56 protein-coding genes and 1 tRNA gene (1 of these 57 cut by a window edge) are annotated in these 54,945 nt (G+C 62.2%); 28 read left to right on the forward strand and 29 right to left on the reverse strand.

The window, feature by feature from the left end; translation table 11 throughout:
* Positions 1-13: 13 nt before the first annotated feature.
* The gene (locus BMY67_RS03060; protein WP_092768160.1) at positions 14-1,057 is read right to left on the reverse strand and encodes an alkane 1-monooxygenase; all 1,044 of its coding nucleotides are present in this window, start codon (positions 1,055-1,057) and stop codon (positions 14-16) included.
* 99 nt (positions 1,058-1,156) lie between these two features.
* On the opposite strand from BMY67_RS03060, the gene BMY67_RS03065 reads away from it, so the two are divergent.
* Both BMY67_RS03065 and BMY67_RS03070 read left to right on the forward strand, forming a co-directional pair.
* Positions 1,157-2,053: a LysR family transcriptional regulator gene (locus BMY67_RS03065; RefSeq protein WP_092768162.1), complete on the forward strand. Its 897-nt coding sequence runs from the start codon at positions 1,157-1,159 to the stop codon at positions 2,051-2,053.
* Between the two features lie 186 nt (positions 2,054-2,239).
* Complete coding sequence (locus BMY67_RS03070) at positions 2,240-3,442, forward strand: threonine synthase (protein ID WP_092768164.1); 1,203 nt, start codon at positions 2,240-2,242, stop codon at positions 3,440-3,442.
* A 79-nt stretch (positions 3,443-3,521) separates the two neighbouring features.
* On the opposite strand, the gene BMY67_RS03075 is transcribed toward BMY67_RS03070, so the two are convergent.
* The 4 genes from BMY67_RS03075 to BMY67_RS19245 form a co-directional block, all read right to left on the reverse strand.
* Entirely contained in the window at positions 3,522-3,791 is a 270-nt protein-coding gene (locus BMY67_RS03075) for a DUF167 domain-containing protein (RefSeq protein WP_092768166.1), read from the reverse strand.
* 3 nt (positions 3,792-3,794) lie between these two features.
* Positions 3,795-3,995: a hypothetical protein gene (locus BMY67_RS03080; protein ID WP_092768167.1), complete on the reverse strand. Its 201-nt coding sequence runs from the start codon at positions 3,993-3,995 to the stop codon at positions 3,795-3,797.
* A gap of 108 nt (positions 3,996-4,103) precedes the next feature.
* On the reverse strand, positions 4,104-4,904 hold the full coding sequence (locus BMY67_RS03085) for an endonuclease III domain-containing protein (RefSeq protein WP_245744851.1): 801 nt from the start codon (positions 4,902-4,904) through the stop codon (positions 4,104-4,106).
* A gap of 306 nt (positions 4,905-5,210) precedes the next feature.
* The gene (locus tag BMY67_RS19245) at positions 5,211-6,095 is read right to left on the reverse strand and encodes a hypothetical protein (RefSeq protein WP_177189663.1); all 885 of its coding nucleotides are present in this window, start codon (positions 6,093-6,095) and stop codon (positions 5,211-5,213) included.
* Between the two features lie 249 nt (positions 6,096-6,344).
* Here BMY67_RS19245 and BMY67_RS03095 point away from each other — a divergent pair, with 249 nt between their 5' ends.
* Both BMY67_RS03095 and BMY67_RS03100 read left to right on the forward strand, forming a co-directional pair.
* Positions 6,345-7,157: a TrmH family RNA methyltransferase gene (locus tag BMY67_RS03095; protein WP_092769565.1), complete on the forward strand. Its 813-nt coding sequence runs from the start codon at positions 6,345-6,347 to the stop codon at positions 7,155-7,157.
* 26 nt (positions 7,158-7,183) lie between these two features.
* Complete coding sequence (locus BMY67_RS03100) at positions 7,184-7,468, forward strand: acylphosphatase (RefSeq protein ID WP_092768171.1); 285 nt, start codon at positions 7,184-7,186, stop codon at positions 7,466-7,468.
* 10 nt (positions 7,469-7,478) lie between these two features.
* Here the strand turns inward: BMY67_RS03100 and BMY67_RS03105 are convergent, their stop codons facing one another.
* The 4 genes from BMY67_RS03105 to typA form a co-directional block, all read right to left on the reverse strand.
* A complete protein-coding gene (locus BMY67_RS03105; RefSeq protein WP_218144589.1) occupies positions 7,479-8,228 on the reverse strand; it encodes a YqjF family protein in 750 nt (249 codons plus the stop codon).
* 145 nt (positions 8,229-8,373) lie between these two features.
* Positions 8,374-8,670, reverse strand: a complete 297-nt coding sequence (locus BMY67_RS03110) for a hypothetical protein (protein ID WP_092768173.1) — start codon at positions 8,668-8,670, stop codon at positions 8,374-8,376.
* A 102-nt stretch (positions 8,671-8,772) separates the two neighbouring features.
* Positions 8,773-9,291: a DUF6630 family protein gene (locus tag BMY67_RS03115; RefSeq protein ID WP_092768175.1), complete on the reverse strand. Its 519-nt coding sequence runs from the start codon at positions 9,289-9,291 to the stop codon at positions 8,773-8,775.
* A gap of 115 nt (positions 9,292-9,406) precedes the next feature.
* Positions 9,407-11,215, reverse strand: a complete 1,809-nt coding sequence (gene typA, locus BMY67_RS03120; RefSeq protein WP_092768177.1) for a translational GTPase TypA — start codon at positions 11,213-11,215, stop codon at positions 9,407-9,409.
* A 242-nt stretch (positions 11,216-11,457) separates the two neighbouring features.
* Here typA and msrB point away from each other — a divergent pair, with 242 nt between their 5' ends.
* Positions 11,458-12,030 (forward strand): peptide-methionine (R)-S-oxide reductase MsrB, encoded by a 573-nt coding sequence (msrB, locus tag BMY67_RS03125; protein WP_092768179.1) that lies wholly within the window; start codon positions 11,458-11,460, stop codon positions 12,028-12,030.
* Between the two features lie 117 nt (positions 12,031-12,147).
* Positions 12,148-12,492, forward strand: a complete 345-nt coding sequence (locus BMY67_RS03130) for a hypothetical protein (RefSeq protein ID WP_143069677.1) — start codon at positions 12,148-12,150, stop codon at positions 12,490-12,492.
* Between the two features lie 131 nt (positions 12,493-12,623).
* Here the strand turns inward: BMY67_RS03130 and BMY67_RS03135 are convergent, their stop codons facing one another.
* The gene (locus BMY67_RS03135) at positions 12,624-13,280 is read right to left on the reverse strand and encodes a hypothetical protein (protein ID WP_092768183.1); all 657 of its coding nucleotides are present in this window, start codon (positions 13,278-13,280) and stop codon (positions 12,624-12,626) included.
* Between the two features lie 212 nt (positions 13,281-13,492).
* Between BMY67_RS03135 and metG the strand changes: the two genes are divergently transcribed.
* Complete coding sequence (gene metG, locus BMY67_RS03140) at positions 13,493-15,541, forward strand: methionine--tRNA ligase (RefSeq protein ID WP_092768185.1); 2,049 nt, start codon at positions 13,493-13,495, stop codon at positions 15,539-15,541.
* Between the two features lie 154 nt (positions 15,542-15,695).
* Here metG and pth read toward each other — a convergent pair whose 3' ends face one another.
* The 5 genes from pth to BMY67_RS03165 form a co-directional block, all read right to left on the reverse strand.
* Positions 15,696-16,268: an aminoacyl-tRNA hydrolase gene (gene pth, locus BMY67_RS03145; protein WP_092768187.1), complete on the reverse strand. Its 573-nt coding sequence runs from the start codon at positions 16,266-16,268 to the stop codon at positions 15,696-15,698.
* Between the two features lie 254 nt (positions 16,269-16,522).
* Entirely contained in the window at positions 16,523-17,095 is a 573-nt protein-coding gene (locus tag BMY67_RS03150) for a 50S ribosomal protein L25/general stress protein Ctc (protein ID WP_092768189.1), read from the reverse strand.
* Positions 17,096-17,237: 142 nt separating this feature from the next.
* Positions 17,238-18,302, reverse strand: coding sequence for a DUF6340 family protein (locus tag BMY67_RS03155; protein WP_092768191.1), 1,065 nt, complete (start codon positions 18,300-18,302; stop codon positions 17,238-17,240).
* Positions 18,303-18,393: 91 nt separating this feature from the next.
* A complete protein-coding gene (locus BMY67_RS03160; RefSeq protein WP_092768193.1) occupies positions 18,394-19,323 on the reverse strand; it encodes a ribose-phosphate pyrophosphokinase in 930 nt (309 codons plus the stop codon).
* A gap of 281 nt (positions 19,324-19,604) precedes the next feature.
* Positions 19,605-19,677: transfer RNA gene (locus BMY67_RS03165), tRNA-Gln, on the reverse strand.
* A 268-nt stretch (positions 19,678-19,945) separates the two neighbouring features.
* Here BMY67_RS03165 and atpD point away from each other — a divergent pair.
* The 3 genes from atpD (at position 19,946) to BMY67_RS03180 (ending at position 23,052) form a co-directional block, all read left to right on the forward strand.
* Positions 19,946-21,451, forward strand: a complete 1,506-nt coding sequence (atpD, locus tag BMY67_RS03170) for a F0F1 ATP synthase subunit beta (RefSeq protein ID WP_092768195.1) — start codon at positions 19,946-19,948, stop codon at positions 21,449-21,451.
* A 106-nt stretch (positions 21,452-21,557) separates the two neighbouring features.
* A complete protein-coding gene (locus BMY67_RS03175) occupies positions 21,558-21,797 on the forward strand; it encodes a FoF1 ATP synthase subunit delta/epsilon (RefSeq protein WP_092768197.1) in 240 nt (79 codons plus the stop codon).
* Positions 21,798-21,855: 58 nt separating this feature from the next.
* Complete coding sequence (locus tag BMY67_RS03180) at positions 21,856-23,052, forward strand: trans-sulfuration enzyme family protein (protein ID WP_245744853.1); 1,197 nt, start codon at positions 21,856-21,858, stop codon at positions 23,050-23,052.
* A gap of 111 nt (positions 23,053-23,163) precedes the next feature.
* Here BMY67_RS03180 and BMY67_RS03185 read toward each other — a convergent pair whose 3' ends face one another.
* From BMY67_RS03185 to BMY67_RS03195, 3 genes are all read right to left on the reverse strand, one after another.
* Positions 23,164-24,309 carry a DegT/DnrJ/EryC1/StrS family aminotransferase gene (locus BMY67_RS03185; protein WP_092768199.1) on the reverse strand — a complete coding sequence of 382 codons (1,146 nt, stop codon included), beginning with the start codon at positions 24,307-24,309 and terminating at the stop codon, positions 23,164-23,166.
* Between the two features lie 69 nt (positions 24,310-24,378).
* On the reverse strand, positions 24,379-25,083 hold the full coding sequence (locus tag BMY67_RS03190) for an acetyltransferase (RefSeq protein WP_177189664.1): 705 nt from the start codon (positions 25,081-25,083) through the stop codon (positions 24,379-24,381).
* Positions 25,084-25,085: 2 nt separating this feature from the next.
* Positions 25,086-25,745, reverse strand: coding sequence for a sugar transferase (locus tag BMY67_RS03195; protein WP_092768203.1), 660 nt, complete (start codon positions 25,743-25,745; stop codon positions 25,086-25,088).
* Positions 25,746-25,886: 141 nt separating this feature from the next.
* On the opposite strand from BMY67_RS03195, the gene BMY67_RS03200 reads away from it, so the two are divergent.
* The gene (locus BMY67_RS03200) at positions 25,887-26,708 is read left to right on the forward strand and encodes a 4-(cytidine 5'-diphospho)-2-C-methyl-D-erythritol kinase (RefSeq protein ID WP_092768205.1); all 822 of its coding nucleotides are present in this window, start codon (positions 25,887-25,889) and stop codon (positions 26,706-26,708) included.
* Between the two features lie 68 nt (positions 26,709-26,776).
* Here the strand turns inward: BMY67_RS03200 and BMY67_RS03205 are convergent, their stop codons facing one another.
* The 3 genes from BMY67_RS03205 to tgt all read right to left on the reverse strand — a co-directional run bounded on the left by BMY67_RS03205 (position 26,777) and on the right by tgt (position 30,235).
* Positions 26,777-27,700 (reverse strand): DMT family transporter, encoded by a 924-nt coding sequence (locus BMY67_RS03205; protein ID WP_092768207.1) that lies wholly within the window; start codon positions 27,698-27,700, stop codon positions 26,777-26,779.
* 231 nt (positions 27,701-27,931) lie between these two features.
* Positions 27,932-29,008 carry an LptF/LptG family permease gene (locus BMY67_RS03210; protein ID WP_092768209.1) on the reverse strand — a complete coding sequence of 359 codons (1,077 nt, stop codon included), beginning with the start codon at positions 29,006-29,008 and terminating at the stop codon, positions 27,932-27,934.
* Positions 29,009-29,104: 96 nt separating this feature from the next.
* Positions 29,105-30,235 carry a tRNA guanosine(34) transglycosylase Tgt gene (gene tgt / locus BMY67_RS03215; RefSeq protein ID WP_092768211.1) on the reverse strand — a complete coding sequence of 377 codons (1,131 nt, stop codon included), beginning with the start codon at positions 30,233-30,235 and terminating at the stop codon, positions 29,105-29,107.
* Positions 30,236-30,434: 199 nt separating this feature from the next.
* On the opposite strand from tgt, the gene BMY67_RS03220 reads away from it, so the two are divergent.
* From BMY67_RS03220 to BMY67_RS03235, 4 genes are all read left to right on the forward strand, one after another.
* Entirely contained in the window at positions 30,435-31,550 is a 1,116-nt protein-coding gene (locus tag BMY67_RS03220) for a glycosyltransferase (RefSeq protein ID WP_177189665.1), read from the forward strand.
* Positions 31,541-32,155 carry an RNA polymerase sigma factor gene (locus BMY67_RS03225; protein WP_092738715.1) on the forward strand — a complete coding sequence of 205 codons (615 nt, stop codon included), beginning with the start codon at positions 31,541-31,543 and terminating at the stop codon, positions 32,153-32,155. The genes BMY67_RS03220 and BMY67_RS03225 overlap by 10 nt, the downstream gene beginning before the upstream one ends.
* Before the next feature lie 170 nt (positions 32,156-32,325).
* A complete protein-coding gene (rsmG, locus tag BMY67_RS03230) occupies positions 32,326-32,946 on the forward strand; it encodes a 16S rRNA (guanine(527)-N(7))-methyltransferase RsmG (RefSeq protein WP_092768215.1) in 621 nt (206 codons plus the stop codon).
* A gap of 446 nt (positions 32,947-33,392) precedes the next feature.
* Positions 33,393-33,947, forward strand: a complete 555-nt coding sequence (locus BMY67_RS03235; RefSeq protein ID WP_092768217.1) for a hypothetical protein — start codon at positions 33,393-33,395, stop codon at positions 33,945-33,947.
* A gap of 110 nt (positions 33,948-34,057) precedes the next feature.
* Here BMY67_RS03235 and BMY67_RS03240 read toward each other — a convergent pair whose 3' ends face one another.
* The 3 genes from BMY67_RS03240 to BMY67_RS03250 all read right to left on the reverse strand — a co-directional run bounded on the left by BMY67_RS03240 (position 34,058) and on the right by BMY67_RS03250 (position 36,521).
* The gene (locus BMY67_RS03240; RefSeq protein ID WP_092768219.1) at positions 34,058-34,981 is read right to left on the reverse strand and encodes an IS3 family transposase; all 924 of its coding nucleotides are present in this window, start codon (positions 34,979-34,981) and stop codon (positions 34,058-34,060) included.
* Entirely contained in the window at positions 34,975-35,388 is a 414-nt protein-coding gene (locus BMY67_RS03245) for a helix-turn-helix domain-containing protein (RefSeq protein WP_245744854.1), read from the reverse strand. The genes BMY67_RS03240 and BMY67_RS03245 overlap by 7 nt, the downstream gene beginning before the upstream one ends.
* Before the next feature lie 143 nt (positions 35,389-35,531).
* Positions 35,532-36,521: a YheT family hydrolase gene (locus BMY67_RS03250; protein ID WP_092768223.1), complete on the reverse strand. Its 990-nt coding sequence runs from the start codon at positions 36,519-36,521 to the stop codon at positions 35,532-35,534.
* Between the two features lie 373 nt (positions 36,522-36,894).
* On the opposite strand from BMY67_RS03250, the gene rpsT reads away from it, so the two are divergent.
* A complete protein-coding gene (rpsT, locus tag BMY67_RS03255; RefSeq protein WP_092768225.1) occupies positions 36,895-37,152 on the forward strand; it encodes a 30S ribosomal protein S20 in 258 nt (85 codons plus the stop codon).
* 160 nt (positions 37,153-37,312) lie between these two features.
* Here the strand turns inward: rpsT and pyk are convergent, their stop codons facing one another.
* Together pyk and BMY67_RS03265 are read right to left on the reverse strand one after the other, a co-directional pair.
* Positions 37,313-38,752 (reverse strand): pyruvate kinase, encoded by a 1,440-nt coding sequence (gene pyk, locus BMY67_RS03260; RefSeq protein ID WP_092768227.1) that lies wholly within the window; start codon positions 38,750-38,752, stop codon positions 37,313-37,315.
* 56 nt (positions 38,753-38,808) lie between these two features.
* Entirely contained in the window at positions 38,809-39,240 is a 432-nt protein-coding gene (locus BMY67_RS03265; RefSeq protein WP_092768229.1) for an IPExxxVDY family protein, read from the reverse strand.
* 162 nt (positions 39,241-39,402) lie between these two features.
* On the opposite strand from BMY67_RS03265, the gene BMY67_RS03270 reads away from it, so the two are divergent.
* From BMY67_RS03270 to lgt, 9 genes are all read left to right on the forward strand, one after another.
* Positions 39,403-39,639, forward strand: a complete 237-nt coding sequence (locus tag BMY67_RS03270; protein WP_019948606.1) for an acyl carrier protein — start codon at positions 39,403-39,405, stop codon at positions 39,637-39,639.
* Positions 39,640-39,807: 168 nt separating this feature from the next.
* The gene (fabF, locus tag BMY67_RS03275; RefSeq protein ID WP_092768231.1) at positions 39,808-41,061 is read left to right on the forward strand and encodes a beta-ketoacyl-ACP synthase II; all 1,254 of its coding nucleotides are present in this window, start codon (positions 39,808-39,810) and stop codon (positions 41,059-41,061) included.
* A gap of 170 nt (positions 41,062-41,231) precedes the next feature.
* Positions 41,232-41,981 (forward strand): ribonuclease III, encoded by a 750-nt coding sequence (gene rnc / locus BMY67_RS03280; RefSeq protein ID WP_092768233.1) that lies wholly within the window; start codon positions 41,232-41,234, stop codon positions 41,979-41,981.
* A 184-nt stretch (positions 41,982-42,165) separates the two neighbouring features.
* Complete coding sequence (nadE, locus tag BMY67_RS03285; RefSeq protein ID WP_092768235.1) at positions 42,166-44,139, forward strand: NAD(+) synthase; 1,974 nt, start codon at positions 42,166-42,168, stop codon at positions 44,137-44,139.
* A gap of 262 nt (positions 44,140-44,401) precedes the next feature.
* On the forward strand, positions 44,402-45,106 hold the full coding sequence (locus BMY67_RS03290) for a DUF433 domain-containing protein (RefSeq protein ID WP_092768237.1): 705 nt from the start codon (positions 44,402-44,404) through the stop codon (positions 45,104-45,106).
* Positions 45,090-45,503 carry a PIN-like domain-containing protein gene (locus BMY67_RS03295; RefSeq protein WP_092768239.1) on the forward strand — a complete coding sequence of 138 codons (414 nt, stop codon included), beginning with the start codon at positions 45,090-45,092 and terminating at the stop codon, positions 45,501-45,503. Before BMY67_RS03290 ends, BMY67_RS03295 begins: the two co-directional genes overlap by 17 nt.
* A gap of 203 nt (positions 45,504-45,706) precedes the next feature.
* Positions 45,707-46,351 carry an RNA polymerase sigma factor gene (locus tag BMY67_RS03300; RefSeq protein WP_092768241.1) on the forward strand — a complete coding sequence of 215 codons (645 nt, stop codon included), beginning with the start codon at positions 45,707-45,709 and terminating at the stop codon, positions 46,349-46,351.
* Positions 46,344-46,643, forward strand: coding sequence for a hypothetical protein (locus BMY67_RS03305; RefSeq protein ID WP_092768243.1), 300 nt, complete (start codon positions 46,344-46,346; stop codon positions 46,641-46,643). The genes BMY67_RS03300 and BMY67_RS03305 overlap by 8 nt, the downstream gene beginning before the upstream one ends.
* Before the next feature lie 113 nt (positions 46,644-46,756).
* Positions 46,757-47,746: a prolipoprotein diacylglyceryl transferase gene (gene lgt, locus BMY67_RS03310; protein WP_092769572.1), complete on the forward strand. Its 990-nt coding sequence runs from the start codon at positions 46,757-46,759 to the stop codon at positions 47,744-47,746.
* Positions 47,747-48,181: 435 nt separating this feature from the next.
* Here lgt and fbaA read toward each other — a convergent pair whose 3' ends face one another.
* Positions 48,182-49,267, reverse strand: a complete 1,086-nt coding sequence (gene fbaA, locus BMY67_RS03315) for a class II fructose-bisphosphate aldolase (protein ID WP_092768245.1) — start codon at positions 49,265-49,267, stop codon at positions 48,182-48,184.
* A 143-nt stretch (positions 49,268-49,410) separates the two neighbouring features.
* Positions 49,411-50,319, reverse strand: coding sequence for an SdiA-regulated/phytase-like domain-containing protein (locus tag BMY67_RS03320; protein ID WP_143069678.1), 909 nt, complete (start codon positions 50,317-50,319; stop codon positions 49,411-49,413).
* Between the two features lie 201 nt (positions 50,320-50,520).
* On the opposite strand from BMY67_RS03320, the gene BMY67_RS03325 reads away from it, so the two are divergent.
* Positions 50,521-51,606, forward strand: a complete 1,086-nt coding sequence (locus BMY67_RS03325; protein WP_092768249.1) for an aldose epimerase family protein — start codon at positions 50,521-50,523, stop codon at positions 51,604-51,606.
* A gap of 58 nt (positions 51,607-51,664) precedes the next feature.
* On the opposite strand, the gene yidD is transcribed toward BMY67_RS03325, so the two are convergent.
* Positions 51,665-51,886: a membrane protein insertion efficiency factor YidD gene (gene yidD, locus BMY67_RS03330; RefSeq protein ID WP_092768251.1), complete on the reverse strand. Its 222-nt coding sequence runs from the start codon at positions 51,884-51,886 to the stop codon at positions 51,665-51,667.
* Positions 51,887-52,079: 193 nt separating this feature from the next.
* Here yidD and BMY67_RS03335 point away from each other — a divergent pair, with 193 nt between their 5' ends.
* Complete coding sequence (locus BMY67_RS03335; protein ID WP_092768253.1) at positions 52,080-54,386, forward strand: S46 family peptidase; 2,307 nt, start codon at positions 52,080-52,082, stop codon at positions 54,384-54,386.
* A gap of 128 nt (positions 54,387-54,514) precedes the next feature.
* Positions 54,515-54,945, forward strand: partial view of a ribulokinase gene (locus tag BMY67_RS03340; RefSeq protein ID WP_092768255.1) — the 5' end (the start) only. It continues 1,270 nt past the right edge of the window; only the first 431 of its 1,701 coding nucleotides appear in the window; the start codon lies at positions 54,515-54,517; the stop codon falls past the right edge of the window.

Genomic DNA, 54,945 nt, shown 5'->3' on the forward strand with positions numbered 1-54,945 from the left:
GCCGCAAGTGCTGCTAAGCTGCCGTCGGCACCCGGCGGTTCATCACCCTAAACCACAGCGGCGGCACGGCGGCCAGCAGCATCATGCCGGGGTAGCCGGTGGGCATCTGGGGCGAGGCCGGCTGGTGGCGCAGAGTGTGGTAGGGCCGCGAGGCCAGGTAATGGTGGTCGGAGTGGCGGGTGAGCTCGTAGAGCAGGATGCGGCCCACGGCGTGCTCCGAGTTCCAGGAGTGCTGGGGCTGCACCCGTTCGTAGCCACCCGCAGCCGTGCGCTGCCGCAGCAGCCCGTAGTGCTCCACGTAGTTCACCAGCTGAAACAGCACTGCCCCCACCAGCGCCGCGCCCGCCCAGGCCAGTAGCCCCGGCCCGCCAGACACAAGCCCGACAATTACCACCGCCCCCAGCTGCACTGCCATAAATCGCAGCAGCTGGTTTTGTCCGCTCCAGGCCGTCGCCGCGCCATTGCGCCGCAGCCGCTCCGCTTCCAGGTGCCAGGCCGAGCGTAGTTCTCCGCCCAAAGCCCGCGGCAAAAACTGCCAGAACGGCTCGTTGAAGCGCGAGGTGGCCGGGTCGAGGGGCGTGGCCACGTGGCGGTGGTGGCCGCGGTTGTGCTCGATGAAAAAGTGCAGGTACAGCGCGCTGCCCAGTAGCACCTGCGCCAGCCGCTGCTCGTAGCCGCGGCTGCGGTGCCCCAGCTCGTGGGCCACATTGATGCCGAGCGAACCGCCGCAAATACCCATGCTCAGCACCAGCCCGGCCGTTTCGGCGCCCGTCAGCGGTACCCGCGTGAGTACCGCCAGATACCAAACCAGCAGCCCCACGTGCAGCGGTACGCACAGATACAGCAGCCAGTCGAAAAACGGGTGGTGCGGTGCGCCCGCCGTGGCCGGCGCGTTGCTGATGACGTTGCGCGGGGGCCACGCCAACTCCAGCAGCGGCACCAGCCCGAACACGAGCAGCGGCGTGGCCCAGGCCCACGGGCCCTGCCAGGCGAGGCCCGCCGCAACGCTGGCCGGTACGAGGTAGGCACTCAGGTAGCGAAGGTCGGCCGGGCGCATAAACGGAAGTGTTTGGAAAGCAGAAGGTAAGCAGAAATTCAGGCCGCACCAACTGCCGGCTACCGCGCAGTGGCAAAACCACCGTAATTTGCCGGCGCTATGCTCTCCCAGGCCCACGAAGTCTTCCTCGAAGTTGCCCGCCAGCTCAGTTTCACGAAGGCGGGGCAGACGCTGTTTCTGAGCCAGTCGGCGGTGAGCAAGCGGGTGCGGGCCCTCGAAGAGCACTACAAAACCGGCCTGTTCGAGCGGCTGGGCAACAGCGTGCAGCTCACGCCCGCCGGCGGGCTGCTTTACCAGAAACTACTGCTGGCCCGGCAGCTCCAGCACGAGCTGCATCTCGAATTCGCCGCCCTCAGCCCCGCCTTTTCGCCCCCGCTCGATATGGTTATCGGGGCCAGCACCACTATTTCGCTCTACGTGATTCCGCCGGTGCTTTCGGCCTATCTGGGGCAGTTCCCGAACACCCGGCTCACGCTTAAAAACCGCAACTCCGAAAACATCCTGCGCGCCCTGCTCGAACACGAAATCGACCTGGGCATCATCGAGGGCATTCACCGGGTCAGCAACGTTACCTATACGCCCCTGCTCACCGACGAGGTAGTGGCTGTGTGCTCGGGCCGCAACCCGCTGCTGCGCCAGCCGCTGCTGGCCGCCGACCTGCTGCGCACGCCTGTGGCCCTGCGCGAAACCGGCTCGGGCACCTTGGCCGTGCTCGAAGAAGCCTTGGCCGCCAAGGGCATCCGCCTCGCCGATTTGCCGGTGAAAGTGCGCCTGGGCGGCACCGAGGCCCTCAAGAACTTCGTCCGCGTGGATACCTGCCTGGCCTTCCTGCCCCGCCAGGCCGTAACCAAGGAGCTGGCTGCCGGCGAGCTGATTGAAGTGCCCATTCTGGATTTGAGCCTGGTGCGCCACTTCGAATTCGTGCAGCGCAAAGGCACCGAAAACAATCAGCCCTACAAAACCTTCGTGCAGTTCGCCCGGCGGTATTATAGTTGAATTGCCAGTTGCCAGTTATCAGGAAAGAACGTCATTCTCCGCTCCACTCAGAATGACGTTCTTTCCTGACAACTGATAACTGATAACTGGCAACTGACAACACATTCCTAATGGGTATAGCCTATTCCAAGTAGCCATTTGTTTTCGGCATAGATGACGGGGAGCTTTGCGTTCAACTCCCTGCCTATGAACCCGACCATCGAAACCCTCACCCGCCTGCACGAGCTCGAATGCTCCGAGTGCGGCCAACCCCATTCCGCCCACCAGCTGCAACTCGTGTCCGAGTGCCACCAGATGCCGCTGGTTGCCACTTACGACCTGCGGGAGCGGCTTTCCCGCTCCGCCGCCATCAACCTGGCCGACGCTTCGATGTGGCGCTACCGGGCGCTGCTGCCTTTGCTCGACGATAAGAACAAGGTGAGCCTGGGCGAAGGATTTACGCCGCTGCTGCACCTGCCCACCCTGGGCGGCCGCTACGAGCTGCCCCACCTGCTGCTCAAGGATGAAGGCCAGAACCCCACCGGCTCGTTCAAGGCCCGGGGCCTGAGCATGGCCGTTTCCAAGGCCAAGGAGCTGGGCGCCACCGGCTGCATCATCCCGACGGCTGGCAACGCGGGCGTGGCCCTGGCTGCCTACTGCGCCCGGGCGGGCCTGCGGGCCGTGGTAGCCATGCCCCGCCACACGCCCAAGGCATTCAAAGAAGCGTGCTACTGGTACGGGGCCGAAGTGCAGCTCATCGACGGCCTCATCAACGACTGCGCCGCCTGGGTGCGCCAGCGCAACGCCGACGGCCAGCTGCTCGACGTTTCGACTCTAAAGGAGCCCTACCGCCTCGAAGGCAAGAAAACCATGGGCTACGAGCTGGCCGAGCAGCTGGGCTGGCAGCTGCCCGACGTGCTGCTGTATCCGGCCGGCGGCGGCACCGGCCTCATTGGCATCTGGAAGGCCTTCCGCGAGATGCAGCAGCTGGGCTGGCTGGCTCCCGATGCCAAGCTGTCCCGCATGGTAGCCGTGCAGGCCGATGCCTGCCAGCCGCTGGTAGCCACCTACACGGGCCAACAAGCCAACTGCCACGACTATGTGGGCCGCCCCTCCATTGCCAACGGCCTGGCCGTACCCCGCCCCCTGGGTGAGAAAATGATGCTGCGCGTGCTGGCCGAATCCAACGGCACGGCTCTGAGCATCACCGACGAGGAAATGATAGAAGGGATGCGCGAGCTGGCCCGGCACGAAGGCCTGTTTGTGGCCCCCGAGGGCGGGGCCGTCTGGATAGCCGCCCGCAAACTGCTGGCCTCGGGCTGGATTGCGCCCGGCGAGCGGATCCTGCTGCTCAACACCGGTTCGGCCCAGAAATACCTCGACAACGTGGAGGGCCGCTGGGAGAAGTAACGAAGCTGTAAGCAGCTCCAACAGTTCGGCAGTTCGGCGGGGCAAATTTTGCCCCGCTGCTTTCTGATTCTCGGGCCGGCTACCTGCTAAACCTGCCCAGCGCCGCCCGGAACTCCTGCTCACTGATTCCCCCGATTTCCACCTTTTTAAAGGGCGCAGTGTGGCCGCTGAGCAGTGTGAGGCTGGATTTGCTCACGCCAAACACCTCGGCCATATAGGCCAGCAGGCAGGTGTTGGCCTTGCCATCCTGGGCCGGGGCGTGCAGCCGCACGGTTACGGTGCCGTCGGCCGCTACCAACAACTGATTCTGGCGGGCATTGGGCCTGGCTTTGAGGTGCAGTACCGGCACTGTTTATGCCGGCGAGTTGTAGGCGTCGTACACGTTCCAGGCCCAGATCAGGAAGGGCACCACGATGGTCCAGACCAGCAGAAAGCTGATGGTGCCGCCCACGGCCCAGATCAGAAAAGCCTTCAGAAACTGGCCCTTAATCAGTTGACCCAGGCCGGGGAAGAAAAAGGAAACCAGGGCGGGCATGCCATACGTCTGTTTCATAGCAAGGAGGAAGATGGGGGTGGGGAAAGGTGAGGGGCGAAAGGTAAGGGGGCAAGGAGGAAATGTACGAATTGACAGGGGCTCTGCTGCTTTTAGCTGCTCGCCTGCTTACCCCTTCGCCTCCTGCTCGTCCTTCACGCCATTAACGCGCGCCTGTCCGAAGGGGCAGCGTTCCAGCAACGGGCAACGGCCGCAGGCGGGCGTGTGGAAGTAGCAGCACTTCTGACCGTGGAACATGAGCACCTCGTGGTGGTCGTACACCTGCTGGGCGTCCCAGTCGGGGGGCAGTAGGGCCGCCAGCTGCTTGTGGGCCGCCGCCTCGCCTACTTTGGGACCGATGAGGCCCAGGCGCTGGGCCACGCGGTGGTGGTGGCTGTCGACGGGCATGGCCGGGCGGCGCAGGGTGCTGAACAGCAGCACGGCGGCGCTGGTTTTGGGCCCCACGCCGGGCAGCAGCTCCAGCCAGGCCCGCGCCTCCGGAATGGGTAAATCAGCCAGAAACTCCAGGTCGCAGGGGCCGCCGCAGCGCTGGCCTACTTCGCGCAGTATCTGCTGGAGCCGGGGCGCCTTCTGCTCGGGCCAGGTGCAGGGACTGATGGCGGCCTCGACTTCGTTCGTGGGAGCGTCGCGCACTTCGTCCCAGGTCGGGAAGCGGGCCCGCAGTTGCTGGTAGGCCCGGTGCGAGTCCTGATTGCGGGTGCGGTGGGAAAGCAGCGAGCTGATCAGCTCGCTGAGTGGGTCTTTGGTGGCAAAAAAGGCCACCGGGCAGCCGTATTCGGTGCAGAGCCTGGCGTGGGTCCATAAGGCCAGCTCCCGGCGCTCGGGCAGGTCGAGTTCAGTAGCGGAAGCAGGGGAGGGTTTCACCCGCTTGCCTACGCAGACCCGGGGTGGCGGTTGCCAGAAAGCCATTCCGAGCATGTGGCCCCTAGAGCCAGACTGGGCAGCCCTGGTCGAAGAACCTCACGTGCCATAGTCATTCCTGATGACGGGGTCACCATTGCACGCGAGATTCTTTGCGCTGCTCAGAATGGCGTTTTTTTTCTCTAACCCCTAACTGAACTGACAGGCTAATTTGGTGTACAGAACGTCATTCAGAGCGCAGCGAAGAATCTCGCTCGAACAGACGTTGGACGAATTCAGGCGAGATTCTTCGCTGCGCTCTGAATGACGTTCCGCATACCAATTTATCTTGTCAATTCACCTAACCCCTAACCCCTAACGCCCGGTGTTATACAGCAGCACGGCCTGCTTGACGCTGTTCTGCGACTTGCCGCCGATAACCAGCGGCACAATGGCCAGCGGAATAGCCGCGTACACCAGCGGCGACACCGAAAACCCGTTGGTGCTGTTGCTGTTGCCAAAGCTTGACAGTACGCCCGCCAGCAGCAGGCCACCCGCGCCTACATAGCTGAGCGTCGTTATTCTCTGGTAGCGGCGGGCATCGGCCAGCAATTGCTGCGAGGCGGGGCTGTCGGTAGTGGCCAGCTGCAGGTTGCGGATGCTCAGGTCCTCGATCGGGCCATTGTCTTTGCTGAAATACTCGTTGCGCACCGTGCGGTAGCCGCCCATCCCGTAGGGGCTGTACCCGCCGTAGCCGTACCCACCGTAGCCGCCGTAGGGGTTGTTCATATACTGCTGGCTGGTGATGGAGTACAGGCTGATGCGGCCTACCCGGTCGCGGCGCAGGGTGCTTTCGCGCTTGCTGCGGCCGGGCAGGGTGGTGCGCACATAGAAGCCGGTTTCGTCCTCGTAGTAGCGTACATCGTTGAAATCGAGCTTCTGCTGCCCATCGATCAGCAGAAACATGCGCCCGAAAACGGGGCTGCGCACCTGCACATCGTAGCCTCGCAGCACTTCGCCCGTTTTCAGGCCCACGGCGTAGCGGGTGGTGTTGGCCGGTGGCAGCGGCGCCCGGCGCGGGTCGGGGGCCGGGGCCGTGGGGGCCGGCGCCAGAACCGGCTGCGTGGCCGGCGCCGCCGGGCGGGTCGTGTCGGGCAGGGCAGGAGCGGGCACCGTGCTCAACTCGCGGGGCGTTTGCTGGGCCAGGGCTGGCTGGGCAAAGGCGCTCAGCGCCAACAAAGGAATAAATCGAAGCAGCATAGAGGCAAATAACGCAGAAAGCCCGAAAATACGGGTAGTGCACCGCCGCACCACTCGCCCGAAAAGCGCCGTCCGTTGGTTGGCGACCCCGCGCGGGACCCCGCGATATTCATGCCGGGTTGCCCAGGGTGGCGGGCGGGCTAAACGGCCCCGCCTGGCCAGTTGGCCTGGGGCCGCCGGCCGCAGCCCGGTCCGGCCTGCCTATCTTTGGCGCTGCCCGGCCCGTTCCGCCGCCTGCTCTACCCGCTTATGTCCGCTCCCGACGCCATTACCTCGCCCCAGAACCCGCGCATCAAAAACCTGCTGCGGCTCCAGCAGAAATCGTCGGAGCGTCGCAGCCAGGGCCTCACCATTATCGAAGGATTGCGCGAGCTGACCATTGCTCGCGCCAATGGCATAGAGGTGCCCACCGTGTTTGTGTGCGCCGAGCTGGCCGGTCCGGCTCACGAAGCCGAGCTGCGGGCACTGTTTGCCGGCTCCGGTACCGAGTGGGTCGAAGTATCGAAGGCCGTGTTTGGCAAGGTCGCCTACCGCGAAGGCTCCGACGGCGTACTGGCCCTGGCCCGCCCGCCCCAGCATACGCTCGAAAGCCTCGTACTGCCCGAAAACCCGCTGCTGCTGGTGCTCGAAGCCGTGGAGAAGCCCGGCAACCTGGGCGCCATCCTGCGCACCGCCGACGCGGCCCGCGCTACCGCTGTCATCGTCTGCGACCCGCGCACCGACCTGTTCAACCCCAACGCCATCCGCAGCAGCATCGGCTGCTCGTTCACGGTGCCCACCGTGGCCACCTCGCGCCCCGAGCTGCTGGCCTGGTGCGCCGCCCGCGGCATCCGCACCTACGCCGCCGCCCTCACCGAAGCCGCCGTGCCCTACACGAGCTGCGACTTTCGTGGCCCTACGGCCCTGGTAATGGGCACCGAAGCCGACGGCCTCACCCCCGAGCTGATGGCGGCCTGCGACCAGACCATCATCATCCCCATGCAGGGCTACATCGACTCGCTCAACGTAAGCACGGCCACCGCCATTCTCACCTTCGAAGCCGTGCGCCAGCGCGGTGCTTAACCGGTCAGTCTGCTCGCCTTCACTCTATGACTTCAGCCACTGAACACCGCACTTTTACAGTCTACGGCCGCGTACAGGGCGTCTTCTTCCGCCAGAGCACCCGGCAGCAGGCCCGGGCGCTGGGCCTCAACGGCTACGCCCGCAACAACCCCGACGGCACCGTGACCATTGAAGCCGAAGGCCCCGCCGATGCCCTGGCTGCGCTGGAAAGCTGGTGCCGGCAAGGTGGCCCCGTAGCGGCGCGGGTTGATAGAGTAGAGGTAACGAGCGGCGCGGTGCAGGGCCACGAGGCATTTGAGGTGCGCGGCTAGGTCTGCAGGGTTACACGCGCCGCAAACTCTGCACGGTTACGTCGAGCGGGGCGGCGGCGTGGAGCAGCGGCGGCCCCACAGGCGTGGGCAGACCGTGGCTTTCCAGCAGCGTTGAGTTCCACTCCTGCAGCGTGGCCTCATAAAGCTGCCAGGGCTGGTGCCAGAGCCGTCCGCGCCACAGGCCGGGCCCGTGGTGGCCGGCGCGCACATCGGGGCCGGCCGTGTACAGGCAATAGCGTTCGGTGAGGAAGTAGGCCAGCGTGCCCGGCTGGGCCAGCGGCAGAGCCGCCCCCGGCGTCCAGGTCGCGGCGAAAGTAGCGGGGGCAGTGCCGCGGTGGGTGCGCTCGGCCACGGCCCGCAGCTGGCCCTGAGTTTCGGTGAGCGTCATGCGGGCGTGCAGGTAGGGCAAATGGAAGAGCGTGCGGGCCGCCCACACGCCCAGCGGCTGGGTGGCATCGAGCGAGAGAAACCACACGCCGGGCACCCCATCGAGCGTGGCGTAGGTGCGCACGTTCAGCTCGTGCAGCGCGCTCAGCCCCGGCACGGCCGGCAAACCCAGCGGCCGGATATGGCTCATCGTAAACGGCACCACCCCCAGCCAGGCCTGCCCCTCAAATAAATCCAGCTCCAGCCGGGCCGGCAGGTAGGGCCGCAGGATTTCGGGCGGCACCGGCCAGTGGGCAAACAGCAGGTTGCTCCAGCGCTGCCGCATCAGGGGCAGGCGGCGGTTGGCAGGCGGAAAGGAATCGGAAGCGGGCACGGGGTAGAAGTGGGGTTGCAGTCAGTTGCTTCTTCAACCGCCACCGCCGTTAACGGTTGCAGCGCATTGACACTTCCACCAAGCAAAAGCGGCGCGGAACTAATTGTTCCACGCCGCATCTGGCCTTAAGGCATTAAGGGGCTGTTCATCCCGCTCTTTTGTACACAATTTTCTCCAGGTTTTCCAGCCGCTGCCGTAGTTCCCGCACTTCAGTTTCCTGGCCGGTTTGGGCGGTCTGAACCGTGTCGTAGCGGGCCGTCTGGCGGTTCATAGCGTCAATAACGGCATCAGTCATCCGGTCAAAAGAGTTTTCCATTCGAGAAAATCCTTCATCCATACGCTGTTGCATTCGCTCCTGCGTCTGCTGCATTTTATCCAACGGAATCAGTATATCGGCTACCACTTCGGGTAGGTCGCGTTTGTTGCGGTTTTCAGAGTCCATCAGGGTAGCGTAAACGGTAGCGGTTAAGGAAGGTAGGTAATCCGAGCGGCAACTGCCAGCCGACTGATAACCTTCAGTTGACTTAGCACCACGGCGGCCCCGCTACCAGGTATGCAGCTTGAAACCCAGTTGTCGTGCCCGCATCGCCAGCCCCTCGGTCTGGTCCAGGGCTACTAGGCCCAGCGGGTACGAGTCGCCGTCGAGGCTGAACTGCACCAGCGCCAAACCGAGTGGCTCCAGCGTATCCTGCACGAGGTCCAGCTGCTCCGGGCCGATTTCGTCGTCGGTTCCCAAGTCCGGCACTTCCGCCAATAGGGGCTTACCCTGGCGGGCGAGCACGTAGTTCAGGCTGCTCAGCATATCTCCGGCCGTCTCCTGCCAGTCGCACTCTACGGCCAGGTCTTCGCTCAGCAGGGCATCCAGCAGGGCCAGGTCGCGCAGTTCCTGGGCTGGTATGGCGGCCTCTATGCCGCGTTCGGCCAGCTCCTCAGCAAACTTCGTGGCATATTCCGTCGGATTGGTGAGCACCAGCTGCAGCCGCTGGGCCAGCTTCGGCGCGGCATCGCCCGCGCCGAAGAGCTTCAGAAAGGCCAGCAAGTCGGTATTCGTGTTCGTTTGCATAAGCTGCCGGTAAGTAAAGGATGGATTGGAAGAATGGGCCAGTTGACCCCGGTTACGCAAAGGGGGCCCGACTTGCGCCGGGCCCCCTTTGTAGAAATCGAATGCTAGAAATCGACTAGTCCACTTTCTTAGCCGAACGAAGACGCTCGTTCTCGTCGAGCAGGATCTTGCGCATCCGGATCGACTTGGGCGTTACCTCCAGGTACTCATCCTTCTGGATGTATTCCATGGCCTCTTCGAGCGAGAACTGGCGCTTGGGAACAATCTTAACGTTGTCGTCGGTACCCGAAGCGCGCATGTTGGTCAGCTTCTTGCCCTTCTGAATGTTGATGGTCAGGTCGTTGGGGCGGGTGTGCTCGCCGATAACCTGGCCCGAGTACACCTCTTCTCCCGGATCAACGAAGAACTCGCCGCGGTCCTGCATCTTATCGATGGTGTAGGCCGTGCCGGCACCCGTGTCCATGGAAATCAGCGAACCAGCAATGCGGCCCGGAATCACGCCCTTATGCGGCTCGTAGGCCGAGAAGCGGTGGTTCATGATGGCCTCGCCGGCGGTGGCGGTCAGCACGTTGTTACGCAGGCCAATCAGGCCCCGGGCCGGAATGTTGAACTCCAGGTGCTGCAGGTCGCCCTTGGGCTCCATGATGGTCAGCTCGCCCTTGCGCATCGTTACCAGCTCAATCACCTTGCCGGCCGTTTCCTCCGGTACATCGACCACCAGGTGCTCGATGGGCTCCAGACGGTGGCCGTTGTCATCTTCCTGGAACAGCACCTGGGGCTGGCCCACCTGCAACTCGAAACCTTCGCGGCGCATGGTCTCAATCAGCACCGACAAGTGCAGAATGCCGCGGCCGTACACCAGGAACGTGTCCTCGCGGTCGGTTTCCTTTACGCGCAGGGCCAGGTTTTTCTCGGTTTCCTTGAACAACCGGTCGCGCAGGTGGCGCGAGGTCACAAACTTGCCTTCCTTACCGAAGAAGGGCGAGTTGTTGATGGTGAAGAGCATGTTCATCGTCGGCTCGTCGATGCTGATAACCGACAGGCCCTCGGGGTTGTCGGCGTCGGCCAGCGTGTCGCCGATGTCGAAGCCTTCGATGCCCGTTACGGCGCAGATTTCGCCCGAGCTAACCTCGGCTACTTTCGTGCGGCCCAGGCCTTCGAACACTTGCAGCTCTTTGATTTTTACCTTCTTGATGGTGCCGTCGCGCTTCACCAGGCTCATGTTGGCGCCTTCCTTCAGCGTACCGCGGTGCACGCGGCCAATGCCGATGCGGCCCACGAACGACGAGTAGTCGAGCGAGGTAATCTGCATCTGGGGCGTGCCCTCCAGGGTTGGGGCGGCCGGGATGGAAGCCACTACGGCGTCGAGCAGCGGGATGATGCTGTCGGTTTTTACCTTCCAGTCGGTGCTCATCCAGCCCTGCTTCGAAGAGCCGTACAGCGTGACGAAGTCCAGCTGGTCTTCGCTTGCGCCGAGGTTGAACATGAGGTCGAACACCTGCTCGTGCACCTCATCGGGCCGGCAGTTTTCCTTGTCTACTTTATTGACTACCACGATGGGCTTGAGGCCCAGGTCGATGGCTTTGCCCAGCACGAAACGGGTCTGGGGCATAGCGCCTTCGAAGGCATCGACGAGCAGCAGCACGCCGTCGGCCATCTTGAGCACCCGCTCCACCTCGCCGCCGAAGTCGGCGTGACCGGGGGTGTCGATGATGTTGATTTTTACGTCTTTGTACCGAACCGATACGTTTTTGGAGACGATAGTAATGCCTCGCTCACGCTCCAGATCATTGTTGTCGAGGATGAGGTCGTCGAACTGCTGGTGTTCGTCGAACAGCTTCGAGGCGTGAATGATCTTGTCCACGAGCGTGGTTTTGCCGTGGTCAACGTGCGCAATGATGGCGATATTCCGAATGTTCTGCATACAGGGGTTTTTGCGGGTGCAAATGTACGTAATAATGAGCGTAAATTCAGCCGGCCCCTTAATTGCACGGAAGCGCAGAAAAGATGGCGCCGCCGGCGGCCAACCCATTGAGCCGCTGCAAGTCGCGTAAATCTGCCCCTCAGGCGGCCTCAGGCCCCCAACCGAACTGGATGCGGCCCGCGTATGTTGTTTACCCGTCGGCTCTTCCGGCTGACCTGCCTTCACAAAAAAATATGCAACCCATGCGCTCTTCCCTCCTGATTCTGCTGCTTTCAGCCGCCACATTTAGCACCGCCTGCTCGCAGGCTACCTCCCGCGACACCAAAATGGATGCCGCCGATTCGCCCCGCGGAACAACAACTGCTTCGGCCGCCGGCAAGGAGTATCCGAAGCCCCAGCCCGTAACGGGCAAGCCCGGCGAATTCCCGGTGCAGAAAACCGATGCCGAGTGGAAAAAGCAGCTCACGGCCGAGCAATACTTTATCCTGCGCCAGCAGGGCACCGAAAAGCCCTTCGACAACCCCTACAACGATAACCACGAGAAGGGCAACTACTACTGCGCCGCCGACGGCAACCTTCTCTTCACCTCGGAAGCCAAGTTTGAGTCGGGCACCGGCTGGCCCAGCTTCTGGGCCCCGGCGGCCAACAGCAGCCTCAAAATAGTGACCGACAATAGCTATGGCATGACCCGCGACGGGCTGGTATGCGCCCAGTGCGGCGGCCACCTGGGTCACGTCTTCAACGACGGCCCCAAGCCCACCGGCCTGCGCTACTGCATGGATTCGTACGGCATGACCTTCAAGAAAGCAGAGTAGCTATTTTAAGAAGCAAGCCGAAGCCGCATAAAAGCGCCTGCCCGGGCCAACTTCGCGCCCGTGCCGCCGTTAGCAACAGAGCCGCCTCATTCTGGGGCGGCTCTGTTGCCTTATGCCATGAAAACTGCCGTCGTACTTCGTTTGCTTCTGCCTGCTGCACTGCTGATTAGCAGCTGCTCCGCCTCGCAGGAAACCGTTGGCGAGGAAGCCAGTGTGCGGCGCGTGCCCAGCCGGATTGCTACCGACGCCGACCGCCAAGCGGCCTACAACAGCAACGCCGGCTACGGCGGGGCCACGCCCGATGCTACCCCTAACCGGGTCCGGCTTGGCGAGCAGGCCAGCGGCATTAATTCGCAGAAAAACCCCGAAACCCTCAATACTGACAACAACAACACGGCCACGCCCGAAACCCGCATGCGCCGCGCGAAAGGTGCCCCCGCCGACACGCTGCGCCTGCCGTAACTCTGCAAAAAGGGTGGGGTAGGAGCACGCTTCGCACCCTACTTCGTAATGAGTAAAGCCCCAACAGGCCGCTGCTTTCTGGCAACGGGCCGTTGGGGCTTTAGTTCAGCAGGGCAGCGTGTAAACCGCCCTTACGAACCCGTTTCAGCTGCGGACGAGTTGCCGTCAGTAGCCGCTGCGGGCTTGCGGGCGGCCCGTGAGTGGCTTGCGGTAGCGCCGGGCGCTTTGGCCACTGCGGGCTTGGCCGTTGCGGCCCGGCTGGTTTTGGTTGCGGGTTTGGCGGCCGTTGTGCTGCTGGGGCGGCGGCGCGTAGCAGGTTTGGCGTCGGGGGCGGCTGCGGTGTCGGGCAGTGTGGCCGGGTCGGAGGTGGCCGAAATGCTGTCGGAGGCGGCCGGGGTGCCGGTTTCGTGGCCGCGCACTATCGTGTGCAGGGCCTGCTCGAAGAGGTGCTCCACATCGACGTCGAGGCGGCGGGTGGCGTCCTTTACCACTTCCTGCAGCTTGGTTTTGGTATCCTTCCGGATGCGCTTCACTACCTCGTTGATGCGGCCGTCCAGCTCCTTCTGCAGCTGCTTGGCGGCTTGCTTGAGGGCTTTTTTCTGGCTGTCCTTTTTGCCCGCTTTTTGGCTGCTAAGGGCAGTCGAAGCTGATTTGGCGGCTTTCGCCGCCTTCGCCTGCGCCTTGGCGGCAGGGTCGGCGGCTACTTTTGCGGACTTGCCTTTTTTGGCCGATTTCTCTTTTTTCGACTTGTCTTTTTTAGCCGACTTCTCTTTGGATGACTTGCTCATGGTGGGAACCGGAAAATGTTGAGAAAGAAAGGATTACTGCTAGATACGGCTTGCTGCGCCAACGGTTCAGTTTAATAGCGTTCTTCTTATGTATATCCGATGCCCGGTGCCCCCTGATAATTCCCTGGCCGGCACGGTTCCTCGTTTTACTCGTTCCTTTGCATTCCCGCGGCCAACCGGCCGTTTTTCCAGCTGATTCCCTGCTTCCGAATATGCCTGATTTACCCCAACGCTATACCGTCACGGCCGCGCTGCCCTACGCCAACGGCCCCGTGCACATCGGCCACCTGGCCGGCGTGTACCTGCCCGCCGACATCTACGTGCGCTACCTGCGCGCCCAGCAGCGCGACGTAAAATTCATCTGCGGCTCCGACGAGCACGGCGTGCCCATCACCATCCGGGCCCAGAAGGAGGGCGTCACGCCCCAGCAGGTGGTCGACAAGTACCACGCCCTCATCGGCGACTCGTTCCGCGACTTCGGCGTGTCGTTCGACATTTACTCGCGCACCTCCTCGAAAGTCCATGCCGAAACAGCCAGCGACTTTTTTGTCAAGCTCTACAACGAGGGTAAATTTATCGAGCAGGTATCAGAGCAGTACTATGATGAAAAGGCCGACCAGTTTCTGGCCGACCGCTACATCGTGGGCACCTGCCCCAACTGCGGCAACGACAACGCCTACGGCGACCAGTGCGAGAAGTGCGGCACTTCATTGAGTCCGACCGAACTCATCAACCCGCGCTCCATGCTGAGCGGCAACCAGCCCGTGCTGCGCGAAACCAAGCACTGGTACCTGCCCCTGAACGAGTACGAGCCCTGGCTGCGCGCCTGGATTGTGGAGGGCCACAAGCACGACTGGAAGGCCAACGTGTACGGCCAGTGCAAGAGCTGGATTGACCAGGGCCTGCTGCCCCGGGCCGTCACGCGCGACCTCGACTGGGGCGTACCCGTGCCGGTGCCCGGCGGCGAGGGCAAGGTGCTCTACGTGTGGTTTGATGCGCCCATTGGCTATATCTCGGCCACCAAGGAGCTGCTGCCTGATGGTGCCTGGGAGCCCTACTGGAAAGATGCCGGCACCCAGCTCGTGCACTTCATCGGCAAGGATAACATCGTGTTCCACTGCATCATCTTTCCCACGATGCTTAAGGCCCACGGCGAGTTCATCTTGCCCACCAACGTGCCCGCCAACGAGTTCCTGAACCTGGAGGGCGACAAAATCAGCACCAGCCGCAACTGGGCCGTGTGGCTGCACGAGTACCTGCACGATTTCCCCGGCCAGGCCGACGTGCTGCGCTACGTGCTCTGCGCCAACGCCCCCGAAACCAAGGACAACGACTTCACCTGGAAAGACTTCCAGGCCCGCAACAACAACGAGCTGGTAGCCAACCTGGGCAACTTCGTGAACCGGGCCGTGGTACTTACCCACAAGTTTTTCGGGGGCCAGGTGCCCGCCAGCGCCGGTTTCACTGCTGAAGATGAGGAGGCCCTGCGCCAGATGGCCGAGTTTCCGGCCCGCATCGGCGAGCTGATTGAAAACTACCGCTTCCGCGAGGCGCTGGCCGAGCTGATGAACCTCTCGCGCCTGGGCAACAAGTATCTGGCCGACCAGGAGCCCTGGAAGCTCATTAAAACCGATGAGGCCCGCACCGGCACGGTATTGCACGTGGCCCTGCAGCTGGCCGCCAGCCTCGTCACGCTGCTCGAACCCTTCCTGCCCGAAGCCGCGGCCCGCCTCGGCCGCATGCTGAACACCGAAAAAGGCCCCTGGTCCCAGGCCGGCCGGCCCAACGCGCTGCTCGCCGGCCACCCGCTGGCCGAAGCCGCCCTGCTGTTCACCAAAATCGAAGACGCCACCGTGGAAGCCCAGGTACAAAAGCTGCTCAACACCAAAAAAGCCAACGAGCTGGCCGCCGCCGTTTCCGCCCCCGCCAAGCAGGATATCAGCTTCGAACAGTTCCAGCAGATGGATTTGCGCATCGGTACCATCGTGGCCGCCGAGAAGGTGGCCAAGACCAAAAAACTGCTCAAGCTGAGCGTGGACTTAGGTTTCGACGAGCCCCGCACCATCGTGAGCGGCATTGCCGAGCACTTTCTGCCCGAGGCCCTGGTAGGCCAGCAGGTGCAGGTGCTGCTCAACCTTGCCCCCCGCGAAATCAAAGGCATCCAGAGCCAGGGCATGCTGCTAATGGCCGAAAACGCCGACGGCGTGCTCAGCCTCATGCAGCCCAGCAGCCCCGTACGGCCCGGTTCGGGCGTGGCGTAGGGCCTAGATAAACGAAGACGCCTGTCATCCTGAGCAGCGCGAAGGACCTTATCACGTTTGAGCAATTCATTGCCGCGTAATAAGGTCCTTCGCTCCGCTCAGGATGACAGGCTTTTTATTGTTTAGCTCACTTCTCACTACCTCCTGCTCACCTCTACGCCTCTTTCACATTCACCACGTTCATCGCCCGCTCCACGCCTTGCATGCCGAAGGCTAGCACCGCTTCGCCGGCTTTTTCGAGGCGGGCGTCGAGGTCAATTTTCTCGTCTTCGGAGAACGGACTGAGTACGTAATCGACCTGGCGGCCGCGGCCGAAGCTGGCGTCGATGCCGAAACGGAGGCGGGCGTACTCGTCGGTGCCCAGGGTTTCCTGGATGTGCTTAAGGCCGTTTTGGCCGCCGGCCGAGCCCTTGGCTTTCAGCCGGAGCTTGCCGAAGGGCAGGGCCAGGTCGTCGGTTACCACCAGCAATTGTGCCTTGTCGATTTTGAGGGCGCTCAGCCAGTGGGCGGCGGCCTTGCCGCTCAGGTTCATGTAGGTGGTCGGCTTCACGAGCACAAACCGGCGGCCCTTGTGCTTGAACTCGGTAGTAAAGGCGTGTCGGCCCAGTTGCCAGGGGGCGGCTTCGTGCTTGCGGGCCAGCCAGTCGCCCACCATAAAGCCCACATTGTGCCGCGTATTGGCGTACTCAGGCCCGATATTGCCCAGGCATAAAATTAAAAAGACCACGTACTCAGGATCACGGATTAGCACGGATTTTAACGGATTGCACGGATTTTGTAGCCGGCTCCATGCGGGGAATCCGTGGAAGACCCCCAGTGCAAAAGTAAGCGGCGTTGCGCAAAGCAGCCGTTACCTAAAAAGCAAAAGAGCCGCTCCAGCAGTGGAGCGGCTCTTTTATTAAAAACCGGAATAAGAACAGTTACAGCGAATCGACTACGAAATCCGTGCAATCCGTTAAAATCTGAGCTAATCTGTGATCCTTATTTGTCAGCCTGTAGCTGGCCTTTGAGGGCACGGGGGATGGCCACGGTAGCAATGGGGGCGGCGGGGCTGCTGAGGATGGTGTAGCCCTTTGGCTCCACGGCACTCACCTTGATGGATTTGCCGAGGGCCAGGTCCGAAATGTTCACCTCTACCGAGTCGGGTAGGTTTTCGGGGGTAGCCTTTACTTTGATTTTGCGGAGCTTGCTCACCAGCTTGCCACCGGCCAGTACGCCCGGCGATACGCCTACGTACTTCACGGGAACCTCCATTTTCACTTCTTTGCCTTCCTGCAGCTCCAGGAAGTCAACGTGCAGCAGCATTTCGTTCACGGGGTGGAACTGCGAATCCTGCACGATGGCGCGGTAGTGCGTGCCCTCAATGTTGAGGTCGACGATGTGCACCTCGGGGGTGTACAGCAACTCGCGGAACAGGATGGCAGGAACGGAGAAGTGCACTTGCTCGGCGCCGCCGTACAGTACGCATGGTACGTACGATTCGAGGCGGACCGCTTTGGCGTCCTTCTTACCGAGATTCGCTCTTTTAAACCCTACAATCTCGAGGCTTTTCATAAAAGTGTGCTTTGGAGGAAAATTCGCTCGCCCACAGCAGGCAAACGGGCCGCAAAGATAGGCAGATGGATTGGGAATTGAAACCCCGGCGGCCACCAGACTTTACCACCCCTCGCCGGCCCGGCATCGGGCCCTCAAACCGCTAGTCGGCCGACGCGCCGGGCAGCTGCTCCGACACCACCAGCTCGGCCTGCTGACGCTGCTGGAGCTCCCGCAGGTACGTGGTAGCGGCCCGCAGCTGGTGCGTGTAGGCAGCCTTACGGGCGTAGGCTATAGCCTCGGGCAGGCGGTTGTTCAGCTCCTCATATACAGCGAGGTTGTAGTTGGCCCGGCCTGCTACCTTGGAGTCGGGGCTCTGGGCCGCCTGCTGCCAAACGGCGGCGGCGGCGGTCCAGTCGGTGGCGGCTACCATCTGCTTGGCCTGCTCCATATAAACATCCTTGCGGCTGCTGGTGTACACTTCGCGGGCCAGGTTCACGTAGGACGGCGCAATGCGGCGGGCGTACTGGTCGCCGATGCGGGTGGCCAGCTGCCGGATGCAGTCGGCGGGCGGCGGCAGCTGGCGCAGGGCCTCCTGATAATTGGCGCCCTCGGTGGTCCAGTGCATCCGGTCTTCCTGCTTGGCCTCGTCGACTACAGTGCCCTCGGGGCCGTAGGTGCGGAAACCGGTTACGAGGCGCATTTCCATTACGGCCACCGTTACCTGCACCTTGCGGTCGGGCTTGTCTTTCTCCTTGATGATGCGCTCTTCCTGCCGCTGGGTTACCTGCATATCCGAGTCGAAAGCCTCCAGTACTACCAGGCCATCAACCTGGGTTTCGGCGCACACCTGCCGCACGTAGCCGGGGGCCATGGGCGGCAGGAAAAACTCGCGGGTTTTGCCCAGCAGTTGCAGGTTGGCCGGCGTTACCCGGAAGCGCGGACTGTTGCGCATCAGGGCCTCGCCCACGCTCAGCGCGCAGGCTTCAGTGCCCGCCCGGTCTACCATCAGGCCCTCACCGGTGAAAATGCCCTCCAGCACGTCGAAGAATTTGTCGCGGCCGCTTTCCGGCAGCACCCGGCTGGCCGTGGCAATGCGCGCCATGGACCTCGGCATGGTAACGGCGGCCGGCGCCAGCGACTGCATATGCACGGTAGTGGTGCAGCTGGCCAGCAGGCCCAGCGCCAGTAAACCAACGGATGCGAAACGGAGTAGCGGAGTCTTCATAGGGGTAGAAATAAAAAGGAGGAGAAAGTTCCCTTCCCCTCCTTTTTAATTATCAAGACCGTGCCAGTTTTCACGCCGGCTACCCCCAGGGCTAAATAAACAGCGAGCTGATGGACTCGTGGGTTACCACGTTGCGGATGGCCTGGGCGAACAGGCTGGCCAGGGAAATAACCCGGATTTTGGCGTTTTCTTCCTTCAGTGGAATGGTGTCGGTAATCACCAGCTCCTCCAGCACCGAGTTGCGGATCCGCTCGTGGGCCGGGCCACTCAGCACACCGTGCGTAATCACGGCCCGTACTGATTTGGCGCCCCGCTCCATGAGCAGCTCAGCGGCCTTGCAGATGGTGCCGGCCGTATCCACGATGTCGTCCACGAGCACCACGTTCATGCCCGTTACGTCGCCGATGACCTGCATCGATGCAATTTCGTTGGCCCGCAGGCGCATTTTGTCGCAGACCACGATTTCGGCGCCGAACTTCTTGGCGAAGGCCCGGGTGCGCACCACGCCGCCCACGTCGGGCGAGGCGAAAATCAAATCATCGAGGCCCAGCGACTGGATGTAGGGGGCAATAACGGTGGCGCCGTCGAGGTGGTCGACGGGAATATCGAAGAAGCCCTGAATCTGGCCGGCGTGCAAGTCGCAGGTCATCAGGCGGTCGGTACCCACACTCTGCACGAAATCGGCCACCACTTTGGCCCCGATGCTCACGCGGGGTTTGTCTTTGCGGTCCTGGCGGGCGTAGCCGTAGTAGGGCATCACCACAGTAACCGAGGCGGCCGAGGCGCGCTTGGCGGCGTCCACCATCAGCATAAGCTCCATCAGGTTTTCGGCGGGCGGGTTGGTGCTTTGAATCAGGAACACGGCGCAACCCCGAATGCTCTCGTTGAAACTGGGGCCGAGTTCAGTGTCGGCAAAACGCTGGATGCTCAGGTCGCCGAGCGGCTGACCGAAAGCTTCGGCAATTTTTTCGCCTAGCTCGTGGGAGGCGTTACCGGCGAAAATCTTGACTTGCTGAGCCATGAGGAAAGGGTGTTAAAAAGGTAAAAGGGGGAAATGAAAAATTCTCCCATCGGCCGAACACAAAGCGGCGCGAGAGGAGAACGGGGGAGGAAGCGGCAGGGCAGTTGCGGCGGCGCAGGTTGCGGCAGATTTTGCCGGCGGTGCGGAGTCGGGCCTCGCGCCACCCATAAAATCCGGGAAATCGGCCAACATGCGCGCTAATCCGTGGTCTGCTAAAGCGCGAAAGGCGCCGACTCTTCCGAAGGAGGAAGAATCAGCGCCTTTCGCGTTGGCTGGGTCAGTTGTCCGACCAGGGCTCGAACCTGGACTTTCTTGAATCAAAATCAAGCGTGTTGCCAGTTACACCATCGGACAATTTCCGGGCGGCTTTCCGGGTGAGCGGTGCCGTTTGGTTGTGCAAATGTACGGTGGCTTTTATTACAGGCAAATTTCCGGTGAAAAATTTTTGCCCTAATCAGGGCGGCAGGGGGCCGCGAAGGGTCTTTCAGGGCTGAAAATCAGGGTTTCAGACGCCGAAAAAAAAGTTGGTGGAACGCCGTGGCGGTGGGCTTTGGCAATGCCACGATTAAGCCGTAGTTTTGCGGCCTGAATCGTTGCACCCAATCCCAACCTATACAAAGCAATGGCGAATACCGGCAAAATCACCCAGGTTATCGGTCCCGTCGTGGACGTGAGCTTCGCGGGTGAAAACTCCAAGCTTCCCAATATTCTCGACGCACTCGAAGTAACCAAAGGCAACGGCCAGACGATCGTGCTGGAGGTGCAGCAGCACCTGGGCGAAGACCGGGTTCGTACCATCGCCATGGACTCGACCGAGGGTCTGACCCGCGGTGCTGGCGTACGCGACCTCGGCTCGCCTATTTCCATGCCCACCGGCGAAGGCGTGAAAGGCCGCTTGTTCAACGTCATCGGCGAGGCTATTGATGGCATTCCGCAGCCCAAGAGCAACGGTCCGATGTCCATCCACCGTTCGGCTCCGCCCTTCGAAGACCTGGCCACTTCGTCGGAAGTGTTCTTTACCGGTATCAAAGTAATCGACCTGCTGGCTCCCTATGTAAAGGGTGGCAAAATCGGTCTGTTCGGTGGTGCCGGCGTGGGCAAGACGGTGCTTATCCAGGAGCTCATCAACAACGTAGCCAAGGCCTACGAAGGCCTGTCGGTGTTTGCCGGCGTAGGCGAGCGGACCCGCGAAGGCAACGACTTGCTGCGCGAATTCATTGAGGCCAACATCATCCGCTACGGCGAGGCGTTCAAGCACTCGATGGAAGAAGGCGGCTGGGACCTGAGCAAGGTGGACATGGCCGAGATGGAAAAGTCGCAGGCCACGCTGGTGTTCGGCCAGATGAACGAGCCCCCCGGAGCCCGGGCCCGTGTAGCCCTCTCGGGCCTCACCATCGCCGAAAGCTTCCGCGACGGCGACGGCACCGGTGCCGGCCGCGACATTCTGTTCTTCATCGACAACATCTTCCGCTTCACGCAGGCCGGCTCCGAGGTATCGGCGCTGTTGGGCCGCATGCCGTCGGCCGTAGGTTACCAGCCCACGCTGGCCACCGAAATGGGTGCCATGCAGGAGCGGATTACCTCCACCAAGCGCGGTTCCATCACCTCGGTGCAGGCTGTGTACGTGCCTGCCGACGACTTGACTGACCCGGCCCCGGCCAACACCTTCGCTCACCTGGATGCCACCACGGTACTGAGCCGGAAAATCGCCGAGCTGGGCATCTACCCCGCCGTTGACCCGCTCGACTCTACCTCGCGCATCCTGTCGGCCGACGTACTCGGCGACGAGCACTACAACACCGCCCAGCGCGTGAAAGAGTTGCTCCAGCGCTACAAGGAACTGCAGGACATCATTGCCATTCTGGGCATGGATGAGCTCAGTGAGGAGGACAAGCAGGTTGTAAACCGCGCCCGCCGGGTGCAGCGTTTCCTGTCGCAGCCCTTCTTCGTGGCCGAGCAGTTCACCGGCCTCAAAGGCGTACTCGTTGACATCAAGGACACCATCAAAGGCTTCAACGAAATCATCGACGGCAAGCACGACCACCTGCCGGAAGCTGCTTTCAACCTCGTGGGCAACATCGAAGATGCCGTAGCGAAAGGTGAGCGTCTGATTGCCGAAGCCAAGTAGTTATTAATTAAGAATTATGAGTTATGAGTTATGAATTGAGCCGTTCAGTACTAGCTGAACAGTTGAATTCATAACCCATAATTCATAATTCATAATTCAAAAAAACATGCATCTGGAAATCATTACGCCCGACCGTAAGGTATTTGAAGGCGAGGTTAATTCGGCCCGCTTTCCGGGTGCCGACGGCCTTTTCGAAGTCCTCAACGACCACGCCCCGATGATTTCGGCCCTCAAGGCCGGTGAAATCGTGCTTAACGGCGGTGCCAGCCGCTTCCGCGTTGAAGGTGGCGTAGTAGAAGTGCTGCGCAACAACGTCATCGTACTGGCCGAGGGCGCTTCGGCGTAACTTCTGGTTTTAGCTTCTATTGAAAAGCCTTTCCTTTGCGGGAAAGGCTTTTCGCTTTTTGCTGCCGCCGACCGCCCCTGATTTACTGAACCGCCACCGCAAGACCCTCGTGAACCCTACTGTGCATATTCACCCCAAAATCACCCCGATTTACCAGACCTCGGTTTTCAAGTTTGAGGACCTCAACGAGCTGGAGCTGTATTTCGGGGAGCCGGGCAGCCGCTACCTGTACTCGCGCAACGGCAACCCCAACTCCGATGAACTGGCAACGGCCATAACGCAACTGGAAGGCGGCGCCGGGGCGGTGGCCACGGGCTCGGGCATGGCCGCCATTTTCGCGGCCATTATGGCTTACTGCCAGGCCGGCGACCATGTGCTGTGCGCGGCCGATATCTACGGCGGCTCCTCGGCGCTGCTGAGCCAGGAACTGGGCCGGCTGGGCATAACGGTGAGCTACGTGCCTTTCGCCGACCTGACGACCAACCTGGCGGCCCACGCGCAGCCCCGTACCCGGTTGCTGCTCTGCGAAACCATCAGCAACCCGCTGCTGCGCGTCGTGGACCTGCGGGCGGCCGCCGAAGCGGCCCACGCCCTGGGGCTCAAGCTGGTGGTGGATAACACCTTCGCCTCGCCCGTGCTCACCCGCCCGCTCGATTTGGGGGCTGATTTGGTGATGCACAGCGTGACCAAATACCTGGCCGGCCACTCCGACGTAACGGCCGGCACAGTAGTAGCCCGCACCCCCGAGGACGCCGCCCGGCTGCGGCAAATCGGGACGCTGTTCGGGCTGACGTTGAGTCCGATGGAAAGCTGGCTGGCGGTGCGGGGGCTCAAAACCCTGCGTCTGCGCATGGAGGCGCACTCCCGCAACGCGCAGGCGGTAGCCGAATTACTGGCCGGCCATGCGGCCGTGGGGGAGGTATTCTACCCGGGCCTGCCGGGGCATCCGCAGCACGAGCTGGCTGCGGGCCAGGGCGCGGGTAGCTTTGGCGGTATGGTATCCTTTAGGCTGGCTGATGATACGACGGAGGCTGTGAGCCGCTTCATGCGGGCTAGTCAGCGGTTCCCATTTGCGCCCTCATTGGCCGGCGTCGATTCGTCGCTTTCCTACCCGGCCGGCACCTCGCACCGCTCCCTCACCGAGGAGCAGCGGCAGGAGCTGGGCATCACGGCCGGGCTGGTCCGCCTGAGTGTGGGCATTGAGCCGGTCGAGGAGTTGCTGGCCGATTTGCAGCAGGCGCTGGCCGAGAAGTAGCGCCGGATTATATACTGGCCGCCTAAGCCTTGTACTCCCCGGCTGTGGTTTTAGGCCCCAGAAACTACCGATGGAACTTTATATACCCATCGGCGGGAGGTTGTGCTGAATTCAGGTGGGCCATAGCTCCCGGATAGCGCGGGCAACGCGGTAGAGGTCGGTTTCGGTGAGGGCCGAGCCGGATGGCAGGCAGAGGCCGCGGGTAAATAAATCGGTACAAACCGCGCCGCCGTACATTGGCAGGCCGGCAAAAAGCGGTTGCAGGTGCAGGGGCTTCCAGAGCGGACGGCTTTCGATGTTGTGGCTTTCGAGGTGTAGGCGTAGCTGCTCGGGCATGATGGTAGTTTCGGTGGGGTCGAGCAGCAGGCAGGTCAGCCAGCGGTTGGAGCGGCCCTCGGCCGGCTCGGTGGGTCCGAAGCCGAGGCCGGGCAAATCCTGGAGCTTGGCTTGGTACCAGGCGTAGATTTCGCGGCGCTTCTTCACGCGGTCGTCCAGCAGGCCCATCTGGCCCCGGCCGATGCCGGCCAGCAGGTTGCTGAGGCGGTAGTTGTAGCCCAGCTCGGAGTGCTGGTAGTAGGGTGCCTCGTCGCGGGCCTGGGTGGCCCAGGCCCGGGCTTTGGCGGCCCAGTCGGCGTTGTTGGTCGTCAGCATGCCGCCACCGCTGGTGGTCAGAATTTTGTTGCCGTTGAAGGAAAACACCCCCACGGCCCCGAACGAGCCCAGCGGCCGGCCCTCGTAGGTGGCGCCCAGCGCCTCGGCCGCGTCTTCGAGCACCGGCACTTCAAACTCTTCGGCCAAAGCCAGAATTTCGCGCAGCCGGGCGGGCATGCCGTACAGGTGCACCACAATCAGGGCGCGGGGCCGGCGGTTCCGGCGGCGCATATCCTCCAGCGCCTCGCGCAGCCGCTCGGGGCACATGTTCCAGGTTTCGGCTTCGCTGTCGATGAACACCGGCGTGGCCCCGAGGTAGCTGATGGGGTTGGCCGTGGCCACGAACGTGAACGAGGGACACAGCACCTCGTCGCCGGGGCCCACGCCCAGCAGCCGCAGCCCCAGATGAATGGCGGCCGTGCCCGAGTTGAGCGCCAGCGCGTGCTTTACGCCCGTGAAGGCGCACACATCCTGCTCGAAACCGTCGAGGTTGGGGCCGACCGGCGCCACCCAGTTGTCCTCGATGGCCTTGTGCAGGTAGTTGATCTCGTGGCGACCGAGGTGGGGAGGCGAAAGGTAGAGGCGGTCGTAATCCTGGCTGTGCATAAATGGTTTTCTCGCGGAAACGCGCGGCTAACGCGCGGGGCAAAGGTAGGTGCCCGGCAAGCAGGCCGCTTATTTTTCTGCGACCACCCGAGCCGGCACGCCCACGGCGGTGCAGTCGGGCGGCAGGTGGCGGATGGCCACGGCGCCGGCCCCAAGCACGGTGCGCGCCCCGATACGCACCTGCTGGAGCACGGTGGCGTTGGTGCCCAGGTACACGCCGGTTTCGAGGTAAGCGGCGCCGCCCACGTTGGCGTGGGGCATCAGGGAGCAGAAATCGTCCAGCACGGCGTCGTGGCCCACGGTACAGCCCAGGTTCAGCAGCACGTGGCGGCCCAGCCGGATATCGGTAGTCAGAACGCAGCCCTGGGTGATAATGCAGCCGGGCCCGATTTGCAGGTGCTGGAACGACTCGGTGCTGACGCCGGGGTGCACCAGCACCGGAAAATGGAGCCGGGGCGAGGTAAGCCGGGCCACCACGGCCGCCCGGCTGGAGCTGCTGCCCACGGCCACGGCCACGGCCAGCGGCTCGGAGGTAGCGTTCAGCTCGGCGGCGGTTCCGAGGTAGCGCAGGCCGTGGATGAGGTCGGTAGCGGGCGGCTGGTCGTCGTAGAAACCCACTAAATCCCAGGTAGGGGCCACTGCGTTGAGCTGGCGCAGCAGCACCAGCACCTCGCGGCCCAGCCCGCCAGCCCCGAAAATGGCCAGCCGGCGCGGCGTTTCGGGTTGGGGTGGGGCCGAAGAGGCGGGGGCGGCAGAGCTGCTGGAAAGTTGCACGATCAGGGCTTGGAGGGGGAATCGGAAGGAGAGGAGGCCGGCGTGCCGGTGAAGGCCGTGGTGGTGGCCTGGCCGGGGGCGCTGATGCCCCGCGCCCCGAAAACGCGGGCCACGGTGCGCCCCAAAATGCGCAAATCCAGCCAGAAAGACAGATTATCCACGTACCAGACGTCGAAGGCAAACTTCTGCTCCCAGCTGATGGCGTTGCGGCCGTTCACTTGGGCCCAGCCCGTAATGCCGGGGCGCACGGTGTGGCGGCGGGCCTGCGCGGGCGAGTACAGGGGCAGGTACTGCACCAGCAGCGGCCGCGGGCCCACCAGGCTCAGCTCGCCGCGCAGCACGTTCCAGAGCTGGGGCAGCTCATCGAGCGAAGTGGCCCGCACCCAGCGGCCCAGGCGCGGCAGGCGGGCGGCATCGGGCAGCAACTGGCCCTGGGCGTCGCGCCGGTCGGGCATGGTCTGGAGCTTGTAGAAGAGAAAAATGTGGCCCCCGAGGCCCGGCCGGGGCTGCCGGAACAGCCAGGGCCCGCCGTTCTGGAGGGCCAGCGCCAGGGCCAGCGGCAGCAGCAGCGGCGCGGCCAGCAGCAGCGCCGGGGCTGCCAGCGCCACATCGAGCAGGCGCTTGCCGCGGCGGGCGTACCAGGAAGAAACGGGGGAAGGCATTTTGTTTGAGCTGCAACCTACAAGCCGCAAGCTACAAGCTTGGGTTTACTTGCGCTATAAACCTCTCAGTTCAGGTTATAGGCTACGGCTTCACCCATAAACTTGCAGCTTGTAGCTTGCGGCTTGTAGCTCCCACAACCTATGCTCGTCTTCCCCAACGCCAAGCTCAACCTGGGCCTTAACGTAACCAGTCTGCGGCCCGACGGCTTCCGCAACCTCGAATCGGTGTTTGTGCCGCTGCCCTGGTGCGACGCTTTCGAGGTGCTGCCCGCGCCTGCCGGCGCCGAAACCAGCCTTAGCTTCAGCGGGCTGCCCATTCCGGGCGAGCCCGAAACCAACCTGTGCCGCCGCGCCTACGAGCTGCTGGCCGCCGATTTCAAGCTGCCGCCGGCGCAAATGCACCTGCACAAGGATGTGCCCATCGGGGCCGGGCTGGGGGGCGGCTCCGCCGATGCGGCCTTCGCCCTCAAAGCCATCAACAGTCAGTTTGAGTTGAAGCTGCCGCCCGAGAAGCTCGAAAGCTACGCCCGCCGCCTGGGCTCCGACTGCGCCTTTTTCATCCGCAACGAGCCGGTGTACGCCTACTCGCGGGGCGACATGTTCGACGATTTCGCCCTCGACCTGCGTGGCATCCCGACGCTGGTGGTGTACCCCGGTCTGCACATCAGCACGGCTGAGGCCTACTCCCGGGTAGTGCCCCGCACCCCGCGCCACGACCTGCGCCAGAGCCTGGCGCAGCCCATGCCCGCCTGGCGCGAAACCGTCGGCAACGACTTTGAGGAAGCCCTGACGCCAGTGTACCCGGTGCTGGCCGAGGTGAAGGCGCAGCTCTACGCCGCGGGCGCCACCTACGCCAGCCTCTCGGGCTCGGGTTCGGCCGTGTACGGGCTGTTTCCGGAGCTACCCGAGGCCCCGGAGCTGGAGTGGCCGACCGGCTACACAGTCTGGCGCGGACAGCTATAGCGTTGAGGAACGACTTGTACCGCGAAACAGATTTTCGCGGTACAAGTCGTTCGCGGGCCTTACGTGCACTACGTCAGCACCGCATCGCGCTTGAGCAGCCGGCGCTTGTCCCAGCGGTCGAGGACGGGGTGGATGAGTACGCTGACGAGGATGATGACGGTGCCCAGGTAGAAGCCGGGCGAGAGTTTCTCCTCCTCAAACCCCGCCACGCCCCACGAGTACAGGATAACGGCCATCACGATGCCATACACGGGCTCGAGGTTGATGGTGAGGTTGACCACGAAGGCCGATAGGCGCTTCATCAGCTCGACTGAGGCCGAGAAGGCGTACACCGTGCACACGCCGGCCAGCAGCGCTAGCCACAGCCAGTCGTAGCCGTGCAGGCCCAGCTGTAGGCCCCGGCCGTTGCTGAAATATTCGCTGTAAAGCGGCAGAAACAGCGCGATGCTCAGGCAGGCGCCCACCATCTCGTAGAGCGTGAGCTTCAGCGGCGGGTGCTGCTTGACGAGCTTGGAGTTAATCACGCTGAACAGGGCCGACAACCCGGCCGAAATAATGGCCACACCCAGCCCCAGCAGCTGCCCCAGCTCGGCCTGCGAGACGATGTAGAGGCCCACCATGGTAAGCAACCCCAGCCCCACCTCGTAGCCGCGCACCTTGCGCCAGAGCACCAGCGGCTCCAGTAGCGAAGTCCAGAGGGCCAGCGTGGCCATGCCGGCCAAACTCACGCTCACCGACGAGAGGCGGGCCGAAAGGAAGAACGTAATCCAGTGGGCGGCCACGATGGCGCCCACGCCCAGCAGCCGCGCCACGTCGGCGGCCGGCAGGCGCCAGGGGCGGCGGCGTACCAGCAGCAGCCCCAGCAGCCCCAGGCTCGCCAGCCCCGTGCGCCAGAACACCAGCTCCACGGGCGGCACCGTAATCAGCTTGCCCAGGATGGCTGTGAAGCCCCACAGCAACACGATAAAATGCAGGCGTAGGTAGTCTTTCAAGTGGTGATTTGGTGAGATGGTGAGTTTGACGTTCGGGGGCCTGGGGTCCTGTCGGCGCGGGTAGTATGGCTAGAGCAGGAGTCCCGAAAGGTAAGGGTAGGCCAGCTCAATAAGTGAACGAATGAAGAAGCGAAGCGAGTGGGAGATGTCGGTAGCTGGACTGCCCGATACACGCCGCCTGGCTCCCCATGGGTTCACCAAACATCAACTCACCACCTCACCATTTCACCGCTACTGCGGTACCACCCGGTAGAGTACGGCCCCGATGAGGGTGAACACGATGCTCGGGACCCAGGCGGCCAGCAGGGGCGAGAGGGAGCCCACGGCAGCCAGGTTGCGGCTCAGAATCACGAAAATGATGAACACGAAGGCCAGCACGAAGCCCAGCGCTATTTGCCCACCCACGCCGGCCCGGCTCTTGCGGGCGCTCATAATCACGCCGATGACCGTCAGGATGAACATGGCGTAGGGGTAGGCGAACCGCTCGTACTTCTCGCTCAGATACACCTGCGTATCGTCGGCACCGCGGGCAATTTTGGTGTTGATGTAGCGGTTGAGTTCGGGCAGCGTCAGGGTTTCCTGCAGGCGGTAGGTGCTGGCAAAATCCTTCGGAAACAGGTTGAGCGTAGTGTCGCGGGGGGGCAGGGTTTTGAGCGTTTCCTTCTCGCCACTAAACGTGCGCACCAGCTGCGGCGTGAGGTGCCAGGCCTGCTTGGTGGAATCCCAGCTGATGGCTTCGGCCGTGAGGCGACGCTTGAGCACGCGCCCGTCGATGGTTTCGAGCGCGAACTTGTAGCCCACATTGTTCACGTTGTCGTAGGTCTCCATGAACGCATAGTCCTGGGGGCCGATTTTGAAGTGCACATTGCGCCCGCTATACCGATAGGGGTTCTTGATATACTTCTTCTCGAACTCGACCCGCGTTTTGTTGGCTATCGGAATCAGCCAGCCCGTCATGGCCAGCGTGAGGGCTCCCAGAATGGCGCTGCCCATGATGTAGGGCAGCAGAAACCGGTTGAAGCTGATGCCCGAGGCCAGCATGGCCACCACCTCGGTGCGCGAGGCCAGCTGGGCCGTCACGAACACCACGGCAATGAACACGGTGATAGGCGAGAGCAGGTTGGCGAAGTACGGAAACAGGTTCAGGTAGTACTCCGTCAGAATCTGCCACGCGCCCAGGTCGTGCTTCAGGAAGTCGTCGTTTTTCTCCGTGAAGTCAATCACGCAGATAACCGACACGAGCAGCACCACCGTGAAGAAAAACGCGGTGAGAAACTTCGTGATAATGTATTTATCGAGAATCTTCAATCGAGTTGTCAGTTTTTAGTTGTCAGTTGCTGGTTGTCAGTTGTCAGTCTGAACAACGTCCATACTAACAACTGGCAACCAGCAACTGACAACCTATTACAGGCGGGTCATCAGCTTCTTCACCATCACGTCCTTCCACTCCCTAAATGTGCCGGCCAGGATTTGCTCGCGGGCCTGCTTTACGAGCCAGAGGTAGAAGGTGAGGTTGTGAATGGAGGCAATCTGGGGGCCGAGCATTTCTTTGCTGTGGAACAGGTGGCGCACGTAGGCGCGCGAGTAAAACGTGCTCACGTAGCCGCCCAGCGCCGCGTCAATCGGCTCAAAATCCTCGGCCCACTTGCGGGCGGCCAGATTCATAATGCCCTGGGTGGTGTACACCAGGCCGTTGCGGGCGTTGCGGGTGGGCATTACGCAGTCGAACATATCCACGCCCAACGCAATGTTTTCCAGAATATTGGCCGGCGTACCCACGCCCATCAGGTAGCGGGGCTTGTCGGGGGGCAGAATGTCGCAGACCAGCTCGGTCATTTCGTACATCAGCTCGGCCGGCTCGCCCACGCTCAGGCCGCCAATGGCATTGCCCTCGCGCCCCTGCTCGGCCACGAACTCGGCCGACTTGATGCGCAGATCCTTGAACGTGGAGCCCTGCACGATGGGGAACAGGGCCTGCGAGTAGCCGTAGTGGCCCTCGGTGCTGTCGAAGCGCTGGATGCAGCGCTTGAGCCAGCGGTGGGTCATGTCGAGCGAGCGGGCGGCGTAGGCGTACTCGCAGGGCCAGGGCGTGCACTCGTCGAAGGCCATCATAATATCGGCCCCGATGGTGCGCTGAATGTCCATCACGCCCTCGGGCGTAAACAGGTGCTGGGAGCCATCGACGTGCGAGCGGAACTTGACGCCCTCTTCCTTGATTTTACGCGTGTTACTGAGCGAATACACCTGGTAGCCGCCCGAATCGGTGAGAATGGGCCGGTCCCAGCCGTTGAACTGGTGCAAGCCACCGGCCTGGCGCAGAATATCGAGGCCGGGGCGCAGGTACAGATGGTAGGTGTTGCCGAGGATAATCTGGGCCTGGATATCGTTCTCAAGGTCGCGCTGCTGCACGGCTTTCACGGTGCCGGCCGTGCCCACGGGCATAAAAATGGGCGTTTCAATGGCCCCGTGGTCGGTGTGCACCACCCCGGCGCGGGCCTTGGTGTGCGGGTCAGTCGTGAGAAGGTCGAAGGTCATGCGGAGCGGATAAGTTTTCTCGCAGAGGTGCGCGGAGGTATTCGCAGAGGTAGGAGGTATTTGCAGAGGTAGATAGAGGACCCCCTTTTATCCTCTGCGAATACCTCCGCGCACCTCTGCGAGAAAACCGACAATAGATAAGTCCGCAAAGGTACTCCACCCACCCCGAATGCCTACTTTTGCGGCTTCGAAAACCGTTATGTTGCTCTCTTACTCTCCGGCCGTTTGGCTGCTGCTGGCGGCCGTGCTGGTGCAGCTATATTTCGCGCTCTACTACTTCCGGGCCTTTGCCATGCGCCGGCCCGACCCGGAAACGCCCGTCCCCGCCGACCAGCCCGTTTCGGTGTTGGTATGCGCCCGCAACGAGTACACCAACCTCACGCGCCTGCTGCCGCTGCTGCTCAGCCAAGATTACCCCGCCGAGCTGCTCGAAATTATCCTCATCGACGACCGCTCGACCGACGGCACCGGCGCGCTGGCCGCCCGGTTTCCGGGCGTGCGCCTCGTGAACATCCGCAGCACCCCGGCCGGGCTGGCGCCCAAAAAGTACGCCCTCACGCTGGGTATCAAAACCGCCCGCCACGAGCGCCTGCTCTTCACCGACGCCGACTGTATTCCGGCCACCAACCAGTGGGTCAGGTACATGCAGCGGGGCTTTGCCGAGGGGGCTGGTTTGGTGCTCGGTTATTCGGCCTACGCGCCCGAACGGGGGTTTTTAAATAAGCTGGTTCGGTTTGAAACCTTGCTGACGGGGGCGCAGTATCTGTCATTCGCCTGGCGCGGGCGGCCCTACATGGGCGTGGGCCGCAACCTGGGCTACACCCGGGCCGTGTTTCGCTCCACCAAAGGGTTTGCCTCGCACATCCGCACCCTCAGCGGCGACGACGATTTGCTGGTGCAGGACGCGGTGGCGGCCGGCGCCCGGGCGGCCGTAGTGGCCCGGCCGGGCGCCCACACGCTCAGCGAAGCGGCCGCAACCTGGGCCGCGTGGTGGCGGCAGAAACGCCGGCACCTCTCGGCCGGCAAGCAGTACCGGCTGGCCGATCGGGTGCGCCTCGCAACATTCATCGGGGCGAACCTCTTGTACTACGGCGCGGCAGTCGGCCTGCTGTTTTCTCCCATCAATTGGGTACCTTTGGCAGTCATCTGCCTGATGCGAACCGTGCTCATGGGGGCCGTTTATCAACAGCTTAACCGCCGGCTCGAAGGTCAGCTGCCGGCCGCCGCGCTGCCTTTGCTCGATGCCGCATATTTCGTAACTTACTTAGCTCTGGGAATCTCCCTATTCCTTAACCGCTCGCTCCGATGGAAGTAAACCAGGAAAAACAGTTCTCCGCCAAAGCCAAGCACGACTTCAAATTGATTCGGGCCGCCGTGGAGAACAACGACGAAAAGGCCTACGCCGAGCTGATGCAGATCTATAAGAAGCCGGTGTACCACGTCGTGCTCAAAATGGTGCGCAACACCGACGACGCCGACGACCTCACCATTGAGGCCTTCGCCAAGGCGTTCAAAAACCTGCACAAATTCAATCCCGAATTTGCCTTCAGCACCTGGCTGTTCCGCATCGCTACCAACAACTGCATCGATTTTATCCGCAAGAATAAAATCAAAACGATGTCGATCGACTCAGCCATCAAAATCGACAACGGCGACGAAATCACCATCGACTTCCGCGACCAGAACCTGAACCCGCAGGAGACGACCATCAAAAACCAGAAAATCGAAATCATGCAGCACGTCGTGTCGCGGCTGCCCGATAAGTACCAGCGCCTGGTCACGCTCCGCTACTTCGACGAGCTGAGCTACGAGGAAATTGCCACCGAGCTGAAAGCCCCGCTCGGCACCGTAAAAGCCCAGCTGCACCGCGCCCGCGAGCTGCTCTACGACATGGTGAAGGGCAAAAAGGAAATTATTTAAGAAAGGAGCCAGGCGATAGAAACTGGCCGCCTGTCATCCTGACGAAGGAAGGACCTTATCACGAAAGCACGACCGTAACAACGACTCGTGCTTCCGTGATAAGGTCCTTCCTTCGTCAGGATGACAGTCCTTCTTCAACTCCCACTTCTAGCTCCTAGCTTCTCAAAGAAATGACCCTACTTGACCACTACTTCCCGCACCTGACCGACCAGCAGCGCCAGCAGTTTGCCCGGCTCGAAACCGAGTTCCGCACTTGGAACGAGCGCCTTAACCTGGTGGCCCGCACCGACATGGACAACCTCACCGAGCGCCACATCCTGCACTCGCTCGGTATTGCCAAAGTGGTGGAGTTCGCGCCCGGCTCGGCGGTGCTCGATGTGGGAACCGGCGGGGGCCTGCCGGGCCTGCCGCTGGCCATTCTGTTCCCGGAGGTGAAGTTTCACCTGGTCGACAGCATCGGCAAGAAGATAAAAGCCGTGCAGGACATGGCCGAAACGCTGCACCTGCCCAACGTAACGGCCGAGCAAACCCGCGCCGAACAGCTCTCCACTAAGTACGACTACATCGTGAGCCGCGCCGTGGCCCGCCTGGCCACCTTCCACACCTGGATTGCCCACCGCTACAAGCCCCGCGCCGAAGCCGCCCCGAACAGCGGCCTCTACTACCTCAAAGGCGGCGACCTGAGCGAAGAAATTGCCGAGTCGGGATTGAAGGCGCAGGTTGTGGATTTGAGTGAGTTCTTTGCGGAGGAGTTTTTCGAGACGAAAAAGGTGGTAGTGGTGCCGGCGTAGTCTGCACGACCTTTCTTGAATGATAGGCACAATCTGTTATAACACACAGCATAATAAAAGGCAGAAGCGGTAGAGTGCCAAGCAGGCCACCTTCCAAGATAAGGCAAACAACTGCTGCAATTTTAAGGAGGGTCTTAGAACTGAAGTTATGTTAGGGCATGAACCCCCGACAAGCAAGGAGCTTTCTAGTAGCGCTTGGTTGGGGGAAAGTCCTGTTTAACCAAGCCCGGGAAATCAGCCCGTTGCGGGTTTACGAAACTCATCTACTTGGCCAGTTTCGTAAACTTTGAATTGTAGACGGGTTTCGTAAACTCGCCGGGCGCTGCAACGGTCTGCTGGCACTTGGTGCGGAGCAGCTGCTCGCGGTTTAAGAAAGGGAGCATTTATTTTACTCCGACCACTAAAGCATTTAAGTTTAGGTCTCTTACCTACAATCTGTTAGTCATATGGGACTCGATATTCTGCTGGGCGCCAATAATCAGGCGGAACTCGATGCTGGCCACTATGACCCCGACGATCACCAACTCAGCCGCAACTTCTGCAATTTCATGTGCCGACGCTGGGCGATTGAAGAAGAACCTGAACTGGATCAAATCGGTCGGCTCACAGGCGTGGACATCTCGCCGTTGTATGAGATGGACAACTACACCTTGCCCGAGGACTTGAGCAGCATGCTCGAATATGCCGATGACGACGCAGAACGGCAGGAAATCCTCGCCCGCACACAGGCCGCCAGCGCCGCAATGGCGGGCAATATTGACCGGGTAACGGCCACCGTGGAGGGCTTGCTGACGCAGCTGACAACGATGGAGGACTTGCCTAGCCGCTTGCGGCCAGACCCGGAGGATACCCTCTATGCCACCGCCTACTTTGCCAACTTTTCGGCTGCGCGGATGAACGCCTACGACAATACCTTCGGCCAAGACTTGCGCAACTTTAGGAGCTTCTTGGAATATGCCAAAGGAAAGGGGAGCGAGACGGTATTTTTTGTGTACGGCTAGGAATGAGTTCAGGAAAAGGGTCCGAAAAGCAAAACGAGGGTATTATGACCCGTCCTGAAAAGCGTTGACCGTTTTTGTTGTTAGTCCGGATTTCTATTGACCAACCGAAGTTAGTCCGTTTTTTCGTTGACCACGCTATCGTCCACGACCTGCTGGCGGTAGTAGTTGCGCCATCGCCGTTTCAGCTTCCCCTCTTTCTGATGCGCCTGATCCGGCACCAGCATGTCACAGCTCAGGTGGGGACGCTGGTAGTTGTAGAGGTGCACGGCCTGTTGCAGTACCGTTTGTGCCTGCGCCAGCGAGTACACGCGCTGATGCGCCAGATACTCGTTTTTCAGAATTCCGTTGATGCGTTCGGCAATGGCGTTCTCCAACGGGTCCCCCTGCTGGGTCATGCTCACCTGCACCTGGTGGGCGTTGAGCAGGCCGATGTACTCGGCACTGCAATACTGGACGCCTCGGTCAGAATGGTGAATCAGGGGTTTGCCCTCTTTCCCTGCCAGTTGATCCAGGGCCCGTTGTAGCGCGGTCCTGCAGTGAACGGCTTGCAGCGTCGGCGCCACCTCGTAGCCCATAATACGTCTGGAGTACGCATCCGTGACCAGCGAAATGTACAAGCAGCCGTAGGCGGTGAACCAGTAGGTGATGTCGGCGACCCAGACCTGGTTGGGCCGCTCGATCAGCAGCGCGCTGATTAAGTTGGGATACTTGCGGAAGCGGTGCCGGGAAAAAGTCGTCTGCACGCGCCGTCGGCGCCGGCGCACCAACAGGCCATGAGCCGCCAACAGCTCAAATAAGGCATCGCGGCCCATTTTCAGGTGCTGCCTAGTCAACTCGTCCTGTAACCGCTCATAGAGCTTGCGCGTCCCCATGCGGGGATGGTCTTCCCGAATGGCTCGCACCAGGTTAACGACCACCGCTTCCTGATTAACGTGTCCAGCTTGTCGTTGCCAGTATTGATAGTACGCCTGCCGGCTAAAACCAAGCACTCCTTCCACCGACCGAATAGCGATTGAAGGGTGGCTCTTCAGCATGCTGCGGAGGGCTTGGTAACGGACTTTTTTTCGATGTCAATGCCGAGCTCCTCCTCTGCCACGCGTAGTAAAGTGGTATAATACAGCGCTTTGAAGTTGGCCGTTTCCAACGCGGCTTCTAATGCTTGAATCTTCGCGGTGAGGGCCTCGACCGCTTCGCTATCCTGCGGCGCCGGACGAGTTGTGCGTTTCCTGGCTCCAGGTGGGCATGGTGGGGGAGCCGGGGGCAAGCCGTTGGCCTCCGCTTCTGCTTCGACCAGGTCGATCCAGTGCCGAACGGTTTTACGTGTGAGCTCAAATTTGGCGGCGGCCTGGGCAATGTTGAGCTTGCCCAGATGAATTTCAGCCACCATTTGGCGCATGGAAAGCGCGTGCTTTTGCATACGCAAGTCAGACAGTGATGCCATAAGTTAACCAAGTTTTTGGTCAACTTTTTCTAGGACGAGACAGCGGTTAGGGTACGATAAGGGCCCGTTATTGTACCCTATTGAGCCTCGGAATCCTGAGCCAAACAAAGCACCAGAGGCAATACTATAAAGAAGCCACTCAATCACCCCGGCACCTCGCTCGTCAGAAATTCCACTGCCCGCCGTTCCGAGTAGTACGCGCCATCGGGCGCGCCTTCGCCAAAGCCTACGTGGCCCCCATCGGTGGGGGTTTCCAGGAACACGTGGGGGCTGGCGGCGGCGGTTTCGTGGGGGAAGCAGGAGGGGGGCAGAAAGGGGTCGTTCTGGGCGTTGACCAGCAGCGTGGGGATTCGGATGCCGCTGAGGTAGCGGCCGGAGCTGGCGTGGGCGTAGTATTCGTCGGCCGAGGCGAAGCCGTGCATGGGCGCGGTGAACCGGTCGTCGAACTCGGGGAAGTCCTTGAGCAGCTCCAGGTCCGTGAGGTCGACCTGGCCGGGGAGCAGGGCGGCTTTCTGGCGCATCTTCTCGCGCAGTGTTTTCAGGAAGCGGTTGAGGTAAACGCGGTTTTCGAGGCGGCCGATGTGATGGGAGCTGGCCCGCAGGTCGGTAGGCACTGAGAACACGGCCGCGCGTTCCACCTCAGTTGGCACGCGGGCGGGGTTTTCGCCCAGGTATTTTAGCGTGACGTTGCCGCCGGCCGAAAAGCCCGTGAGCAGCACCCGGCGGTAGCGGCCGATGCTCAGGGCGTAGCGCACCACGAAATCGAGGTCGTCGGTGTCGCCGAGGTGGTAGGAGCGCAGCAGCCGGTTCATTTCGCCGCCGCAGCTGCGGTAGTTCCAGGCCAGCGCATCGAGGCCAGCCTGGTTGAGGGCGCGCACCATGCCCCGCACGTAGGGCCGCCCCGCGTCGCCCTCCAGCCCGTGCGATACGATGGCCAGCGTGTTGCTCAGCGGCCCGCCAGCGGGCTGCCGCGACCAGTCGAGGTCCAGAAAGTCGCCGTCCTCGATTTCCACCCGCTCGCGCTGGTACTGCACCTCGGGCACCGTGCGCCACAGGCTGGGCACAATGGTTTGCAGGTGGCCGTTGAACAGGTAGAACGGCGGCTGGTACTTGGATTCAGTAACGAGGGGCATGGAGGCAGGGCAGCTAAAAAGCAGTCAAATGAGCCGGCGGGTGGGAAGCGGGGCAGGGGCAATGCAGTTCAGGCAAGCAAGTTAGGTAAAACAAAGGTATGCATGCCGAGTATTTATTGCTAGCCATGAGTTAGCGCGCTGTAGCGGCGGGGCTGGCCCCCGGCCGCCGTTCGCACCGTTGCAACGAGTCCGTTCAATGACAACCGTTCAACGGAGGGCGGAGGCAAGCCCCGCCCTACAACGCGCCCATCCTCTACAATTTCTCACTTCTCATTTCTAACCTCTCGCTTCTCTCTTGCAATTTCCGCCCGAAGCGTTACCTTTGCACTCCGCATTTGAACTGAATTCGAGCAGAAGACCATAATCAACCCTCATGGCAAACCATAAATCCGCCCTTAAGCGCATCCGTTCCAACGAAGCTAAGCGCGTCCTGAACCGTTACCAGGCAAAATCTACCCGCACGGCTATCAAGAAGCTGCGCGCCACCACCGAAGCTTCGGCTGCTCAGGAGCAGTTCAAGAAGGTTGTTTCGATGCTGGACCGTCTGGCCAAGAAGAACATCATCCACAAGAACAAAGCCGCCAACAACAAGTCGAAGCTGGCCAAGTTCGTGAAGTCGCTGGCTGCCTAAGCGCCCACCGGCTTTCTGCTCTCTATAAGGTGAGGCCCGATGCGCAAGTGTCGGGCCTTGCTGCGTTGGAAGAAAAGGATTAGGGATAAAAGGATAAAGGATAATTTTTTCGTCCCTTATCCCTTATCCCTTATCCTTTTATCCCTAATCTCAGATGGCCCTACGCCACGCTCACTTTTACCATGTTGGTTTTGCCTTTTCGGTTGATGGGCATGGAGGCGGTGTTGATGAACACGTCGCCTTTTTGCAGGTGGCCCGAGGCGGTGAGGGCGAACTTGATGTCGGAAATGGTGCTGTCGGTGCTCACCAGACGGTCGTAGTAGAAGCCGCGCACGCCCCAGATGAGACTCAGGGCCGTGAGCAGCGGGCGGTTGTCGGTGAAGATGAAGATGTTGGCCTGGGGGCGGTACTTGGCAATCTGGAAGGCCGTGTAGCCGCGGTGCGTCATGCCGGTAATGGCCTTGGCCTTGGTGTTTTTGGCCAAATGGCAGGCCGCCGACAGGATGCTGTCGACCATGAACGAGGGGGCCTCGGGGTCGATGGGAAACCAGTGGTTGTAGAGGCTCGGCAGCTGGGTTTCCACGCTTTTAATGGTGCCCACCATCGAGCGGATAACCTCGGCCGGGTAGGCGCCCACGGCCGTTTCGGCCGACAGCATCACGGCATCGGCGCCATCGATAACGGCGTTGGCTACGTCGCTGGTTTCGGCGCGGGTGGGGCGGGGGGCCGTAATCATGCTCTCCATCATCTGGGTGGCCACGATGACGGGTACGCCCAGCTTATTGCACTTGGCGATGATGCTCTTCTGGGCCATCGGCACTTCCTCCATCGATACTTCCACGCCCAAATCACCGCGGGCTACCATCACGGCGTCGGTCAGGGCAATGATTTCGTCGAGGTTGCGCAGGCCCTCGGGGGTTTCGATTTTGGCTATTACCCGGATGGCCTTGCCGCTCTCGGCAATCAGGTTCTTGATGAAGCGGATGTCCTCGGCGCGGCGGGCAAACGAGAGGGCAATCCAGTCGACGTCGTTTTCGAGGCCGAAGCGCAGGTCTTCGATGTCTTTCTCCGTCATCGAGGGGGCCGACACGTCGGAGTTGGGCAGGTTGATGCCTTTGCGGGGCTTTACCAGGCCACCGTACACCACCTCCACGTCCACTTCCTGGTCGCGGTCGGTGGCCAGCACGCGCAGCTCAATCTTGCCGTCGTCGATGAGAATCATGTCGCCCGGCTTCACGTCGCGGGCCAGGCCCATATAAATCGTGCTCAGGCGGGTGGCCGTGCTGATTTCCTTTTCGCCGCAGACCAGCTTGATTTTGTCGCCGGCCTTGATTTCGACCTGCCCGCCCTCTACTTCGCCGAGGCGGATTTTGGGGCCCTGCAAGTCTTGGAGCAGGCCCACGTTCATGCGCAAATCCTTGTTGAGGCGGCGCACCGTGTGGATGACGGCCTGGTGGTCTTCGTGGGTGCCGTGCGAGAAGTTGAGCCGGAACACATCGACGCCCTCGCGCATGAGCGTGGCCAGCTTGTCGTAGGTGTTGGAGGCGGGCCCAACGGTGGCAATTATCTTGGTTTTATTGAAATGCGGGGTGACTTCCATGAGGTTGCTGAGAAACGGAAAAGAAGGAAAGAGGCCCCGGCCGAGTGGCCGGAGTCTCAGAAAAGAAAGTTCTCTTTAAACTTCAGGTCGTTGGGGTCGAACTGGCTCACGAGCTGCACTTCGGGCAGGGCCGTGAGCTGGGCAATAAGTTGCGGGGGGGGCAACAGGCCCGCGCCGCCGGCATTGATTTGCAGCAGGTAATCGTACTGGCGGATGTCGGGGGCGAGGTAGGGTTTTTTGAGGGCAGAGGCGTCGGCGCTGCGGTTGCGAAACAGGCGCAGCGTGTGGTGTTCGGTGGCGTGCAGGTAGTTGCTGATAACGAGCCGGCCCTTTTGCAGCAGGTCGAAAATCAGGTCGGGCTGCTTGATGAGGCGCAGGTGCAGGGCCCGGTTGAGCACCCAGGCCAGCGTATGCTCCCGCGACGACGACACGAGCCCGAACAGGTCGAAGTCGCAGGCGTAATCCACATCGAGGGTGAAGGTTTTCATAAGCGGCGAGGCAGGGCGAAAAGGCAAAAGTACACTGCCGGTCAGGCCTACGGAACTGGCAGGGCCATAATCTTACACCCGCAAGATAAGGGGCTGGAAGTTTGACAATGTTAGCGAAGATGGTGTTATTTGTGCCGAGTTTTCTTTTAAACCCCCACGGAAATGTCTGAAATTGCAGAGAAAGTAAAAGCCATCATCATCGATAAATTGGGTGTGGAGGCGTCGGAAGTAACCCCCGAGGCTTCGTTCACCAACGATCTGGGCGCCGATTCGCTCGATACCGTCGAGCTGATCATGGAGTTCGAAAAGGAATTCAACGTGTCTATCCCCGACGACCAGGCCGAAAACATCGGCACCGTGGGTCAGGCTATCAGCTACCTCGAAGAGCACGCCAAGTAGTTGTGAGTGGTTAGTTGTCAGTTGTCAGTGACCTGATAACAGTGTAATGGCTGCCCCATCCTTCACTAACAACTGACAACTAAGCCCTAACAACCAAAGACCGGTCGGCCTGCCGCCGGCCGGTTTGCTTTTATACCCTTTCCATTTTCTCGCTTCTCGAACCCGCCTATGTCTCTCCGGAGAGTTGTCGTGACCGGCCTGGGTGCCCTAACCCCCGTCGGCAAAACCGCCCCTGCTTACTGGGAAGGCCTGGTGGCCGGCCGCAGTGGCGCCGCGCCCATCACGCGCTTTGATGCCGGCAAGTTCAAAACCCGCTTTGCCTGCGAAGTGAAGGACTACAATCCCGACGACTACTTCGACCGCAAAGAAGGGCGCAAAATGGACATCTTCACCCAGTTTGGCCTGATTGCGGCCAACGAGGCCATTGCCGACGCCCGCCTCATCGAGGACGACGTGGACAAGGACCGGGTGGGCGTTATCTGGGGCTCGGGCATCGGCGGCCTGACGTCGTTGCAGGCCGAGTGCATCGCCTTCGCCCACGGCGACGGCACGCCCCGCTTCAACCCTTTCTTCATCCCGAAAATGATTGCCGATAGCTCGTCGGGCAACATTTCCATCCGCCACAAATTCCGGGGCCCCAATTTCGTGACCACCTCGGCCTGCGCGTCGTCGTCGGACTCGATTATTTCGGCCTTCAACTACATCCGCCTCAACATGGCCGACGTCATCGTGACGGGCGGCTCGGAGGCGGCCATCACCGAATCGGGCGTGGGCGGCTTCAACGCCCTCAAGGCCATGAGTGAGCGCAACGACGCGCCCGAGCAGGCCTCGCGCCCCTACGACAAGGAGCGCGATGGTTTCGTGCTGGGCGAAGGCGCGGCCTCGCTGGTGCTCGAAGAGTACGAGCACGCCAAGGCCCGCGGCGCTAAAATCTACGCCGAGCTGATTGGCGGCGGCATGTCGGCCGATGCCTACCACATTACGGCCCCCGACCCCGAGGGCAACGGCGTGGTGCTGGTGATGCAGAACGCGCTGCGCGATGCCGGCATCAAGCCCGAGGAAGTGGATTACATCAACACCCACGGCACGAGCACGCCCCTGGGCGACGGCGCCGAGGTGAAGGCCATCCAAAAAGTGTTCGGTGAGCACGCCTACGACCTGAACATCAGTTCGACCAAGAGCATGACCGGCCACCTGCTGGGCGCGGCCGGGGCCATCGAGGCCGTGGCCTGCATCCTGGCCATGCAGCACGACATGGTGCCGCCCACCATCAACCACTTCACCGACGACCCCGAGCTGGACCCTAAGCTCAACTTCACCTTCAACGAGGCCCAGAAGCGCGAAGTGAACGTGGCCATGAGCAACACCTTCGGTTTCGGCGGCCACAATACGTCGGTTATCTTCCGCAAAATCAGCGAGTAGTAGCCGGAAAAAGAACGCGTCATGCTGAGCGAAGCGGAGCGCAGTCGAAGCATCTCGCGGGCAATGCTAATCCTGATTTTAAGGGTTTAGTATTCCACGTGAGATGCTTCGGCTCCGCTCCGCTTCGCTCAGCATGACATTTTTTAACAGCTCCACTAAGTAAAAACAGAATGCCCAAGCCTGGTCAGCCCCTGCCGTTGTTCGGCTTCTTTCGCCGGCTGATTGGCCGCGACCGGGCCTTTCGGCAGGCCATTACCACCCTTACGGGCCGGGCCCCCGATAACGTGTACCTGTACCGGCTGGCGTTTACGCACTCCTCAGTGGTACGCCAGCAGGGCGAGCAGGCCCGCCACCAAAGCAACGAGCGGCTGGAGTTTCTGGGCGACGCGGTGCTGGGCACGGCCGTGGCCGAGTTCCTGTTCCGCAAGTTCCCGTACGAGCAGGAAGGCTTCCTGACGGAGATGCGCAGCCGCATCGTGAACCGCGAAAGCCTCAACAGCATTGCCCTCAAAATCGGGCTCGATAAGCTCGTGCAGCTTGATGCGGCTCAGAGTCGGGCTGCCCGCTCGCGCTCGGTGAACGGCAACGCCCTGGAGGCGCTGGTGGGCGCCGTGTACCTCGACCACGGCTACAAAACGGCCCGCAAGTTCGTGCTGGCCCGCCTGCTCAAGCCCTTCGTGGACGTGAAGGCCATGACCGAGACGACCACCAACTTCAAGAGCAAGCTGATTGAGTGGGCCCAGCGTAACGGCAAAAACATGCGCTACGAGCTAACCGGCGAGGCCCGCCCGGGCGGCGTGATGGAGTTTTCGGCCATTGTGGTGGTCGATGATGAACCCATTGCCACCGGCATGGGCCTCTCGAAAAAGCAGGCCGAACAGCTGGCCGCCGAGCGCGCGCTGGGGGTGTTGGGATTGTAAGAACAGCTCTGCGGACCTCCGCGGTTTACCTCTGCGCTCCTCTGCGGGAACCCTACGTATACAACGATTGGGTTCCCGCAGAGGAGCGCAGAGGCAAACCGCAGAGGTCCGCAGAGTCGTTTAAAAGTAACCCAAGCCGGGAAAAAGGAGTTGCTTTGCAGAACCAACTTTCCGACCCCAAGCCATGCGAATAGCCGGTGCCGCCCTCAACCAGATTCCCTTCGACTGGACCCACAACCTGCGTACGATTCAGACGGCCATAGCCCAGGCCAAAGCCGCCAACGTAGAGCTGCTGTGTTTGCCGGAAATGTGCCTCACCGGCTACGGCTGCGAGGATTTGTTTCTGAGCGACTGGCTGCCCGAAGCGGCGCTACAACACCTGCAAACCATCCGGCCCTGGACGATGGGCATCTGCGTGGTGGTGGGCCTGCCGGTGCGCCTGGCCGGCCGCACCTACAACACGGCCGCCGTGCTGCGCGACGGGCAGGTGCTGGGTTTCGCGGCCAAGCAGTTTCTGGCCAACGATGGGGTGCACTACGAGCCGCGCTTCTTCCATCCCTGGCCGGCCGGCGAAACCACCACGGTAAAGTGGGAAGGGGAGGAGTGGCCCCTGGGCGACCTCACGTTTGAGCACCAGGGCGTGAGGTTCGGGTTTGAAATCTGCGAGGACGCGTGGCGGCCCGACGACGTGCGGCCCGCCAGCCGCCTCAAGGGTAAGGTGGACCTCATCGTGAATCCTTCGGCCTCGCACTTTGCCATGAGCAAGACCGATTTGCGCTACCAGTTGGTGCTCAAGGCCTCGCTCAATTTTAACTGTACCTACCTCTACGCCAACCTGCTGGGCAACGAGGCCGGCCGCATGATCTACGATGGCGAAATTCTGGTGGCCCGCAACGGCCACCTGCTCCAGCGCAACCAGCTGCTGAGCTTCAAGGAAGTGGATCTGGAGTGCGTGGACGTGGATTTCAGCGCCGAGCTGCCAATGGCCGAACAGATTCCGGCCCTACCCACGCCCGATGAGTACCTGGAGCTGAACCAGGCCCTGAGCCTGGCGCTGTTCGACTACCTGCGCAAAGCCCGCAGCCGGGGCTTCGTGCTCAGCCTCAGCGGCGGGGCCGACTCCAGCATGTGCGCCGTGGCAGTGGCCGAAATGGTGCGCCTGGGCACGGCCGAGCTGGGCACGGCCGAGTTTATGCGCCGCTCGGGCTGCTTCACGGCCGCCGACATCGAAGAAATTACCGGCGAAAAGCAAGCCGAATCCGCCGCCCGGGAACTTGTAGCCGCCGATGGCTCGCCCAGTCCCGCACCGGCCGGCAACCTGCCGCTGGCCAGCACCGAGGCCGTTTCGGGGAATCAGCGCGACATCAACCGCCGCCTGACTGGCCGCCTGTTGACCTGCGCCTACCAGGGCACCGTGAATTCGTCCGACGACACGTTTAACTCAGCGCAGGAGCTGGCCGAGGACGTCGGGGCCGTGTTTTATCACTGGGAAATTGACGAGGAAGTAAGCGGCTACGTGGGCAAGATTGAGCAGGCCCTGGGCCGCGACCTGACCTGGCAAACCGACGATCTGGCCCTGCAAAATATTCAGGCCCGGGTGCGCGCCCCCGCCATCTGGATGCTGGCCAACGTGCAGAACTGCCTGCTGATGACGACCTCCAACCGCTCGGAAGCCAGCGTGGGCTACTGCACCATGGACGGCGACACGGCCGGCTCCATCTCGCCCATTGCCGGCGTCGACAAGCAATTTGTGAAGCAGTGGCTGCGCTGGGCCGAAACGGAGCTGAACTACCCCGGCCTGCGCCGGGTGAACGGCCTGCAACCCAGCGCCGAGCTGCGCCCCTTGGAAGAAAACCAGACCGATGAGCGCGACCTGATGCCCTACCCGCTGCTCAACCGCATCGAGCGGCTGGCCTTCTACGACCGGCTGGCCCCGGCCCAGGTGCTGGCCACGCTGATTCACGAAGACCCCGCCGCCGACCCTGAGCAGCTCAAAACCTACGTCAAACGCTTCTTCAGTCTCTGGAGCCGCAACCAGTGGAAGCGCGAGCGGTACGCCCCCGCCTTCCACCTCGACGACTACAACGTGGACCCGCGCTCCTGGCTGCGCTTCCCTATTCTGAGCGGCGGCTACACCCAGGAGCTGGCGGCGCTGTAGCGGGCGTTCCGGCGTCGCGCCTCACCTCCCGGCCCCCTCTCCGAAAAAGGAGAGGGGGAGCCTGACGACACACAATACAAATGGCCATTAGCTGATGGCCGTTTCTGCCCGACGCAGGCTAACTGTTCAACCAGAACGCACCCCCTCTCCTTTTCATTCCGCGCATCGAGCGGCGTAGGGGGCCGGGGGGTGAGGCGCGCCCACCAGAACGTAGCCTCCCGCTAAAAACCGGTACTTTCGTGGCCCCCAACCCACGTAATCCGTGACGCCAACTACTTTTGAGCAGCTTTATCAGGAACGGGAGGCTTACCGGCTGCCGCTGTACTCGGCGCGGCAGGTGGCCCGGCTCACGGGGCTGGCGGCCTCCACGGTGCAGGCCTGGACCCGCGCCACCGACCCGCACGGGGCGCTGGTGCAGCCGGCCAGCGCCGACGGGCTCTCGTTTCTGAACCTGGTGGAAGTGCACGTGCTGGCCGCCATCCGGCACCAGCACGGTATTTCGTTGCAGCGGGTGCGGCACGCGGTGCAGTTTGTGCGCGAGGAGCTGCAAGCGGAACACCCGCTGGCTCAGCACCCGCTCGAAACCGATGGCGTGGATTTGTTCGTGCGCACCCTGGAGGATGATAACCTGCTCATCAACGCCTCACGGCGGGGCCAGATAACCATTCGGGAGCTGGTGGAAGCCTATTTGCGCCGCATCGAGCGGGCCGCCGACGGCTTTCCACTGCGGCTGTTTCCGGTGTACGCCAGCGCCCCCGGCTTCGTGCCCGACGACGGCGCGCCCGCCCACATCGTCGTCGACCCGCGGGTGGCCTTCGGGCGGCCGGTGCTCACGGCCACCTACGTGCCCGTCGATGTGGTGGTCGACCAGTACCGGGCCGGCAACGCGGTGCTCGATATTGCCCGCAATTTCAACCTCCCGGCCGCGGCCGTGGAAGAAGCCCTCCGGTATGAGCTCGGCGCCTGACCCCGTTTTCTTTCTCGACCGCACCCTCGATACCGGGCTGGTGCGCGCCGCGCTACAGGGCCAGCCCGGCCCGCCGGTGCTGCGCCACACCGAGCTGTTCGATCCCGCCACGCCCGACGCCGAGTGGCTGCCCGCCGTAACGGCCCGGGGCGGCTTCGTGCTCACGCAGGAGCGGCGGCTGCACTACAATCCGCTGGAGTTGCAGGCGCTGCAAGCCAGCGGGGCCGGCACGTTTATCTTCGTGGCCAAGGGCCTCACCGGGGCCGGGCTGGCCGAGTGCGTGCTGCGCGCCTTGCCCCGTCTGCGCCGCTTCGCCCAACGGCACCCCCGGCCCTTCGTGGCCAAAGTGTATGTTGATGGCCGCGTCTACCCGCTCGACCTTGCCGCAAGGGCGTGAAGCGCCGGGTTGCTGACAACAGTCAGGAACGCGCAGGAATAACTTAATTGAAAAATATCGTACTGTTTATCAAATGGGTACGATATAAATGCAGGCGCCGCCGCAAGTATGTTGGCCGGACCGGACCTAAGCTTTTGTAACTCCGGTAGCCGCGGCAACGACTGGAATTGGTTACGGGCTGTTTCTCGCTTTCTGCTTCCCGGATGGATACTCTTGCGCTGTCTGCTCTTGCCCCGCCGCTGCCCGCCGCGCACGTTGGCTCTGCCGCCGCTGTTGCCGGCGCCGAGGCCGAACTGGTAGTGCAGCTGCAAGGGGGCAGCGAGGCGGCGTTCCGGACGCTGGTAACGCGGTACCAGAACCGGGTTTACCGCACCGTGCTGGCGCTGCTTCGCTCGCCCGAGGAGGCCGAAGACGTGGCGCAGGAGGTGTTTGTGGAAGTTTACCAGACCATCGGCCGGTTTCGGGGCGAGGCGACGCTGGCCACCTGGCTTTACCGGCTGGCTACCTCGCGGGCCCTCAAGCACCAGCGGCAGGCCCGCGCCCGCAAGCGCTTCGCCTACTTCACCAGCCTGCTGGGCCTCGACAACCGCGTGCTGCACGAGCCGCCCGACCACGAAACGCCCCAAACCCAGCTGGAGGGCGCGCAGCAGGTGGAGCTGCTGCGCGCCCGCCTCGCCCGACTGCCCGACCAGCAGCAGGTGGCCTTTACGCTGCGCCACGAGCAGGAGCTGAGCTACGAGGAAATAGCCGCCGTGCTCCAGACCACGGTACCGGCCGTGGAGTCGTTGCTATTCCGCGCCCGCCAAACCCTGTGCGCTCATCTTCAACCCAATCCGCGCCATGTCTGATTCTGCTGCCCGCCCCGATGCCGACGAGGAATGGAATGCGCTGCTGCGCCAGTGGCGAAACCAGTCGGCGGCCCAGCCCCGGCCCTATTTCTACGGCCGGGTGCGGGCCCGGCTGGCCGATGCCGCCGCCCTTGAGCGCCTGCCGGTGCGCACCTGGTTGCGCTGGCCCGCCTACGCCGTAATGCTGGGCATCCTGCTGCTGTTCAGTGGTGATAATGCCGCCTTCGAGGCCGTAGCCGGGACAAAGCAGGAAAGCAGCTGGCCCGCTGCTGACTTCAACCAAGCACCCTGATAGTTGCCGGGCCGCCGAAACGGGCCGGCGCCGCAGCGGCACTGGGCTTGCGGAATCGTATGCCCGCTGTCTGATTACCTTTGACTTCTTCTCATCCTTTTGTCGCCTTGTTCATGCTGAGTGCCATTCTCTGGAATCCTGACCCCATTATCGCGCACATTGGGCCCCTTACGCTGCGCTGGTACGGACTGCTGTTTATGTCGGGCTTCGTGGTGGGCACGTTCATTCTGAGCCATATCTACAAGTCCGAAAAGGTGTCGCCGCGCTGGGTGGACGTGATTACTATTTACGTGCTGCTGGGCACGGTGCTGGGCGCCCGGCTGGGCCACGTGTTTTTCTACGACTGGCCCCAGTACAAAGACAATCTGCTGAGCATCTTCAAGATCTGGGAAGGCGGGCTGGCCTCGCACGGGGCCACCATCGGCATCATCTTCGCCGTGTGGCTGTTCAGCCGCAACAACAAGTTCGACGTGCTCTGGACCCTCGACCGCATCGTGCTGGTGGTGGCCGTGGGCGGCGCGCTCATCCGCATCGGTAACCTGATGAACTCCGAAATCGTGGGCCACCCCACCGATGCGCCCTGGGCCTTCGTGTTCCCGCGCGACTACGAGCACCTGCAGCGCAGCACCCCCGACCAGCCCGTGCCGGCCGGCACCTACGTAGTGGATTACCAGCGCCTGCCCGGCGCCGAGCCCACCGTAACGGCCCGCCCCGCCGGCGCCACCGTAACGGCCGGTTCGCTGCTGGCCGTGCCGCGCCATCCCACCCAGATTTACGAGTCGCTGTTCTGCGTATTCCTGTTCGTGCTGCTGTACTCGATGTGGAACCGCACTAAAGAGCGTACGCCCCGCGGCCAGCTGTTTGGGCTGTTTGTGGTGCTGCTGTTCTCGTTCCGCTTCTTCATCGAGTTCTTCAAGGAAGATCAGGTGGCCTTCGAGCAGGGCATGCAGTTCAACATGGGCCAGCTGCTAAGCATCCCGCTGGTGTTCATGGGCCTCTACGTGCTCTGGCGCGCCGGCAAAAACCCCGCAAACCCCTACGGCTACGCCCCGCGGGACCTAGCTGAGTATGAGGCGGCGGAAGCTGCCGCGGCTAAGAAGTAGCCGTTCACCCCACCCCCGGCCCACGCCGCTTGATGCGCGGAATCCTCCGGGAGAGGGGTGCCAGACGCGAGTTCAGTAAATCAGAAAACTTGTTTCGTTGAACGCACCCCTCTCCCGGAGGATTCCGCGCATCAAGCGGCGTGGGCCGGGGGGGGGGGTGAACGAAAAGGGCGCCGCACTCAACCGAGGGCGGCGCCCTTTTCGTTTTTTCAGCTAACAGCTAACAGCTAACAGCTAACAGCTAACAGCTAACAGCTAACAGCTAACTGACAGGTTAAGTTGGTGTGCAGAACGTCATTCAGAGCGCAGCGAAGAATCTCGCGTGAAGTCGTTCAACGGCTGTTCTAACAAGTTCGAGCGAGATTCTTCGCTCCGCTCAGAATGACGTTCTATACACCAACTTAACCTATCAGTTCAGCTAACAGCTCCAAAAAGCTAGTTCCGGTTCGCGGCGTTGAGGTCGTCGAAGGCAACTTTGGCGCGGGCAATCATGCTTTCCTCGCCTTTGCGGAGCCATACGCGCGGGTCGTAGTACTTCTTGTTGGGCGAGTCGTCGCCGTTAGGGTTGCCAATCTGGCCCTGTAGGAAGCCCTCGTTTTTCTGGTAGTACTGGCGCACGCCGTCCCAGAACGCCCATTGCATATCGGTGTCGAGGTTCATTTTGATGGCGCCGTAGCTGATGGCCTCGCGGATTTCTTCCTGCGACGAGCCCGAGCCACCGTGGAACACGAAGTTGATGGGCAGCTTGGCATCGAGCTTGAACTTCTCGCGCACGAACTCCTGCGAGTTGTGCAGGATTTTCGGCTCCAGCTTCACGTTGCCGGGCTTGTACACGCCGTGCACGTTGCCGAAAGCGGCGGCAATGGTAAAGCGGGTGCTCACCTTGCTCAGCTCCTCGTAGGCGTAGGCCACCTCGTCGGGCTGGGTGTAGAGCTTGCTCGAATCGACGTCGGAGTTGTCTACGCCGTCTTCCTCGCCACCGGTTACGCCCAGCTCAATTTCGAGCGTCATCCCGATTTTGGCCATGCGCTCCAGGTACTTCTTGCAGGTTTCCACGTTCTCCTCAATCGGCTCCTCCGACAAATCGAGCATGTGGGAGGAGTACAGCGGCTGGCCGTGCTGGGCGAAGTGCTTTTCGCCGGCTTCGAGCAGGCCATCAATCCAGGGGAGCAGCTTTTTGGCGGCGTGGTCGGTGTGCAGCACCACGGGCACGCCGTAGGCTTCGGCCATCAGGTGCACGTGCTGGGCCCCCGAAATAGCGCCGGCAATGCTGGCCTGCTGCTTGTCGTTGGGGAGGCCCTTGCCGGCGAAGAACTGCGCGCCGCCGTTCGAGAACTGGATGATAACGGGCGAATTCAGGTCGCGGGCGGCTTCGAGCACGGCGTTTACCGTATCGGTGCCGGTTACGTTGATGGCGGGCAGGGCGTAGCCGTTGGCCTTGGCGTGTTCGAAAAGCTGCTGTACTTCGTCGCCGTACAGCACGCCGGCGCGCAGGCCGGAAGGAGTGGAGTGGTCAGCCATCTGCTGGTGGATGAGGTGATGACGCGGCCGGGAAAAACCGCGTCGGATGGGGGGATATCTGAGGCAAATTTACTTAAAAGAAAGCGCCCTGACCAACCAGGTTGGCCGGACGGCTCGGCCGGCAGCTCGCAGCGGGCCCCGGGCTACTCGAACTGGTACTCGTAGAGGCTGCCCTGCTCGGTGCTGATGTACAGGGTCTGGTCGGTGGTGAACACGGCGCCTTCGGTCTGGCCGGCACCCTTGAGCGAAATCTGGCGGGGTTGGGCCTTCAGCATGGCCGCCAGGTTTTCGCCCTCGAACACAAACATTTCTTCGCGGCCCAGCAGCACCAGCCGGCGGCCGTCGGGGCTCAGGGCGGCGTCGGTTACCTGGCCCGGAATGGCCAGTTTGGTCAGCAGCTTGGCCGTGTAGTTGCCGGGCTGGTCGGGCACGGTGTACACCTTGCTGGTGGCGCTGCGGCCCCGGTCTTTGGTGAACAGGTACACCTGACCATCGTGCCAGAGCGTGGCCTCGCAATCGAAGTTGCGGTCCTTTTTGCCGGGCGGAAACTCGCTTTGATCGGGGTATTTGAGGTGGATTTCCTGGACGATTTGCGGGTTGAGCGGGTTGAGGCGCAGCAGCACCAGGTTTTTGCGGTTGTTGTTGTTGTTGCCCACGTCGCCGATGTACACGTTGCCCACCTGGTCGCGGCTGATGCTTTCCCAGTCGTGGCTTTTGGCCGGTATCTCGATGCGGCTCAGCACCTCGCCCTGGGTGTTGATTTTATACAGAATCGGTGGGTTGCCGTCGTCGCCGTGGGTGTAGAAGGTGCCGTTTTCGCCCGTCAGGGCCAGGCCGGAGCTTTCGGGTACCTCGCGCATCTTGCCTACTTTGGTCAGGTTGGCAATGTCCGACGCCTTGTCCTTTTTGCCTTTTTTACCCTTCTTCTGGTTTGGCACAGTCTGGTCGGTGGGGGCGGTTAGGGCTGAATTCCCAGGCTGGTTGGTTTGGGCTTCGGAGCAGCTGCTGAGCAGGACGGCTGCCAACGCGGGAACAACAAGGAATGCACGCATACTTTAAAGGGGAAGGGACAGAGGTGGCGCGCCGCCCGCGGGCAACGTCAGACCACCCTATACGAGTCTGCCGCCGCAAGGGTATCGGGGCGGGCGCCGGGGCGGGCAACGCCGGACCAGCTGCTGCGTTGTAGCGCTACCGGCCAGCGCGGCCGGCTTTGTTCCGTTTATGCCGGCTGGGGCCGGCCGCTTTGCTTGCTGATGACAACATCAACTCCCGCCGGGCCACCCGCCGCCCCGGCCTCCAGTCCGTTCGGAACCGCCCCGAGCGGCACGCCCGTGCAGCTCTACACCCTGCAAAACGCCCACGGCCTGCGGGCCACCATCACCAACTACGGCGGCATCATCACCAGTTTGCTGGCACCCGACCGCCATGGCCAGCTGGGCGACGTAGTGCTGGGCTTTGCTGACCTGCACGATTACCTGCGCCGGCCGCCCCACGAGTCGCCCTACTTCGGGGCCCTGATTGGGCGCTACGCCAACCGCATTGCCCGGGGCCGCTTCCCGCTCGATGGCCAGCAGTACGAGCTGGCCACCAACGACGGCCCCAACCACTTGCACGGTGGCCAGCGGGGTTTCGATAAGGTGGTCTGGCAGGCCACGCCCGGCACCTCGGCTGCCGGCCCGACCCTCACGCTACACTACACCAGCCCCGACGGCGAGGAAGGCTACCCCGGCAACCTGGCCGCGACGGTAGTCTACACGCTCACCGACGACAACGCGCTGCGCCTCGACTACACGGCCACCACCGATAAAGCCACGCCCGTCAACCTCACCAACCACAGCTACTTCAACCTGAGCGCCGGCCAGAGCCCAGACGTGCTGGCCCACGAGCTGACCCTGGACGCCGATACGTACACGGTAGTCGACGACGAGCTGCTGCCGACCGGGGAGCGGCGGTCGGTGGCGGGCACACCGATGGATTTCCGGCAGCCCCGCGCCATTGGGGCCCGCCTTGCCCGGGTGCCCGGCCCGCCACCCGGCGGCTACGACCACAACTGGGTGCTCAACGGCCAGGGCATGCGCCCGGTGGCCCGGGTGTACGAGCCGGTTTCGGGCCGCACGCTGGAAGTACGCACCGACCAGCCCGGCATCCAGTTCTACTCCGGCAACTTCCTGAGCGGCCACCTGACGGGCAAAAACGGCCAGCTATACGGTCAGCACGCCGGTTTCTGCCTCGAAACCCAGCACTTCCCCGACTCGCCCAACCACCCCAGCTTCCCCAGCACCATCCTGCGCCCGGGCGACACGCTGCGAACCAGCACTATTTTAGCTTTTAGCCATTAGCTGACAGCTATTAGCTTTTTCTCGTTGAATGAAAGCTAACAGCTAACAGCTTAAAAAATCAAGGTACCGGGTCCTCGCCGAAGCTGCCCCAGGGGTGGCAGCGGCTGATGCGGCGCAACGCCAGCCGGCCGCCGCGCCAGGGGCCGTGCTTGTGGATGGCCTCGACGGCGTAGGCCGAGCAGGTGGGCACGAACCGGCAGCTGGGCGGCGTGAGGGGCGAAATCAGGTGGCGGTACACCCACAGCAAACCCAGCAGCAGCTGGCGGAACAGGTAGCTCATGCAGTTGTAAAGGTACGGGCCCGGTAGTGGGTTCCCGCAGAGGAGCGCGGAGGTTGACGCGGAGGTCCGCAGAGTCGTTCCAGAACAGCTCTGCGAACCTCTGCGGTTTTTACCTCTGCGTCCTCTGCGGGAAACGCTACAAGCACAATTGCCTAACTTCGTCCAAACATATTTCCCACCCATACCAACCTGTATGCGCACCAATAACTGGGCGAAAGCCCTGCTACTGACGCTGCTGCTGCCCCTGACGGCCCACGCCGACGAGGGCATGTGGCTCCCGCTCTTCATCAAGCGCCTCAACCAGGCCGACATGCAGAAGAAGGGCCTCAAGCTGACGGCCGAAGAAATTTACGACGTCAATAACGCCTCGCTCAAGGATGCCGTGGTGCAGCTCGGCGGCTTCTGCACCGGCGAGTTCGTGAGCTCGCAGGGCCTGCTGCTCACCAACCACCACTGCGGCTACGACGCCATCCAGAGCAACAGCACGCCCCAGGATAACATCCTGCAAAACGGCTTCTACGCCGCCACCAAGGCCGATGAGAAGAAGAACCCGGGCCTGTTCGTAGACATTCTGGTGCGCATGGAAGACGTGTCGGCCAAGATGCTCGAAGGCATTACGGCCGCCACGCCCGAAGCCGAGCGCATGGCCACCATCCAGCAGCGCCAGCGCGAAACCGCCGAGGCTGCCAAGGAAAACGGCCAGTACGTAGCCTACGTGCGCGACATGTTCGGCGGCAACGAGTACTACCTGTTCGTGTACCAGCGCTTCGGCGACGTGCGCCTGGTAGGCGCGCCGCCCGAGGCCGTGGGCAAGTTCGGCGGCGACACCGACAACTGGATGTGGCCCCGCCACACCGGCGACTTCTCGATGTTCCGGGTGTACGCCGACAAAAACAACAAGCCCACTCCCGGCGCCCAGGAAGGGAACGTGCCCTACGTGCCCAAAAAGCACCTGCCCGTGGCCATGCAGGGCGTGCAGGAAGGCGACTTCGCCATGGTGTTCGGCTTCCCCGGCCGCACCCAGCGCTTTCTGCCCGCCGCCGGCCTCCAGCTCACGCTCGACGAAAGCAACCCGGCCCGCATCAAGCTCCGCGACACGCGCCTCAAAATCTGGAAGGCCGACATGGACAAGAACCCCGACCTGCGCCTGCAATACGCCAGCAAGTACGCCAACATTGCCAACTACTGGAAGTACTTCATCGGCCAGAACGAGGGCATGAAGCGCCTGAAGACTGTGGATACCAAGAAGGCCGAGGAAGTGGCCCTGGCCCAGTGGATTGCCCAGGACCCCGCCCGCCAGCAGCAGTACGGCGAGGCCCTCAGCACCATCGAGCAGGCCTACAAAGTGCAGCGCCAGTACAACCTGAGCAGCCAGTACGTGAATGAGGGCGCCTTCGGTACCGAAATCGTGACGCTGGCCGCCCGCATGATGCCGCTGGCCAACGCCCTGAAAAGCGGCGACAAAGGCGCCATCAGCAAGGCCACCGAGGCCCTGCGCGAGCCGGTGAAGGACTACTTCAAAGACTACAGCGCCCCCACCGACCAAAAGGTTTTCGCGGCCCTCATGAACCTGTACATGCAGGACGTGCCCCAGGACCAGCAGCCCGACGTGTTTGCCCTGGTGAAAAAGCAGTACGGCGGCTCGATGAGCAAGTACGCCGACTACGTGTTCAGCAACTCCTTCCTGACCTCGGAAGCCAAGGTAAACGCCTTTTTGGCCAACCCCACGCTGGCTAAGCTGGAGGCCGACCCGGCCTACAAAACCTACCAGTCGGTGTACACCAACTACGTGCAGAACATTGCCCCCAAGTTGCAGGCTTCGCAGGCCGGGCTGGGCCGGGCCAACCGCCTGTACGTAGCCGCCCTGCGCGAAAAGAACACCCAGAAAGTGTACTCGCCCGACGCTAACTCGACCATCCGCCTGAGCTACGGCACCGTGCGCCCCTACAACGGCCGCGACGCCGTGCACTACGACTACAAAACCACGGCCCAGGGCATTCTGGAGAAGGAAGACCCCACCAACCCCGAGTTCGTGGTGCCTAAAAAGGAGCTGGAACTACTCAAAATGAAGGACTACGGCCGCTACGCCGACAAAAACGGCAACCTGCCCGTGGGTTTTATCACCGACAACGACATCACCGGCGGCAACTCCGGCTCGCCCGTCATCAACGGCCGCGGCGAGCTGATTGGCCTGGCCTTCGACGGCAACTGGGAGGCCATGACCGGCGACCTGGCCTACGACCCCGAGCTCAAACGCTGCATCAACGTGGATATCCGCTACGTGCTCTGGTGCATCGAGAAGCTGGGTGGCGCCAAGCACCTCGTGGATGAGATGACGCTGCAAAACAACGGCCCCAGCCCCGGCGTGGGCGCGGCCTCGGCCAGCAGCAACACCATGAACGCCGACATGAGCGACGTGGAAAAGATGAAGGTGAAAACCGAAAACGGCGGCAAAACCAAAATCAAGCGCAAAAAGAACAAGGACGCCGCCGCCCTTTAGTGCTAGAGCTAGGTTCTAGCCTTGGTACACCTTCCCAAGCCCCCGTTGCCACCCGGCAGCGGGGGCTTTTTGCGTCTTTTCGCCGCCGGAATCGTATGTTGAGGTCCTCCCACCACGCCACTTGCCCTATGCCCACCCGTCCGCAATATGTTATCGGCCTCGATTTTGGCACCAGCTCGGTGCGCGCTTTACTCGTTGACGTGAGTTCCGGCCGCGAGGTGGCCGAGGCCGTGCGGCCCTTCCCGCGCTGGGATGCCGGCCAGTTCTGCGACCCCGACCTGAACCAGTTCCGCCAGCATCCGCTCGACCACCTCGAAGGCCTCACCGAAGTCGTGCGCGAGGTGGTGGCGCTGGTGGATGACCCGGCGCAAATCGTGGCCCTGGCCGTCGATGCCACGGCCTCCTCGCCCGGCCCCGTGAACGAGCAGGGCCAGGCCCTGGGTCTGCTGCCCGAATTTGCCGAGGAGCCCGACGCGCTGTTCATCCTCTGGAAAGACCACACTGCCCTGGCCGAGGCCGAGGAAATCAACCGGCTGGCCCGCTCCTGGGGCGGACCCGA

It is taken from the genome of Hymenobacter actinosclerus, assembly GCF_900111515.1.
In the GTDB taxonomy this organism is placed as follows: Bacteria; Bacteroidota; Bacteroidia; order Cytophagales; family Hymenobacteraceae; genus Hymenobacter; species Hymenobacter actinosclerus.

What these genes read in the sequence shown, in the direction of transcription:
- fabF (WP_092768231.1), top strand. Translation starts at nt 39,808, where the DNA reads ATGTCTCTCCGGAGAGTTGTCGTGACCGGCCTGGGTGCCCTAACCCCC.
- BMY67_RS03095 (WP_092769565.1), top strand. Translation starts at nt 6,345, where the DNA reads ATGTCCGCTCCCGACGCCATTACCTCGCCCCAGAACCCGCGCATCAAA.
- lgt (WP_092769572.1), top strand. Translation starts at nt 46,757, where the DNA reads ATGCTGAGTGCCATTCTCTGGAATCCTGACCCCATTATCGCGCACATT.
- BMY67_RS19245 (WP_177189663.1), bottom strand. Translation starts at nt 6,095, where the DNA reads ATGCTGCTTCGATTTATTCCTTTGTTGGCGCTGAGCGCCTTTGCCCAG.
- BMY67_RS03300 (WP_092768241.1), top strand. Translation starts at nt 45,707, where the DNA reads ATGGATACTCTTGCGCTGTCTGCTCTTGCCCCGCCGCTGCCCGCCGCG.
- BMY67_RS03085 (WP_245744851.1), bottom strand. Translation starts at nt 4,904, where the DNA reads ATGGCTTTCTGGCAACCGCCACCCCGGGTCTGCGTAGGCAAGCGGGTG.
- BMY67_RS03265 (WP_092768229.1), bottom strand. Translation starts at nt 39,240, where the DNA reads ATGAAAACCTTCACCCTCGATGTGGATTACGCCTGCGACTTCGACCTG.
- BMY67_RS03115 (WP_092768175.1), bottom strand. Translation starts at nt 9,291, where the DNA reads ATGCAAACGAACACGAATACCGACTTGCTGGCCTTTCTGAAGCTCTTC.
- BMY67_RS03070 (WP_092768164.1), top strand. Translation starts at nt 2,240, where the DNA reads ATGAACCCGACCATCGAAACCCTCACCCGCCTGCACGAGCTCGAATGC.
- tgt (WP_092768211.1), bottom strand. Translation starts at nt 30,235, where the DNA reads ATGACCTTCGACCTTCTCACGACTGACCCGCACACCAAGGCCCGCGCC.
- yidD (WP_092768251.1), bottom strand. Translation starts at nt 51,886, where the DNA reads ATGAGCTACCTGTTCCGCCAGCTGCTGCTGGGTTTGCTGTGGGTGTAC.
- BMY67_RS03195 (WP_092768203.1), bottom strand. Translation starts at nt 25,745, where the DNA reads ATGCCTTCCCCCGTTTCTTCCTGGTACGCCCGCCGCGGCAAGCGCCTG.
- BMY67_RS03155 (WP_092768191.1), bottom strand. Translation starts at nt 18,302, where the DNA reads ATGAAGACTCCGCTACTCCGTTTCGCATCCGTTGGTTTACTGGCGCTG.
- BMY67_RS03335 (WP_092768253.1), top strand. Translation starts at nt 52,080, where the DNA reads ATGCGCACCAATAACTGGGCGAAAGCCCTGCTACTGACGCTGCTGCTG.
- pyk (WP_092768227.1), bottom strand. Translation starts at nt 38,752, where the DNA reads ATGGAAGTCACCCCGCATTTCAATAAAACCAAGATAATTGCCACCGTT.
- rpsT (WP_092768225.1), top strand. Translation starts at nt 36,895, where the DNA reads ATGGCAAACCATAAATCCGCCCTTAAGCGCATCCGTTCCAACGAAGCT.
- BMY67_RS03185 (WP_092768199.1), bottom strand. Translation starts at nt 24,309, where the DNA reads ATGCACAGCCAGGATTACGACCGCCTCTACCTTTCGCCTCCCCACCTC.
- BMY67_RS03060 (WP_092768160.1), bottom strand. Translation starts at nt 1,057, where the DNA reads ATGCGCCCGGCCGACCTTCGCTACCTGAGTGCCTACCTCGTACCGGCC.
- BMY67_RS03150 (WP_092768189.1), bottom strand. Translation starts at nt 17,095, where the DNA reads ATGAAAAGCCTCGAGATTGTAGGGTTTAAAAGAGCGAATCTCGGTAAG.
- BMY67_RS03100 (WP_092768171.1), top strand. Translation starts at nt 7,184, where the DNA reads ATGACTTCAGCCACTGAACACCGCACTTTTACAGTCTACGGCCGCGTA.
- rnc (WP_092768233.1), top strand. Translation starts at nt 41,232, where the DNA reads ATGCCCAAGCCTGGTCAGCCCCTGCCGTTGTTCGGCTTCTTTCGCCGG.
- BMY67_RS03320 (WP_143069678.1), bottom strand. Translation starts at nt 50,319, where the DNA reads ATGCGTGCATTCCTTGTTGTTCCCGCGTTGGCAGCCGTCCTGCTCAGC.
- metG (WP_092768185.1), top strand. Translation starts at nt 13,493, where the DNA reads ATGCCTGATTTACCCCAACGCTATACCGTCACGGCCGCGCTGCCCTAC.
- BMY67_RS03305 (WP_092768243.1), top strand. Translation starts at nt 46,344, where the DNA reads ATGTCTGATTCTGCTGCCCGCCCCGATGCCGACGAGGAATGGAATGCG.
- BMY67_RS03270 (WP_019948606.1), top strand. Translation starts at nt 39,403, where the DNA reads ATGTCTGAAATTGCAGAGAAAGTAAAAGCCATCATCATCGATAAATTG.
- BMY67_RS03295 (WP_092768239.1), top strand. Translation starts at nt 45,090, where the DNA reads ATGAGCTCGGCGCCTGACCCCGTTTTCTTTCTCGACCGCACCCTCGAT.
- BMY67_RS03080 (WP_092768167.1), bottom strand. Translation starts at nt 3,995, where the DNA reads ATGAAACAGACGTATGGCATGCCCGCCCTGGTTTCCTTTTTCTTCCCC.
- BMY67_RS03110 (WP_092768173.1), bottom strand. Translation starts at nt 8,670, where the DNA reads ATGGACTCTGAAAACCGCAACAAACGCGACCTACCCGAAGTGGTAGCC.
- fbaA (WP_092768245.1), bottom strand. Translation starts at nt 49,267, where the DNA reads ATGGCTGACCACTCCACTCCTTCCGGCCTGCGCGCCGGCGTGCTGTAC.
- BMY67_RS03065 (WP_092768162.1), top strand. Translation starts at nt 1,157, where the DNA reads ATGCTCTCCCAGGCCCACGAAGTCTTCCTCGAAGTTGCCCGCCAGCTC.
- BMY67_RS03245 (WP_245744854.1), bottom strand. Translation starts at nt 35,388, where the DNA reads ATGGCATCACTGTCTGACTTGCGTATGCAAAAGCACGCGCTTTCCATG.
- BMY67_RS03135 (WP_092768183.1), bottom strand. Translation starts at nt 13,280, where the DNA reads ATGAGCAAGTCATCCAAAGAGAAGTCGGCTAAAAAAGACAAGTCGAAA.
- BMY67_RS03175 (WP_092768197.1), top strand. Translation starts at nt 21,558, where the DNA reads ATGCATCTGGAAATCATTACGCCCGACCGTAAGGTATTTGAAGGCGAG.
- BMY67_RS03160 (WP_092768193.1), bottom strand. Translation starts at nt 19,323, where the DNA reads ATGGCTCAGCAAGTCAAGATTTTCGCCGGTAACGCCTCCCACGAGCTA.
- BMY67_RS03220 (WP_177189665.1), top strand. Translation starts at nt 30,435, where the DNA reads ATGTTGCTCTCTTACTCTCCGGCCGTTTGGCTGCTGCTGGCGGCCGTG.
- BMY67_RS03250 (WP_092768223.1), bottom strand. Translation starts at nt 36,521, where the DNA reads ATGCCCCTCGTTACTGAATCCAAGTACCAGCCGCCGTTCTACCTGTTC.
- BMY67_RS03225 (WP_092738715.1), top strand. Translation starts at nt 31,541, where the DNA reads ATGGAAGTAAACCAGGAAAAACAGTTCTCCGCCAAAGCCAAGCACGAC.
- atpD (WP_092768195.1), top strand. Translation starts at nt 19,946, where the DNA reads ATGGCGAATACCGGCAAAATCACCCAGGTTATCGGTCCCGTCGTGGAC.
- rsmG (WP_092768215.1), top strand. Translation starts at nt 32,326, where the DNA reads ATGACCCTACTTGACCACTACTTCCCGCACCTGACCGACCAGCAGCGC.
- BMY67_RS03200 (WP_092768205.1), top strand. Translation starts at nt 25,887, where the DNA reads ATGCTCGTCTTCCCCAACGCCAAGCTCAACCTGGGCCTTAACGTAACC.
- typA (WP_092768177.1), bottom strand. Translation starts at nt 11,215, where the DNA reads ATGCAGAACATTCGGAATATCGCCATCATTGCGCACGTTGACCACGGC.
- BMY67_RS03130 (WP_143069677.1), top strand. Translation starts at nt 12,148, where the DNA reads ATGAAAACTGCCGTCGTACTTCGTTTGCTTCTGCCTGCTGCACTGCTG.
- msrB (WP_092768179.1), top strand. Translation starts at nt 11,458, where the DNA reads ATGCGCTCTTCCCTCCTGATTCTGCTGCTTTCAGCCGCCACATTTAGC.
- BMY67_RS03240 (WP_092768219.1), bottom strand. Translation starts at nt 34,981, where the DNA reads ATGCTGAAGAGCCACCCTTCAATCGCTATTCGGTCGGTGGAAGGAGTG.
- BMY67_RS03325 (WP_092768249.1), top strand. Translation starts at nt 50,521, where the DNA reads ATGACAACATCAACTCCCGCCGGGCCACCCGCCGCCCCGGCCTCCAGT.
- nadE (WP_092768235.1), top strand. Translation starts at nt 42,166, where the DNA reads ATGCGAATAGCCGGTGCCGCCCTCAACCAGATTCCCTTCGACTGGACC.
- BMY67_RS03235 (WP_092768217.1), top strand. Translation starts at nt 33,393, where the DNA reads ATGGGACTCGATATTCTGCTGGGCGCCAATAATCAGGCGGAACTCGAT.